Genomic DNA, 53,805 nt, shown 5'->3' on the forward strand with positions numbered 1-53,805 from the left:
GGCGGTGGCCAGGCCGAACAGAAGCAGAAGGTCGGGATCGAGGAACTGCGCGCCTTCTGCCCGCGCGTGCAACTGCGCGACGGCACCGCCTACTACGACAGCTACACGAAGGACGGGAAGGACAAGGACGGCAATGCCGACCCGACCAAGATCGTCTACCAGGCCTCGATCGGCGACATGACGCGCTCCTGCACCTACGGTCCCGGAACGATGACGGTGAACGTCGCGGTAGCCGGCCGGGTGGTTCCCGGCCCGGCTGCGAAGGACGGCTCGGTCACCCTGCCGATCCGCATCGCCGTGATGCGCGGCGACGAGGTGCTCTACACCCAGCTGCACCAGTATCCGGTCAACATCACAGCGTTGGGCGGAGCCTCCCAGTTCGTGTTCAACGATCCGAACGTGAGCTTCCCGACGCCGCCGGACACCAAGTTCGTGGTCTATGCCGGCTTCGACCAGGGGCCGGAAAAGAAGCCGAAGCAGGCGAACTGATCACTCGGCCCATTCGGACAGCGCCGCCAGCACCGTATTGAAATCCACGAGGCGGCGGATGACCGTCTCCGCGCCCGCTTCCGTCAGGCGGTCGGCATGTCCCGGATAGCTGTGCGACGCGCCGGTGAAGCCGATCACCCGCATGCCTGCCGCGCGCGCCGCATGCACGCCGTGGACGGAATCCTCAAGGACGAAGGTGTTCTCCGGATCGGCGTTCATCATCTTCGCACCGTAGAGGAAGACGTCCGGCGCGGGCTTCGGCTTCGCGTCGGGGATGGCGCGCGAGGAGAAGATCCGGTCGCCGAACAGCGGCTTCAGCCCGGTCTTCGTCAGCATCATGTCCAGCCGGTCGAGCGTCGAGTTCGAGCAGATGCAGCGCGGTGCATCGACGCGTGCGACCGCCTCACGGGCGCCGTCGATCGCGCGAATCTCCTTTGCGATGCGCGCATCTAGGAGCTTGCGCTCCTCGTCGATCAGCGAAGCCTGCAGGGGAACCGCCGAGAGTTTTTCGACCTCCAGCAGGATGTCATGGAACGTCAGGCCGGCGAAGCGCTCGGCCACCTCCTCCGCTTCGATGGGAAACCCGGCCGCGGTGATCAGTTCCGCGTCGACGCGGGCGGCGATCACTTCGGAATCGACGAGCACGCCGTCGCAATCGAAGATGACGAGATCGGGCTGGGGCATGGAAGAAGTCCTGGAGGTCGGGGGGAGGCGCGGCGAATACACCAAACCGCGCGGCTCCGCAAACCGTCGTCGCAAGCCACTCACTTCATTAAATATTTACCCAGCTCGGTAACCATAACGGCAGGTAAACGTAACGCGTATCGTGAGTGTGCCGATGTCCGCCGTCCGTCTCGTCGACGACCTTTCTGCCGTTTCCGCCAAAGCCGAATGGCTCGACACGATCCTCAAGGGGGATTGCATAGCGGCCCTCGAACGCCTGCCCGAGAAATCGGTCGACGTGATCTTCGCCGACCCGCCCTACAACCTCCAGCTCGAAGGCGACCTGCACCGCCCCGACCAATCGAAGGTCGATGCGGTCGACGACGCCTGGGACCAGTTCGAGAGCTTCGAGGTCTATGACGCCTTCACCCGCGCCTGGCTGCTGGCAGCTCGCCGCGTGCTCAAGCCCAACGGCACGATCTGGGTGATCGGCTCCTACCACAACATCTTCCGCGTCGGCGCCAAGCTGCAGGATCTCGGCTTCTGGATCCTCAACGACGTCATCTGGCGCAAGACCAACCCGATGCCGAACTTCCGCGGCCGCCGCTTCCAGAACGCGCATGAGACGCTGATCTGGGCCTCGCGCGACCAGTCGGCCAAGGGCTACACCTTCAACTACGATGCCATGAAGGCGGCGAACGACGACCTGCAGATGCGCACCGACTGGCTGTTCCCGATCTGCACCGGCGGCGAGCGGCTGAAGGATGAGAACGGCGACAAGGTCCACCCGACCCAGAAGCCGGAGGCGCTTTTGGCGCGCATCCTGATGGCGTCGAGCAAGCCGGGCGACGTCGTGCTCGATCCCTTCTTTGGCTCCGGCACCACCGGTGCGGTCGCAAAACGCCTCGGCCGGCACTTCGTCGGCATCGAGCGCGAGCAGTCCTATATCGACGCGGCGACGGCGCGCATCGCGGCGGTCGAGCCGCTGGGCGCCGGCGAGACGGCTGTGATGGGCGGCAAGCGCGCCGAGCCGCGCGTTGCCTTCGGCAGTTTGGTCGAGGCGGGCCTGATCGCGCCGGGCGCGGAGCTTTCCGACGCCCGCCGCCGCTGGACGGCGCAGGTGCGCGCCGACGGCACGCTGGCCATCGGCCGCGACGCCGGCTCGATCCACCGCCTTGGTGCGATGGTTCAGGGGCTGGAAGCCTGCAACGGCTGGACCTTCTGGCATGTCGAGCGCGAAGGCAGGCTGGAGCCGATCGACGCGCTGAGGCGGGTTATCCGCGATCAGATGGCGGGGGTTGGGGCTTGAGTAGCTATCGCTCCGGTATTACCTTGATGCAAGATGGGTAATACTGGAGGCTCTGATGGCCACTACGGTGACATCAAAAGGGCAGGTCACGATCCCGAAGCAGGTCCGGGACGTGCTTGGAATCGTGCCCGGCACGAAGGTTGAATTCAAGCCTGCGGGCGACGGGACCTTTGTATTGGTTCGAGCAGACGGTCAGCCAAGGCGCTCGAAATTTTCAGCACTTCTCGGTCATGCCGGAAAAGGGCTTTCAACCGACGAGATCATGGCGCTGACCCGTGGTGACTAGTGGGTGATATTCGTTGACACGAACGTCATTCTGGACGTTGCGACCTTCGATCCCAACTGGGCGATCTGGTCGCTGAACCAGCTTGAATTGGCAAGCGCGTCTGGACCGCTGCTGATCAACGAAATTGTCTATGCTGAGCTGTCTGTAGGCTACACCTTGATCGAAGAGTTGGACGATCTGGTGGAGAAGCTGGAACTGGAGATGGTTCAGATACCGCGATCGGCGCTCTTTCTTGCCGGAAAGGCTTACCATAAATACCGCCAGTCAGGTGGGATGCGAACAGGCGTCTTGCCCGACTTTTTCATCGGTGCTCACGCTGCGGTATTGCAGATTCCCGTTCTCACCAGAGATGTCGCTCGATACAGGGCATACTTTCCAACGGTTCGCTTGATCGCTCCTCAGTGAACGCCCAGCCGCCTTAGGTCCGCTTCCAGCTTCTCCGCCCCCTCGAACAGCACCGCCTGCCAGCCGGCGTCGATCGCCCCTTGCACGTTCTTCGCGCTGTCGTCGATGAACAGGCTGGCGGCCGGTTCGAGGTCGAAATCGGCGGCATGGCGCTCGTAGATCGCGCGGTCGGGCTTGATGAGGCCGATCTCGCCCGAGACCGTCACGCCGCGCGGCCGGTTGAGGAACGGGAACCGCATGCGGGCTTCGGCGAAGGTGTCGGCGGCGAAGTTGGTCAGCATCGTCACGTCGCGGCCGTCCTCGATCAGGCCGAGCATGATCGCGACCGAATCCTCGTAGTGGTGCGACACCATCTCGTGCCAGTTCTGGCGGAAGGCGCGGATGTTGTCGGCCTCCTCCGGATAGCGCTCGATCAGCAGCGCCTCCGCGTCGCCCCAAGCACGGCCGCGGTCCTGCTCGATGTTCCAGTCGGAGGTGCAGACATTGTCGAAGAACCAGCGCCGCCGCGCCTCGTCCGGGATCAGGCGGCTGAAGGGCAGGTCGGGATCGTAGTGGATCAGCACCTTGCCGATATCGAAGACGATATGGCGGATCTCGGTCATTCGGGTCTCCGTCGAGGCTTTTGGGTGGCGCCCTCTATCGCAGCCTCGATCACCTTTTTCATGACGGTGGGCAACGCTTCGCTGTGGATTGTCGCGCGGGAAGACCACCAATGTCCCGACGGAGGAGCTGTATCGACATAGGCGATGAACACCGACAGTTCGAGCTCGAAATGGGTGAAGACGTGGTAGATCGAGCCTTTCGGGCGCCAGTTTGCACGGAAAGGGGCGGCTTCGGCGCCGGTCGCTCCATCGATCCGGGCGGTCCAGTCCGTGCCGGGCACCTCCGCCATGCCACCGAGCAGTCCCTTCTCGGGGCGCTTGCGCAGGAGAACGGCGCCGTCGCGGCGCACCGCCACGAAGGCTGCGCCGACGCGCTTCGGCTTTTCCTTCTTCGCGGCCTTGACCGGATAGAACTCCGGATCGCCCGCCTTCAGCGCCCGGCAGCCGTCGCGCAGCGGGCAGAGCACGCAGGCCGGCCGTTTCGGGGTGCAGATCGTGGCGCCAAGGTCCATCATCGCCTGGGCGAAGTCGCCGGGGCGGCTGTGTGGCACGGTGGAGGCCACGAAGGCGCCGATCTCGGGCTTCGCCTCCGGCAGCGGCGTGGCGATGGCGCGGTAGCGGGTGACGACGCGTTCGACATTGCCGTCGACCACCGCCGACGGCCGGTCGAAGGCGATCGCCGAAATGGCGGCGGCGGTGTAGGGGCCGATGCCGGGAAGTGTCCGCAAGCCGGCCTCCGTGTCCGGGAAACGGCCGCCGTGCTGGCTGACCACCATCTCGGCGCACTTCTTGAGGTTGCGGGCGCGGGAATAATAGCCGAGCCCGGCCCAGGCCTTCATCACGTCGTCCACGGGAGCGGCCGCGAGGTCGCCTACCGTCGGCCATTTCTCGACGAAAGTCCGGAAATAGGGCCGCACCGCCGAGACTGTGGTTTGCTGCAGCATGATCTCGGACAGCCAGACCAGGTAAGGGTCCTGCCGCAGACCGGCGGCGACCTTTGCCGGAGGCACGCGCCAGGGCAGGTCGCGCGCGTGCCGGTCGTACCAGGCGAGCAGAAGCTCTGCGAAACCGTCTGCCTGCCTGGTGGAATAGGTGGGTAGGGATGTCATCGCGCGGCGGGTTGGTATAGATGTCCGGTTCGTTGGGAGGTGCTTCGGCGCTGGGTTCATGGCAGGCAATTCATCACCCCGCAATGCGCGACCGGTCGGAGATTTCGCCGCGGCGATCCTCGATCCGGTGCTGCGTCGCAAGACCGGCGTCTCGACGGCGCTCGTTCAGTCGTGGGAAGAGATCGCGGGCCCGCGGCTGGCGCAGGCGTCGCGACCCGAGAAGATCCTCTGGCCGCGCCGCGCGGGCGAGGACGACCCATTCGAGCCGGCAACACTGGTGATCGCCTGCGAAGGCGCCTCCGCGCTGCAACTGCAGCACCAGACAGGCGAGATCATTTCCAGGGTGAACGCCTTCCTGGGCTTTGCCGCGCTCGGCCGCATCCGTATCCTGCAGAAGCCCATCGGCGACACCGGCAAGGCCAGACGCCCCCGCCCGCGCGAACTCTCCCGCGAGGAGACGGCGTCGGTCACGCAATCGGTGGCGGTCATCGAGGACGACGCACTGCGTGCCTCTCTGGAGAGGCTCGGCCGCGCGGTGAAATCGAGCAGGACGCGTTAGCTCACGTCGACAACCGAATGCGATCCGGGCGCAGCGTGCCGGGCGAGTTCTGCGATCTTGGCGGCATTCACGATCACGGTCCGACGGCGATTGGTCGGGATCGTGATCACGGCGAAGCTGCGCCTGCCGAGCGACTGCTGCGACTGCATGTGCCCGTCACATGTGATAAAGACACTGCAGCCTAGAGACTCGATGCGATCGAGCAGGTCCCCGTCGGCAAGCCCTTTCCAGCTTTGGGGGAACGGCCGCGCCCGAATTCCGAAGGGTTCAAGCGCCCGGGCCAGTTGTCTCGGCACGCTCTCATCCAGTTGCGCCTCAATCATGGGGCGACGAAGATCGAATCGCCGCCGGAATGAGTTGTATCAGCGCTACGGCGTCGCTTCTGGAGATCGTCGGATATTCGTCCAGTATTTCGTCGAGGGACATCCCGTCGGCCAGATTGTCGAACAGGATCTCGATCGGGACACGAGTCCCCCTGAAAACAGGGCGCCCAGCAAGGACATTTGCGTCGCTGGTGACGATACGTCCAAGGTCCTTCAGGACAATCGCATCAATGTACGTCATAGCGGTTGCACCTTTCGGCCCAACAATATCACATCCGGAGCGTCAGGCCATGTCGGCGATAGCGCGTTCGTGAACGGGACGGCAGAAAACGGCATTGGGAACGCGGACAATCTTGCCATAATTGGCGTGCTAAGCGGCATCTGCTAGTCGCTACACCGCATTTCTCTCGGCAACAGGTGATTCACATGAGCTTTTCGATGCGTCGCAGGGACGTTCTTCTCTCGCTTGGCGCGGTTTCCGCCGTGGCGCTTCTGGCGGCATGCAGCGACGATGCGCCGAAGCAGCAGGCTGCCGGCGAGCAGCCAGCGACGCCCGCAACACCCGCGACCCCGTCGAAGCCCGCCGTCGCAGCGCCGGCCGCGCAGGGCAGCGTCGACATGGCCAAGCTGCTGGAGGCCGGCTCGCTGCCCGAGCAGATGCTCGGCAAGGCCGACGCCCCGGTGACCATCGTCGAATATGCCTCGATGACCTGCCCGCACTGCGCGCATTTCCACGAGACGACGCTGCCGGAAATCAAGACCAAGTATATCGACACCGGCAAGGCCCGGCTGATCATGCGCGAATTCCCGTTCGACCCGCGCGCGGAAGCCGGCTTCATGCTCGCCCGCTGCTCGAACGACAAGTATTTCCCGATGATCGACGTGCTGTTCAAGCAGCAGAACAACTGGGTGCGGGCCCAGGATGCGCAGTCGGCGCTTCTGCAAATCTCCAAGCTTGCAGGTTTTTCACAGGAGTCCTTCAACGCCTGCTTGACCAACCAGAAGCTTCTGGACGACATCAGAGCGGTGCGTACGCGTGGCGCCGACGAGTTCAAGGTCGACTCGACCCCGACCTTCTTCATCAACGGCGACAAATATGCGGGAGCCCTTACGGTTGACGAACTGTCGGCCATCATCGACGCCAAGCTCTGACGCGCTTTCGGGCGCGCGCTTCAGCGTGTCCGCTCGCCGGGGTGCCGCCTGATGCGGTTCTCCCGGCTCCGCCTCCTCGGCTTCAAGTCCTTCGTCGAGCCCTCCGAATTCGTCATCGAAGGGGGGCTCACCGGCATCGTCGGCCCGAACGGCTGCGGCAAGTCGAACCTTGTCGAGGCGCTGCGCTGGGTGATGGGCGAGAGCTCCTACAAGAACATGCGCGCGTCCGGCATGGACGACGTGATCTTCTCGGGTTCCGCCACGCGCCCCTCGCGCAACACGGCCGAGGTCACGCTCTTCCTCGACAACACCGACCGCAGCGCGCCCGCCGCCTACAATGACGGCGACGAATTGCAGATCTCGCGCCGCATCGAGCGCGAGGCGGGGTCCAATTACCGCATCAACGGCAAGGAGGCGCGCGCCAAGGACGTGCAGCTTCTTTTCGCCGACCAGTCGACCGGCGCGCGCTCGCCCTCGATGGTGGGGCAGGGCCGCATCGGCGAGCTGATCCAGGCGAAGCCCCAGGCGCGCCGGGCCCTTCTGGAAGAGGCGGCCGGCATTTCCGGCCTGCACACGCGACGGCATGAAGCGGAGCTGAGGCTGCGCGCGGCCGAACAGAACCTCGAACGGCTGGAGGACGTGGTCGGCGAGCTGGAGAGCCAGATCGAGAGCCTGAAGCGCCAGTCGCGGCAGGCCTCGCGCTTCAAGGCGCTCTCTGCCGACATCCGCCAGGCGGAGGCGACGCTGCTGCACCTGCGCTGGACGCTCGCCAAGGCGCAGGAGGCCGAAGCGCAGAGCGCGCTGTCGGCCGCGACCAACGTGGTGGCCGAGCGCGCCAAGGAGCAGATGGACGCCGCCAAGGACCAGGCGGTCGGCGCGCACCACCTGCCCGGCCTGCGCGAGGAGGAGGCGAAGGCGGCGGCCGCCCTGCAGCGCCTGACGATCGCCAGGACCCAGGTCGAGGAGGAGGCGCAGCGCATCCGCTCCCGCCATTCCGAGCTCGAGAAGCGGATTGCCCAGCTCGACGCGGATATCGCCCGCGAGGAGCAGATGGTGCGCGACAATGCCGATATCCTGAAGCGACTGGCCGACGAGGAGGCTACGCTCAAGGCCGAGGAAGAGGGCGCGGTCGACCGCGAGCGGGAGAAGCGCGCAGCCTTCGAGGAAGCGTCGACGCAGCTCACGCTCTCGGAAGCCGCGTTGAGCAAGCTCACCTCGGAGCGGGCGGAAGCTTCGGCGCAGCGCACCCAGGCCGAGCGCTCGCTGCGCGATGCGGCCGAGCGGCGCGATCGGCTTGACCGTCAGCTCGCCGACACCGACCGCGAGGCGGCCGAGATCGCCGCGAAGCTGGCCGGCCTGCCTGACCCCGCCGAGAAGCAGAAGCTGGTGGAACAGGCGACCGAGGCGGTGTCGACCGCCGAAGCCGCGACGATCGCCGCCGAGAAGGCGGTGGAGGCGGCGCGAGGCCGCGAGGCCGCGGCGCGGCCGGCCCTGCAGGCGGCACGGGCGGAGCTTGGCCGGATCGAGACCGAGGCGCGCACGCTTGCCAAGATGCTGAATGCGCAGTCGGGCGGACTTTTCCCGGCGGTGGTGGAGCAGATCAAGGTCGACAAGGGGTTCGAGACGGCGCTGGGCGCAGCCCTCGGCGACGACCTTGACGCGGCGCTCGATCGCGTCGCACCGGTGCACTGGGCGGCGGATGTGAACGGGACTGGCGGCGATCCGGTGCTGCCGGAAGGCGCGCGGCCGCTCTCCGAGGTCGTCCGCGCTCCTTCGCAGCTCGCGCGGCGGCTGGCGCAGGTCGGCATCGTCGAGGCGGAGGACGGGCCGCGGTTGCAGAAGCTGCTCGCGACGGGCCAGCGTCTGGTGACGAAGAATGGCGCGCTGTGGCGCTGGGACGGGCTGACGGCCAGCGCGGACGCGCCGACGGCGGCCGCGCTCAGGCTGGCGCAGAAGAACCGGCTTGCCGAGCTGGAAGCCGAGGCCACGACCGCGACCGTGGCCGCCCGCGCTGCCGAGGCCGCTCAGGCCGAGGCGGAGGCCGCGACCAAGAGCGCGGTGGAGACCGAGCGCACCGCGCGCGACGACTGGCGCGCGGCGCAGCGGGCAGTGACGGAGGCGCGCGATGCGCTGGCGAAGGCGGAGGCCGCGGCCGGTCAGCTCGCCGGACGGCGCTCGGCGCTGGAAGCCTCGCGCGCGCGGATCGTGGAAAGCCGCGACGAGGCGGCCGGAGCCTTTGCCGAGGCGGAACGCGCGCTGGCCGCCGCACCCGACCTCGGCGATCTCCAGTCCAGGCTCGACCGCATGTCGGCCGACGTGGCGCAGGACCGGGCGAAGCTCGCCGATGCGCGCGCGGCCCATGACGGGCTGAAGCGCGAAAGCGAGGCGCGGCGCAGGCGGCTGGAGGCGATCGCGGCCGAGAGCCGCAACTGGGTGTCGCGCGCCGAAAATGCCGACCGGCAGATAGAGGCCCTTGCCGCGCGCAAGGCCGAGACGGCGAGCGAGTTCGCCGCCCTTGCCGATGCGCCCGACGAGCTGGACGAACGCCGCCGCGCGCTGCTGAGCGAGATCAGCAAGGCCGAGCAGCTGCGCAGGCAGGCGGCCGACCGGCTGCAGGAGGCCGAGAACCGGCAGGCCGCGCTCGACAAGGCCGCGACCGGCGCGATCCAGTCGCTGTCGGAGGCGCGCGAAGGCCGCGCCCGCGCCGAGGAGCGGCTGGCGGCGGCCGACGAGCGCCGCCGCGAGGCGGAGGCACGCATCCAGGAGGCGATGGGCGTCGCGCCGCACCTGGTGCTGAAACAGGCCGGGCTGGAGGCGGATGCCGAACTGCCCGACATGGGCGAGGTCGAGCGGCGGCTGGAGCGGCTGAAGATCGAGCGCGAACGGCTGGGCGCGGTCAACCTGCGCGCCGAGGAGGAGCAGAAGGAGCTGTCCGAGCGGCTGGAACTGATCGTGTCCGAACGCGAGGACATCGTCGAGGCGATCAAGAAGCTGCGCCAGGGCATCCAGAGCCTCAACCGCGAGGGCCGCGAACGGCTGCTCGCTGCCTTCGAAGTGGTCAACGCGCAGTTCCAGCGCCTGTTCACCCACCTGTTCGGCGGCGGCACGGCCGAGCTGCAGCTCATCGAATCGGAGGACCCGCTGGAGGCAGGGCTGGAGATCCTCGCCCGGCCGCCCGGCAAGAAGCCGCAGACGATGACGCTGCTGTCCGGCGGCGAGCAGGCGCTGACGGCGATGGCGCTGATCTTTGCGGTCTTCCTCACCAATCCCGCGCCGATCTGCGTGCTGGACGAGGTCGACGCGCCGCTCGACGATCACAATGTCGAGCGCTTCTGCAACCTGATGGACGAGATGGCGGCCTCGACCGATACGCGCTTCGTCGTCATCACCCACAATCCGATCACCATGGCCCGCATGAACCGGCTGTTCGGTGTCACCATGGCCGAGCAGGGCGTGAGCCAGCTCGTCTCGGTCGATCTCCAGACCGCCGAGCGCATCCGCGAGGCGAGCTGAGAGATTGTTTCGAAATTCGCTCTGACGGCGTTTTCTGCGCTTCCGGCCAACTGACTGGCCACAGCGCATTTCGAACAGGCTCCCAGGCCTCTTCGCTCACGGACAATTCACCGCCGCCGTGTTGCCTTTGTCGGGACGCATCCTCTATCGGCTCCCCTATCTCAAGGAGACGATCATGAAGCACCTCATCCTCGCCGCCCCCTTTGTCCTACTCGTCGCGACCCCGGCGCTTGCCGACGACCGCCCCCCGACACCGGACGAGCGCGTCCGCATCGAGGCGGCGCTGAGGGGCGAGGGATATACGTCCTGGGGTTCGATCGAGCTGGACGACAATCGGGTCTGGGAAGTGGACGACGCCATCGACGACGAGGGCAAGGAATGGGACCTCGAACTCGACACGCAGTCGCTGGCGATCTCGAAGAAGGACGATTGAGGATGGTTCTCCTTCTCCCCGTTCACGGGGTCCGAAGGACGGGCGAGACAAGCGGCTCGCCCCGGCACAGGTGCCCTAAGGGCGGATGAGGGGCAGCGCGAGCTTTCGAAAGTTTGGCGCCCCCCTCATCCGCCGTCATTCCGGGTCCGCGCAGCGGAACCCGGAATCCAGGTCGCCGACGCCTGCGCGCTGTTCTGATCCACGCTCCGACATGGTCGCGACGGTCGGTAAACAGCTTGCTTGCCCGGCGCTCTGGATTCCGGGTTCCGCTGCGCGGCCCCGGAATGACGGCGCGCGCGATTGTCCTCCCCGTGCAAGGGAAGGCCGATGTTATAGGCGATGACACTGCGATAAGGGCACGACGGTCGCACCTTTAGGACGTGTCGTGATACTCGACCGGCGAGACGATGGCTTGCCCCGATCTCTCGATGAGCGCGCCCAGGCCGTGGATCGCGGCGCTATCATTGCCGGCCTCGTCGGACGCCCGCCCCCGGTGCAGGAACGACAGGCGGCACAGATGCGCCGCCACTGCCTTCATGTAGAGCCCGAATGCCCTGAGTGAATCGGCGATGTCCTCCGCATCGAGAGGACTGCTGCCGAAGCCCGCCGGCATCGGAACGGGCGTCCAGGGTCTGCGGGCGAAGCTCCGGAGCGTGCCTTCGACATAGGCGCTCAGCAGCGTATTCGCCTGCCAGGCGGCCCACAGCACGCACCAGCGGACCCAGAACGACCGGCTAGCAGCCTGTTCGGCCATGTCGGCGATCGAGAAGAGGCGCATGACGATCCTCGCCTTTACCGCCTGTTGCCTCCCCGCCTTCGCCCTCCAGCCCATCTCCGGCTCCCGTTTGACCGGACATAGTTTCGGGCATGCCGGCAGGGTGGGGATGGAAATATTTCGGGCGCTAATGGGAACAAGGGGTTAGCGGGAAACGGGCGGAAATCGATCCATCGGAATGATGGTCCGTGCTTCGCACGACATCAGCCTCATGCGCCCCCTCCACCACGCTTCGCGTGGTCCCCCTCCCCCGTAAAACGGGGGAGGATCAATGCGCTCAGCCGTCGCTTTCTGTTCCTTTGATGACGAATGCGAGCGGAAGGCGGCGAGGCACCTGATCCTCCCCCGTTCACGGGGAAGGGGGACCGCCGAAGGCGGTGGAGGGGGTGTACGCATGGCGGTCCCTTTTCACCCCATCGGCCTGCCGGTCTCTCATTCGCCCCAGACGGCGAGTTCGTTGCCGGCGGGGTCGGCGAAGTGGAAGCGGCGGCCGCCGGGGAAGGAGAAGATCGGCAGCACGATGCGGGCGCCCGCGGCTTCCACCGCCTCGAACGTCTCCTCGAGATTTTCCGAATAGAGGACGGGCAGCGGCTTTGCCGGGGCGTCGGCCTTGTCGGCCTGGAAGCCGCCTTCCAGTCCTTCGTCGAAGGCAGCGTAGGTGGGGCCGTAATCGGTGAACGACCAGCCGAAGACGGAGGCGTAGAAGGCCTTGACGCTGTCCATCGAGCCTCCGGCGGCGGACAGTTCGAGATAATCGAGCTTTCCGGTCTTGCGCATGATGTACACTCCTCAAGATGTTCTCGTTATGTTCTAGTAACCGCTCCCGACGGCCGCAAGCGGAATCTTCGTCGGGCGAGCCGCGCATCGCGGAACCAGGTCCGGCGGATGCCGTTGTCGAGACGATGATCCGTTTCCCCCAATCCCCGACAGTCCGGTTTTGTTGCATGTGGGCGGTCCTGTTCGTGCTGACGATGGCCGTAGCCGCGCCTGTTGCGCGGGCCGCCGACGACGTGCCGACGCCGCAGCCGCGACCCGCCCGGCCCGGCGATCCGCCGGACGCGTCGCCGCGCGAGAACGAAGCCGAAAAGGGCGCAGCCAGCGAGACGGGGGCGGAGGATGAGGTCGGGCTGCCGGATGCCGGCGAGGCGCCGAGGCCCGAGCCGCGGCCTGAGCAGCCAGGGGAGGTGAAGGGGGAGAACAAGCCCCCCGCCGATGCCGGCCAGACAGAGCCTTCGCCGAAGCCCGAGGCGCGGCCCGACCGGCCGGGGAAGGATGAGGCTCCCACCGGGCCGGGCAAGGCCGAGCCGTCGCTGATGCCGCCGCCGCGTCCGGCCGAGATGCCGGCGGAGGAGGCCGCCTGCCGCGTGCGGCTGAAGGAGCTCGGCGTCGTCTTCGAGGAGAGGCCGCAGCTTGCCGAAGCAGCAGGATGTTCGGTGCCGTGGCCGGTGGCGGTGACGGCGCTGTCGAAGGACGTGGCGCTGGCACCCGAGGCGGTGATGAACTGCGCGACCGCCCAGCGGGCGGCGGAGTTTGCGCGCGACCATATCGTGCCGAAGGCATCGGCGATCCTCGGCTCGCAGCTGATCTCGATCCGGCAGGATTCGGCCTATGTCTGCCGGCCGCGCCATGGTTCGGCGAAGCTGTCCGAGCACGCGTTCGGCAATGCGCTGGACATCGGCGCCTTTACGCTGAAAGACGGAAGAACGGTCGAGGTGGGCAAGGCATCGAAGCGGGCGGAGGGCGAGTTCATGCTCGCGGTGCGGCTGGCGGCCTGCGGGCCGTTCACCACGGTGCTCGGCCCGGGCTCCGACCCCGACCACGCTTCGCATTTCCACTTCGACCTGGCGGCGCGGCGCAAGGGGTCGGCCTTCTGCCAGTGACGCCGCAATTCGGCCGCAGGGGTGAAGGCGGCCACTGAGCATTCCTTTACATTTCGGGCCTATCCTTGCCGGTCGAGGGGCAGGACAGGGAAACCCGACCATGGGCTTTATCGCGCGCGGCATCGCGGCGGCGACATCGCTTGGCGCGGCGGCAGGCATCCTCGCCGCCTGCTCGTCCTCCGACGTGCTGCGCCCGGACATCGACATCACGCCGACCGCGGCCGTGATGGCGCCGGTGTCGCTCGCGCCTCCGGCCAGCGTGACTTATGCCGCGCCACCCGTGGCGGTCGAGCAGAGCGCGCCGGTGATGTCGGAGCCGGCCGTGGCGGAGCCGGTCTACCAGGCCGCGCCGGCTGTCGCAGCCCAGGTGCCGGCCGGCTCCATGTCGGTGATGGCGCCGCCGCCGATCGACGAGGAGGCGGAGGATGCGCCGGTGGTTCAGGCGGCGATCACGCCCGCTCCCGGCCTGCAGCGGCTGGTGCCGTCGAACCCCTACATGAACCAGCCGCCCGAATATCGCGACCGCAGCTCGGTGCCGCGCACGATGCCGCAGAGCGAGGTCGACTGCCGGCGCGAGCTGAAGCGGCTTGGCGCGACGTACCAGGACCTGCCGCCGGTCGGCAACGGCAAGTATTGCGGCATCGACTATCCGGTGAAGCTGTCGGAACTGTCGGGCGACATCGCCATGAAGCCGGCAGCGACGCTGTCCTGCCGCATGGCGCTGCAGGTGGCGAAATGGACCAAATACGAACTCGGCCCGTCGACGCGGCGGCGCTATTTCACCGGCGTCAAGGCGATCCATCAGGGGTCGAGCTATTCGTGCCGCAAGATCAACGGCTCGCGCACCATGTCGGAGCACGCCAAGGGCAACGCGCTGGACATCATGCGCATCGAGCTCGACAGCGGCAAGGACATCGGAGTGGTCAAGAAGGGCTTCTTCTCCTTCCGCGAGAAGGGACTCTTGAACAACGTGCGCGCCGACGCCTGCGACTATTTCTCGACCGTGCTCGGGCCGGGCTACAATTACGACCACCGCAACCACTTCCACTTCGACATCGCCCAGCGGCGGAGCGGCCGCAAGGCGTGCAAGTGAGCGCTTCGTTCGTGTAGGCTCTCTGCGAAGAGGAGCGGCCATGGCGCGGAGACGGGTGTCGGCGAAGCGGGCGGTGATCGGCACGGTGTTCGTCGTGGCGGTGTGGGGCTTCGTCGCCTATCTGGCCGCGCCCTTCTTCTGGTCGGAGATCGAGCGCGGGCGGCCGCCGCAGCCGATGCTGACCACGACGCCGCTCGGCATCCCCGGCGATCCGATCAATTTCGGGCTGGCGGGCGCGGAGGCGGAGGTGGTGGCGGCCTTCCATGCGATCGGCTGGCGGCCGGCGGATGCGATCACGCTGAAGTCGGCGCTTGCGATCGGGCTGAGCGTGCTGCTCGACCGCCCCTATCCGGACGCACCGGTGAGCAACCTGGTCTATGAGGGCGAGCGGCAGGATCTCGCCTTCGAGAAGGAGGACGGCGGCAGCGCCGGCCGGCGCCATCACGCGCGGTTGTGGAAGGTCGAGGGAGACGGCGCGCAGGAGCGGCCCTTGTGGCTGGGCGCGGTGAGCTACGACCGCGACGCCGGCCTGTCGCACGACACGCTGCAGATCACCCACCACATCGCGCCGGACCTTGACGCGGAGCGCGACGCCCTGATCGGCGGCTTCGAGGCGGCGGGGCTTTTGGAGAGCAGCTACTCGATCGACGGCGTCGGGCCGACGCAGGACGGCCGCAACGGCGGCGGCGACCGGTATTTTACCGACGGCAAGGCGACGGTGGGGGTGTTGAGAGTCAGATGAAATGCGGAAGTGAATAGCGCGAACAACGCGTAGGCGTGTGGCCAGATACTTGGCAACGGGTAAGAAAAAGTGGAGGGTTGAGGGGCTATAGAGGAGCTGAAATTGTCGCGGCTACGCTGGGATAAGATTACGACAGTAGCCGTGTTTGCACTGGTTGTGTGGCTCATTCTCGGCGCGACGGACACCCTTCAATCCGCGCTTGAGACCGAAATCTGTAATGGCTGCTCGCTCGGTGACCGAGTATGGAATGCGCTATATTTGCTGAGGCTCTCGAGTTTGCCCGCCGCATGGGCCTTGGCTTCGCTCTATTGGCATCATAACCCTTTCGGTCACCCGAACTAAGATTTCTACAACCTGCCAACGAGCGGCACCGTGTCGACAAAGAGTGCTCACTTCAAAATCGATCCGCCCCGGATGTTGTGCGGGGCGGATGTGGTCGGGTTTAAGGCGGCAAATATTATGCGCGCCCCGCTCAGGCGGCGATCGAGGCTTCCTCGGCTTCGGCCTTGCGGGCGGCGAGGAGCGCCTTCGACCACCAGGCGACCTGGTTCAGCATGTCGTCGGCCGACTGCTTCAGGTGCTCGAGCTCCTCGAGCTTCTTCTGGCCCTGCATGACCGGCAGCATGTCGGCCCAGACGATGTGTACGCCGGCCCTGACGGGCGCCATCTGCGTTTCGATCGCGATCAGGCGCAGGTGCTCGACCGCACGCGCGCCGCCGACGCCGCCATAGCCGACGAAGCCGACGGCCTTTTTGTTCCACTCGGTGTAGGCATAGTCGAAGGCGTTCTTGAGCACCGCGGTCGGCGCACGGTTGTATTCGGCGGCGGTGAAGACGAAGCCGTCGAAGCTCGCGACCTTCTTCTGCCACTTCTGCGCCACGTCGCTCTTCGAGGGCGCCCAGGCGGGCGAGGCCGGCTCGTCGAAGAAGGGCAGCGGGAAGTCGCGCAGGTCGACCAGCTCGACCTCGATGTCGCCGCGCGCCTTGGCGATCTCGTAGATCCACTGGGCGGGCTTGTCGGCAAAGCGGCCCTCGCGGGTGCTGCCGATGACAATTCCAATCCTGGGTTTGGACATGATAGGCTCTCCTGAAGAAATCTGGTATCTTTGAGATACCGACGCTACATAAGAGAGCGGTGGAAACGCGCAAGGAGGCACTTTCGTGAAACCAGGTCACCATCACCATACAGAAGACTGCCGCGCGGTGAGCGAGGTGCTGTCCCGGGTGGGCGACAAATGGACGGTTCTGGTCGTCCAGTATCTCGGCTCGGGACCGATGCGCTTTTCGGAACTGAAGCGGACGATCGGCGGCATTTCGCAGAAGATGCTGACGACCACGCTGCGGGGGCTGGAGCGCGACGGCTTCGTCACGCGCACCGTATTTCCAACGATTCCGCCGCGCGTCGACTACCAGCTGACTGAACTCGGCCAGGAGCTGTTGACGCCGGTGACGGCGCTGGGCGAATGGGCCCGCATGAACATCCTGCGCATCCGCGAGGCGCGCGAGCGCTTCGACGAGACCGTCGTCTGACGCAACTCTGCCAGCGGAAAATCGCGCTGGCACCTATGGTTAGCAAAGCGTAAACTTCACTTTGTTCAACGGTCTGTCCACGCCACGGAAACACCGCCGATGAGGGAATACGGCTACAACCTCGACCAGAAGAGGGTGAAGGCGCTCTCCGAGCTGCAGCCCTGGCGCACCGCTGCGGCAATTGCGCTGGACTGGGCCACGATCGCGGCGGCGATCGCCTTCTCGGAATGGATGGATACCGCGTGGGCGCTGGTGCTGGCCTGGATGGTCATCGGCGGGCGCATGCATGCGATGGGCGTGCTGATCCACGACTTCGCCCACTACCGCTTCATCCCGAACAAGAAGGCCTCGGAATGGGTCGGCGATGTGCTGCTCGCCTGGCCGCTGCTGACCTTCGTCGACGGCTACCGCAAGAACCATCTCGCGCATCACCGCTACACCAATACCGAGAAGGACCCCGACTGGAAGATCAAGCTCGGCACGCGGCACTTCACCTTCCCGCAGAGCTGGCAATACGCCATCATGAACCTGCTCGGCTACCTGGTCGGCATCTCGTCCTACCGCGACATGAAATCGATCGTGGTGCGGCTGTCGGACGACGAGGGGCGGCCGCTGCACTACCAGCTCAAGCGCTTCGGTTTCTATATCGCGATGGCGTTCGTGTTCTTCCTGACCGGCGCCTGGCACGGCTTCGTTCTCTACTGGCTGCTGCCGTTCTTCACCTTCATGCTGCTCTTCCTCTACATCCGTTCCGTCGCCGAACATTTCGGCTCGATGGACTACGAGAGCGAACTGGGCTCTTCGCGCACAGTCTATCCCTATCTGTGGGAGCGCGCCTTCTTCGCCCCGCACAACGTGAACTACCACCTCGACCACCACCTCTATCCGAGCGTGCCGTTCTACAACCTGCCGAAGCTGCATGCGGCGCTGATGGCCGATCCGGAATTCGCCGCCGGCGCCCACATCACGCGCGGCTATTCGACCGGGCTGGTGCGCGAATGCCTGGCGCCGGCGCCGAAGGCGCAGCCGGCGGACAATCCGGCGCCCGCCGAATAGGCCGGCTCACTCGGCCGGGATCGGCGCGGGCTTGCCCTGTTTGTCGAGCGCGACCATGACGAAGTCGGCATGGGTGACCTTCTCCATTACGTCGGAGAGGTAGCGCTGCGCCCAGGCTTCGAGCGACAGCGTCATCGAGGTGCGGCCGACGCGGGTGATCTCGGCATAGATCGACAGCGTGTCGCCGACCTTCATCGGCTTGGCGAAGAACATCTTCTCCACCGCGACGGTGACGACGCGGCCCTTGGCGCGCTCTGCGGCGCGGATGCCGCAGGCAAGGTCCATCTGCGCCATGACCCAGCCGCCGAAGATGTCGCCGGCAGCGTTGGTGTCGGCCGGCATGGCCAGCGTGCGCAGCACCAGCTCTCCGGCGGGTTTGGCGTCGGTATCGGTCATTGCGGCGGCCTCCCTTTGCTTCGGACCTAGTCGGCGCGCAGGTGCCAGTCAACGGGTCGCACCCCGAGGGTCGCGCGTGAACGAATTTTGTTATCGTGCCGCTGAACATAATCCGCTATTGGGCGCTCACGCTGGGAGTCCGGAGAGGTGCAGATGACCAAGTGGGTGTTTTCGTTCGGCGACGGTCGTGCCGAGGGCAAGGCCGGCGACAAGAACCTGCTGGGCGGCAAGGGGGCGAATCTCGCCGAGATGTCGTCGCTCGGCCTGCCGGTGCCGCCCGGCTTCACCATCACCACCGAGGTCTGCACGCATTTCTACGCCAACGGCCGCTCCTATCCGGCCGAGCTGAAGGGCCAGGTCGAGGCAGCCCTTGCCGAGATCGGCCGCATCACCGGCAAGGCCTTCGGCGATCCGGAACGCCTGCTGCTCGTCTCGGTGCGCTCGGGCGCCCGCGCGTCGATGCCGGGCATGATGGACACGGTGCTGAACCTCGGCCTCAACGACGAGACGGTGGAGGCGCTCGGGCGCGAATCCGGCGACGAGCGCTTCGCCTGGGACAGCTACCGCCGCTTCATCCAGATGTTCTGCGACGTGGTGCTGGAACTCGACCACGAGGTGTTCGAGGAGATCCTCGAAGAGGAGAAGGACCGCAAGGGTTACGAACTCGACACCGAGTTCTCGGCCGGCGAGCTGCGCCACCTCGTTGCGCTCTACAAGGAGAAGGTCGAGGCCGAGCTGGGAAAACCGTTCCCGCAGGACCCGCACGAGCAGCTGTGGGCCGCGATCGGCGCGGTGTTCTCGTCGTGGATGAATGCGCGCGCCATCACCTATCGCCGCCTGCACAACATTCCCGAATCGTGGGGCACGGCCGTGAACGTGCAGGCGATGGTGTTCGGCAACATGGGCGAGACCTCGGCCACGGGCGTTGCGTTTACCCGCAACCCGTCCACAGGCGAGAAGGCACTCTACGGCGAATTCCTGGTCAATGCGCAGGGTGAGGACGTGGTGGCCGGCATCCGCACGCCGCAGAACATCACCGAGGCCGCGCGCATCGCCGCCGGTTCGGACAAGCCGTCGCTCGAAAAGGTGATGCCCGACGCCTACCGCGAGTTCGTGACGATTTCGCAGCGGCTGGAAAAGCACTACCGCGACATGCAGGACCTCGAATTCACCATCGAGCGCGGCCGGCTGTGGATGCTGCAGACCCGCTCGGGCAAGCGCACGGCCAAGGCGGCGCTGAAGATCGCCGTCGAGATGGCGGCCGAAGCACTGATCAGCCGGCAGGAGGCGGTGGCGCGCATCGATCCGTCCTCGCTCGACCAGCTTCTCCATCCGACCATCGATCCCAAGGCGACGCGCGAGGTGATCGGCTCCGGCCTGCCTGCCTCGCCGGGCGCCGCCACCGGCGAGATCGTCTTCACCTCCGACGAGGCGGAGGAGGCGTCGAAGGCCGGCCGCAAGGTGATCCTGGTGCGCGTCGAGACGAGCCCCGAGGACATCCACGGCATGCACGCCGCCGAAGGCATCCTGACCACGCGCGGCGGCATGACGAGCCACGCCGCGGTGGTGGCGCGCGGCATGGGCAAGCCCTGCGTGTCGGGTGCCGGCGGACTGCGCGTCGACACCAAGAACGGCACGCTGATGGCGATGGGCGTGACGCTGAAGAAGGGTGACATGATCACCATCGACGGCGGCAGCGGCCAGGTGCTGAAGGGCAAGGTGGCGATGCTGCAGCCGGAGCTTTCCGGCGATTTCGCCCAGATCATGCAATGGGCCGACGAGACCCGCCGCATGAAGGTGCGCACCAATGCCGAGACGCCGGCTGACGCACGCATGGCGCGCTCCTTCGGCGCGGAGGGCATCGGGCTTTGCCGCACCGAGCACATGTTCTTCGATGGCGACCGGATCGTCGCCATGCGCGAGATGATTTTGGCCGACACCGAGGCCGGCCGGCGCGCGGCGCTGGCGAAGCTTTTGCCGATGCAGCGCTCCGACTTCGTCGAACTGTTCGAGATCATGGCGGGCCTGCCCGTCACCATCCGCCTGCTCGATCCGCCGCTGCACGAATTCCTGCCGAAGACGGAAGAGGAGATCGAGGAGGTCGCGGCCGCGATGGGCGTCTCGGCCGACAAGCTGCGCCACCGCACCGAGACGCTGCACGAGTTCAACCCGATGCTCGGCCATCGCGGCTGCCGCCTGGCGGTAAGCTATCCCGAGATCGCCGAGATGCAGGCCCGCGCCATCTTCGAGGCGGCCGTGGAGGCGGCGAAGAAGACGGGCTCGGCCGTGGTGCCGGAGGTGATGGTGCCGCTGGTCGGGTTGAAGTCGGAGCTCGACTTCGTCAAGGCGCGCATCGACGCCGCCGCCAAGGAGGTGATGGCCGAGACGGGCGTGACGATCGACTATCTGACCGGCACGATGATCGAGCTGCCGCGCGCCGCCCTGCGCGCCCACGTGATCGCCGAGACGGCGGAGTTCTTTTCCTTCGGCACAAACGACCTGACGCAGACGACGTTCGGCATCAGCCGAGACGACGCGTCGAGCTTCCTTGAAACCTACCGACAGAAGGGCGTCATCGAGCAGGACCCGTTCGTCTCGCTCGACATCGACGGCGTTGGAGAGCTGGTGCGCATCGCGGCCGACAAGGGCCGCGCAACGCGGCCCGAGATAAAACTCGGCATCTGCGGCGAGCACGGCGGCGACCCGGCCTCGATCTCGTTCTGCGAGGAGGTCGGGCTGGATTACGTGTCCTGCTCGCCCTTCCGCGTGCCGATCGCACGGCTGGCGGCGGCGCAGGCGGCGGTGCGGAAGGGGTAGGGCGTTCATCAGAACGCCTGCTGGCGCCGGCCCCCTCACGCGGCCTCCGCTCCGCTCGACCACCCTCTCTCCGAGGGGGAGGAACTGCCCGGCCCGACCCGCATCTGGCATCTGGTGCATACTTTGTTCCGAGTCCCCAGGCTCGGAACGCTGCGGCGCCATTCAGGCGGCCGCGAGCTCGGCTTCGCGCAGGGCCGTGATCTGCAGGAACAGCGACGCCGGATCGATGTCCGGATGATTGTCCGGCAGGAGATCGAGCGCCATGGCGGAGATCTTTTCGAGGAGACCGTCCAGCGTCGGCGCATCGGCGGCGGCCGGAATGTCGTCGCAATGGCCCGCCCAAACCGATGCTTCGTCGTCCCAGGCCGCAGTGATGGTGAAAATGACAGGTTTGGACATGCCGGCTCGCTCCGAGGCCATGTCTTATAACACTGGACAGGCACAGAGGGGAGGGGGTGTCGGAAAAGGGCGGGGCACCGCTGGGCTTCAGTAGCCGCGCTTCGTGATCTTTTCCTTGACTATTCTCGCGGCCTTGCCTTTCGGTCTGCCGTCCGCAGCAAGCCGCTTGAACCCGTGACAGGGCCCCGCATACGATGACCATGCCCCTCGCGCGCCCAGCCCCGACCGGAGGCGCGATCCGTTCGATCCTGGTCATCCAGACGAAATATATCGGTGACGTCGTGCTCTCGTCCGCGCTGACGGCGGGGTTGCGACGCGCCTTTCCCGGCGCGCGGGTCGACATGGTTTGCGAGAGCCATCTCGCCGATTTCGTCCGCGACAACGGCATCGCCGACGGAACGATCGGCGTCGAGAGGGCCAAGGCGCGCGGGTCGATCCCGGAGCGGCTGGCCGTGCGCCTGAAGCTGCTGAGGCAGGTGCGCGCCGGCGGATATGACCTGTCGATCGACATCGCCGACAGCACCACCTCGCAACTGGCGCAATGGGCGGTCGGCGCGCCGGTGCGCGTCAGCTACGATCCGCCGGAAAAGCGCCCCGTGCTCGGCTTTCTCGGCCGGCCGTGGACGCATCCCTGCCCGCGGTTCGGCGCGGGAAAGCACTATGTCGACCGCTACCTCGTGCCGCTCACGGCGCTGGGAATGGATGCGGGCGGACTGACGCCGCGGTTGACGCCGTCGCCGGCGCGGCAGGCGGAGGCGGATGCGCTGCTGGGGGCCGAAGGGCTGGAGCCGGGCGGCTTCATTGCCGTGCATGCGGGCGCGCGCACCGAGCCGCGCCGCTGGCCGCCGGATCGCTTCGCGGCGGTGCTGGCCGAGGCCTCGGCGCGCCACGGGCTGAAGGTGGCGCTGGTTGGCGGGCCGGACGAGCGCGACCTGTCGCAGGCGGTGGCGGACGGGTGCGGCGGCACGGTGTTGGCCGGGCGCCTGCCGCTTGCGGCACTGCCGGCGCTGATGTCGCGGGCAGCGCTCTTCGTCGGCAACGAGAGCGGGCCGATGCATATCGCGGCAGCCGTCGGCGTGCCGGTCGTCGGCCTGTTCGGGTTGACAGATCCCGAGGTCTGGGGGCCGGTGTCCGCCCGCGCGGCGGCGATCCGGCCGCCGATGCCCTGCGCCTGCGCGCGGCCGGGCGTCTGCGTGCCCGACGACACCAACAAGGCGTGGTGCGTGACCCGGATCGGCGAGGCCGAGGTGGCCAGCGCGATCGACCGGGTGTTGGGCAAGAGCTGAGGGCGTTACGCCTCGATCGTCACGCGGTCGGGATAGAAGGCGCCGTGGTCGCGGATCGCGGCCATCTCGTCATAGGGCCTCTCGTAGGCCCACATCGCGTTGTCGCCGCGGGGACCGGCAGGCGTGACGCTCCAGTAGGAGGCGTCGCCCTTGTAGGGGCAGTGGCTGGCATGCGTCGTCTTCTCCAGCGCCGAGAAATCGATGTCGGCGAAGGGAATGTAGAGCACCGGCGGGTAGGGCGTCTCCGTGAGTTTCAACGCGCGGGCTGTACGTGCGATCACTTTGCCGCCGGCCGAGACGGTGACCGGGCCGGGGTAGGGCTCGACGGTGATCGACTTCGCCGGATTGCGGGCGAAGCCCGGGGAGGGGTTGGTCATCGTCGCTCTCCTTTGTCGATGCGGCGCCGCCGATCTTGCGGCCGCCGCGAATTTGCCGCAAGGCGGGTCAAGATCACGACTGCTCGACCGCTGGACCCATCCCGATGAAACGCGCCTTCCCTGCTGTCCTTGCGGTCGCGCTGCTCTGCTCGCCGGCGGCGGGCGGGAGCCGGTTGGTCGAGCCGCAACTGCATCTCGAAAGCTCGGCGGGCGGGCGGCGCGTGGCGCTGACGCTCGACGCCTGCAGCGGCGCCACCGACACGCGCATCCTGTCGGCGCTGGTGGAGAACGCCATTCCGGCGACGATCTTTGTCACGGCGCGCTGGCTGAGGCGTAATCCCGACGCGGTGCGGCTGCTTCTCGCCCATCCGGCTCTGTTCGAGATCGAGAACCACGGCGCGCGCCACGTGCCGGCGGTGGACGAGGCGGTGCGCATCTACGGCATCGCGGCGGCGGGATCGCCGCAGGCGGTGGCGGCGGAGGTGGAGGGCGGGGCGCGCGAGATGACCGCGCTGGGCCTCGCCAAGCCGCGCTGGTTTCGCGGCGCGACGGCGAAATACACGCCGTCCGCAATCGCGAAGATCCGCGGGATGGGCTACCGCGTCGCCGGCTACTCGCTCAATGCCGACCAGGGTGCGACGCTGGGGGCGGCCTCGGTGGAGAAGCGCGTCGCCGCGGCGAAGGACGGCGACGTCATCATCGCCCATGTCAACCAGCCGACGCGCCAGGCCGGCGCGGGGCTGGTGAAGGGCCTGCTGCGGCTCAAGGCCGACGGCGCGACCTTCGTGCGGCTGGAGGATGTCGCGGAGACGGGAACGGACGGTACGGCGGCGCCGTGAGGAGAGAGGCGAGTAGCGCCCCCTCACCCGGCTCGGCTTCGCCTCGCCACCCTCTCCCCGAGGGGAGAGGGGGCCGCGAAGCGGCCGGATGAGGCGGCTGCCGTCACGGCCCTATGAAAAGACCTCAGGCGGCGCGGAGACCTTCCTTGCTGACCCAGGCCTCGGTGTCGGCGAGGGCCTTTTCGAAGCGGTCGAACAGCTCGTTGAGCTCGGCCTCGGTGATGATCATCGGCGGGCAGAAGGCGATAGTGTCGCCGATGGCGCGCAGGATCGCGCCGTGGCCTTCGGCGAACCTCACCAGCCCCGGTCCGACGCCCTTCTTGGCGTCGAAGGAGCGCTTCGTCTTCTTGTCGGCCACGAGCTCAACGCCACCGACCAGGCCCGAATAGCGCACCTCGCCGACGAGCGGATGATCCGCCACGGCCTTCAGCCGCTTCTCGAAGACGGGCGCGAGCGCCCGCACTTTGCCGATGATGTCGCGCTTCTGGTAGATCTCGATCGTCTTGGCGCCGACGGCGCAGCCGAGCGGATGGCCGCCATAGGTAAAGCCGTGGCCGAACGTGCCGATCTGGCGCGAATGGTCGACATAGGCCTGGTAGATGTCCTCCGGCACCAGCACCGCGCCGAGCGGCACATAGGCCGAGGTGAGCTGCTTGGCGGCGGAAATGGTGGTGGGCACCATGCCGTGCGTCTGCGCCCCCCACCAGTTGCCGGTGCGGCCGAAGCCGTTGATGACCTCGTCGTCGATCAGGATGATGTCGTGCTCGTCGAGCACCTCCTTGATCGCCGGATAATAGCCCGCCGGCGGGACGATGACGCCGCCGGCGCCCATCACCGGCTCGGCGATCATCGCCGCGATCGTGTCGGGGCCCTCACGCTCGATCAAATCGCGGAGGGAGCCCACAATCCTCGCCAGGAACTCGGCTTCGCTCTCGCCGTCCTCGCCGAATCGCCAGTAGTGCGGGCAGTCCGTGTGGATGACGCGGTCGACCGGCAGGTCCCAGCCCATGTGGTTGTAGGGCAGGCCGGTGAGCGAGGCGGCCATGATCGTGACGCCGTGATAGGCCTTCTGGCGCGAGATGATCTTCTTCTTGTTTGGCCGGCCGAGCGCATTGTTCATGTACCAGGCGAGCTTGACCTGGGTGTCGTTGGCCTCGGAGCCGGACGAGGTGTAAAACACCTTGGAGATCGGGATCGGCGCGATCTCCTTCAACTTCTCGGCCAACTCGATCGCCGGCTCCATGCCCTTGGCGCCGAAGAGGTGCGAGTAGGACAGCGTGCGCAGCTGCTCGGTGGCGGTCTCGATCAGTTCCTCGTCGCCATAGCCGAGGCCGGTGCACCACAGGCCCGCCATGCCCTCGATATAGGCCTTGCCCTGCGTGTCGTAGACATAGACGCCCTTGCCGCGCTCGATGACCAGCGGACCGATCTCCCGCAGCCGGTGGATCGGCGTGTAGGGGTGAAGCAGGGCTTCGACGTCGCGCGCCTGGACGTTGGTGAGCGGGGCATTCATGACAGGTCTCCGATGGTTCGGCCGGAGACTAGCGAAGATTTTGCAGTGCGGTAACCCCGCGGCGGGGCTGGACCAAACGCATTCAGCCAGCTGGCGTCCGGGCCCTATCGGCCCGGCACCTGGCAGCACCTTGCGGAGGCTCCTATATCGCTTGTTCCCCCGGAGAAATTGTAAGCTATGCAACCTGTGGTCCACTGGGCCAAAGTCACTGCCGCAAGGCTGGACCAGCAATTCGTGCTGACCCTGCTGTAGCCGCCGGGACAAGAGGGTGGCGGGAAGTAGCCACTATAACCACTGCCCAGTTGAGAAACATTTGCGCCGGTGTCGTAGCAAGACAGGGCAGTGCGTACGGGCGGCATGTAATATCCGACGATGTCGATCAGATAGTGGACGGAGACGCCCGAATAGATACTGATGTCGAACGCGCATCCCTGACAACTGCTGACGATGAGATCCGCGCTCGCCCCGGAGCTTCCCGCGTTCATCCAGACCGTGTTGCCCGTCTGGTATGGGGTGCCGTATTTGAACACTTTGAAAGCGCCGGCGCCCGCCGGTGACTGCAACGTGACGCTGACGGCATAGGCGGCGGCATAGAGATTGATGCCGCAGTTTGTCGAACCCGTGCCGTTCGCATATGTGCCGGCTCCGCCCTGGGAGGTGTAGTTGGGGGCGTCCTCGATGTAGAGGTTTCGCGTTCCCACGAGGGGCGAGCCGAGCACGACCGAGTTGGCTATGCGGCATCGGCCATAGGGGAGAGGCGTGTAGACCAGATCGTTGTAATAACTGCCCAAGGTTTGTGGTGCGACCGACCCGCTGCCGGCGACCTGGTTTTCGGGCGGGGCAGGATTTGCGATGTCGCCACCGGTCAGCGCGAGGGGCACCTCGTCGACCGACCGCGCGGTGGTGGCCTTCAGAACATTCTCGGCACCGGCGGCCATGACGGCCTTGGTCAGCATCCTCGCCCATCGGGAACCGCCGCCGCCCGGACGGCTGTCGGCGGCGGACTGCCACTTCGCCACGAGATCCTTGGCGATCGCCGCGCGCTGGGCGGTTGAAAGCATCGGTTGCGACGGCGTCGACATTTGAGGTGGCGAAGCCGTTGACCGAAGACCGGTCGCGGTCTGTGCCGAAGCGGGAAGTGCGAAAACGAGGAGTGCAAGCGTGGAAAGGCAAAATGCAAGAAATCGCTTCATATAGGTCGTTCCCAACCAAGCTGTCCCGTTCCACTATCTTCCGTAACGGTAGGTTTGGGAAGCCGAAATAAAACCGATCTTTCGGCACGAAGGCGTGTTGGGAGACCGGCAATCGCCGGCAATCGTGGCCACGAGTCCATCCCTCGCCAAAGTCGATGGATCCGGTCGATGACCGCTGCACGTTCTGCTGGCTTGCGCCCGGAGACAGCTCAGGCCGCGATGGCGGGCATGCGCGCCATCACCTGCGACCAGGAGCGGGCGAGGCGGGCGATGGGGTTGCTGCTCTCGGCGGCGGTCTCGATGCGGGTGCTTATGCCATCCTCGCCGAGGATCGCCAGCACCAGTTCGTGGTCGCCGCGCTCGCCGAGGCTGATGACGGCGACCCGGCTGCAGTCTGCAATGGCTGCCGTCGGCATGGTGAAGAGGAGCGCGCCGCCGGTTGCCCTGGCTGCCGCCGCAGCCGCCTCGTCGAAGCCGGCCTTGACGTCTTCCAGGTCGAGCGCGAATTCGAGCTCGACCACTTCGAGGGAAGGCCTGACCGGGGCCGGCGCGTTGGCCGCATGCGTTTCCATGGGAGACTCATCCTGAAGGTCCGCCTGAGCGAGCTATGCCGGCGAGAATGGCTGCAATGTGGCGGGTGCGGTGCTGTTCGAGGTTGACGAAAAGTCATTCCGGCGGCACTGGACAAGTGCTTCGCGTAGCACGAAATTCGCGCCGAAGCCTTCGGGAGGAATTCTATGCTTGGACTGATGCAGGAGTGGCCGCTGGTCTGCCACAAGGTGATCGATCATGCCGCGCGGCAGCACGGTCACCGGGAGATCGTGTCGCGCTCGGTGGAAGGCCCCATCGTGCGCACCACCTACAACGACATTCGCCTGCGGGCGCTGAAGGTGGCGCAGCTTCTGGCGCGCGACGGCTTCAAGCGCTCCGACCGGATCGGCACGCTGGCCTGGAACACCGGCAACCATCTCGAAGCCTGGTACGGCATCATGGGCATGGGCGGCGTCTACCACACGCTCAACCCGCGCCTCTTTCCCGAGCAGCTCGTGTGGATCATGAACCACGCCGAGGACCAGGCGCTGTTCGTCGACCTCACCTTCATGCCGCTGATCGAGAAGATCGCGCCGATGGTGAAGTCGCTCAGGAAAATCATCGTGTTCACCGACAAGGCGCACATGCCGGCCACGGCGCTGCCCAACGTGGTGGCCTATGAGGAATGGCTGGCGGATGGCGACGACGATTTCCGCTGGGTCGACGTCGAGGAGAACGAGGCCTGCGGCATGTGCTACACCTCGGGCACCACGGGCGATCCGAAGGGCGTGCTCTATTCGCACCGCTCGAATGTCATCCACGGCATGATGGCGGCGATGCCCGACGCCATGGGCATCTCGTCGCGCGACGTGATCCTGCCGGTGGTGCCGATGTTCCACGCCAATGCCTGGGGGTTGGGCCAGAGCGCACCGATGATCGGCGCCAAGATGGTGATGCCCGGCGGCAAGATGGATGGCGCCTCGATCTACGAGCTGCTCGACACGGAGAAGGTGACCTTCTCGGCCGCCGTGCCAACGGTGTGGCTGATGCTGTTGCAGCATCTGGAGGCCAACAACCTGACGCTGCCGCATCTCAACAAGGTCGTCATCGGCGGCTCGGCCTGCCCGCGCGCCATCACCGAGAAATTCGAGAAGAACTACGGCGTGCAGGTGATCCATGCCTGGGGCATGACCGAGATGAGCCCGCTCGGCTCGCTGTGCACGATGAAGCCGGAATACCAGGACCTGACCGGCGAGGCGCTGCTGGACGTCAAGCAGACTCAAGGCTGGTCGCCCTTCGGCGTCGAGATGAAGGTGACGGACGACGACGACCGAGAGCTGCCGTGGGACGGCAAGACCTTCGGCCGCCTCAAGGTGCGCGGCCCGGCGGTCGCCAAGGGCTATTACGGCGGCGCGGGCAAGGAGCAGTTCGACGCCGACGGCTGGTTCGACACCGGCGACGTCGCCCACATCAACACCAACGGCTACATGCAGATCACCGACCGCTCGAAGGACGTGATCAAGTCGGGTGGCGAGTGGATCTCGTCGATCGAGCTGGAAAACCTCGCCGTTGGCCATCCCGAGGTGGCGGAGGCCGCGGTGATCGGCATCGCGCATCCGAAATGGGACGAGCGGCCGCTGCTGGTGGTGGTCAGGAAGCCCGGCAAGGAGCCGACCAAGGAACAGATCCTCGGCTTCATGGACGGCAAGATCGCCAAATGGTGGATGCCCGACGATGTGGTCTTCGTGCCCGAAATACCGCACACGGCCACCGGCAAGATCCAGAAGACGACGCTGCGCGAGCACTTCAAGGGATACAAGCTGCCGGCGTGAGGGCGTCCAAAGCGGGGCCGTCGGGCCGGGACTTTGAGTTCCCGGCCAAATCGGCATAAGTGACCGCCGGTCTTCGCAGCGAGGGAGCTTCCGGTCACATGGCGGCAGTCGTCGAACGGCGCGTTTCGCGCGCGGCCCGCTGGTCGCGCCGGCTGGCTTTCTTCGCGGCCGTGCTGTTCGTCATGTCCGGGCTCGGGCACCGTTACGGGCTCGTCGACACGATCTCGTTCCTCTGGCTGCTCGGCATCGTCGGCGCGCTCGGCATCGCCGCGCTGTGCTGCGCGGCCTGGGGCTTTTATCGCCTGTGGACGCGCGGCGACAAAGGCGGGCGCGACTCGGCCGCGGGCGCGCTGATCGCGCTCATCGTTCTGGCGCCCTTCCTCGTCTCGGCCTGGCAGGTGGTGACGCTGCCGTCGCTGACGGACATCTCGACCGACGTCGTCAACCCGCCGCAACTGCCGCTGGCGGCGGCGGAGCGCGGCGGGCCGACCAATCCAGTGACGACGCCGACGCCGCGCGATACCGAACTGCAGCTCGAGAACTATCCGGGCGTGATCGGCCGCCGCTACGAGGTCGCGCCGGACCTCGTGATCCAGGCGATCGTCAAGCTGGCGCGCGACCGCGGCTGGACGGTGCGCGGCGACCCGCAGCTTGCCGAGGGCCAGAGCGAGATCACCATCGAGATCGTCGCCTACACCTTCCTGCTCGGGTTTCCGGTGGACGTGGCCGTGCGCGTGGTGGACGAGGACGCCGCGGTCTATGTCGACATGCGCTCGGTCTCGCGCTGGGGCCGGCACGACCTCGGCGACAACGCCCGGCGCATCGAGGGGTTTTTGACTGAGCTGGACGCGGCGGTGAAGGGGGAGCCGGTGGCGGAGTAGGGGCGGCCGGGAGCTGCCTGGCGGCTGTCGGCGTTCTGCGGCCTCTCTCCGCAAGCGGGCCGGCGACTTTGACGGCGTCGCCGATGCTAATGTCGCGGGGGCACCGGAGGGCGGCGTTTTCTCCCACTGATGCGGCCTTATGTAGGAAACGCACCAAGCTTGGGAGGCGCTGAGATGGCGACTCCACACGTTGCGGCTCTTCTGCCATTCTTCTCAAATGATGAAAATGGCTTGGTGGAAGTTTTCCGCGCTCATCACGCTCGCGCTTATAGGAGCGTGGGACGGCATAAAGTTAGTCGGGACTCTTCTTGGGCTCGTCGCCATGCCGGATGACGCGCTTCTTGTTGTTCGCTTTCTGTATTGGCTAGTCGCGACGCCTTGGTGGGTCCCGGCGGGCCTTACGGTATTCTGGATGTTGTTCCTGGCTTCCAAGTTGTGGAGCAACAAGCTCACTCCCGATGAGATCGAAAAACTGTATGGGCAGGCCAACACAGCCGCAATGATGAGGCTTGAGCGGCATGTGGCCATGGTCAGCAGCGGAGTGGCCGCCGCAATCGGCCTCGTTCAAATCGACGGCCTCAAGCGGGAGCTTGCTGAGAAGAATCCAGACTTGAAAACGAAGGAGGGACAAGCCGAATGGTTCAGAGTTATGGGAAAGATCTGCGCTGTCCCGCTGCCTGACTACAGAGACAGTCCTTCAGCGAAGCAGTTTATTACGAGCGAAACCACATTGGACACTCATTATCATTTCCAGATTGAAGCCAAAGATCCAAGTTTTCCCATAGCTGACCCAAATCTGGCTGAGAAATGGGCTAAAATGAAAGCATCGGCTGATGAGAAAGAGAAGATGCTTCGTCTTATCGCCCAAGATTCAATGTCCCCAAAATAATCGCTTGAAGGCATTGAAGCAAGAAAGCCGCGCTGAACCCCCCTCGGCTAATCTTGTTGTTCAGGTTACGCTCCGATTCCTGAATGTCCATAGCCGCCAGCTTCTCGGCTAGCTGCGCATACGTCACGCCCTTTCGCTAGCCGGCCTGACCCCACCAGCCCTCACCCCGCCCGGTACACCCCGTCAATCGACACGTCCGTCTCCGCGATCGCCGCGCCTTTGGCGACAAGATCCTCGATATGCGCCAGCACCGACAGCCCCGCCGCGCCGTGGAGTTTTGGGTCGGTCTCGCGGTAGATCGCCTTGACCATGTCGGGGATGGTGCGGTCGCCCTGCCGCAGCCTTTCCAGGATGGCGCGCTCGCGCATCTTGCGGTGGGCTTTCAGGCCGCGCAGGAAGGGGAGCGGCTTGCGCAGCTCACCACCATGGCCGGGAAGGTAGAGCCGGTCGTCGCGGGCGAGCAGCCGGTCGAGCGAGGCCATGTAGTCGGACATCGAGCCGTCGGGCGGCGCCACGATCGAGGTGGACCACGCCATGACATGGTCGCCGGAGAACAGGATGCCGGTGCCTTCGAGGCCGAACGACATGTGGTTGGCGGCGTGGCCCGGCGTGAAGACGCCGCCGAGCCTCCAGCCGTCGCCCTCGACCACCTCGCCGTCGCCAAGACGCACATCGGGTGTGAAGTCGAGGTCGCCGCTGGCGTCGAGCGGGTTGGTCTCGCCGATGCGCAGCGGCCGCGAGGCGCGGTGCGGCCCTTCGGCGACCGTGGTCGCGCCGGTCAGCTCCTTCAGCCGGCGCGCCAGCGGCGAGTGGTCGCGATGGGTGTGGGTGAGGACGATGTGGCTGACCGGGCGGCCGGCGATCGCGCGCCTAAGTGCCTCGAAATGCGCGTCATCCTCGGGGCCTGGATCGATGACGGCCAGCGTCTCGGTGCCGACGAGATAGGTGTTGGTGCCGTAGAAGGTAAAGGCGCTGGGATTGTTGACCGTCAGCCGGGACACGCCCGGAGCGATCGGAACGGCCGATCCGTAGGCCGGGTCGAAGGCGGTCTGGAACTCGATGGCCATGCGGAAACATCCTGGGAGGGGCGGACGGCGGAGCGGCGAAAGCGGTTGCCGCATATCATGGAAGCCCATATACCGAAACCCGGATGAGGACCGGCCGCCACGCGGCCGCTTTTGTGAGGGAACCAACGAATGTCCAATGCCATCGTCATGCGTCCGCTTGTCAGCCTCGCCCTGCCGCAGGGCGGCGTGGCGCGCTTCGCCGCGCAGGCAGCGCTCGTCGTCGCCGGCACGCTGATCCTGACGATCGCCGCCAAGACCAGGGTACCGCTCGGGCTGGTGGACATCAATCTCGGCACGCTGGCCGTGATGGGGCTCGGCGTCGCCTATGGCTGGCGCCTGGCGCTGGTGACGCTCATCGCCTACCTCGTGGAAGGCGCGGCCGGCCTGCCTGTGTTCCAGGGCACGCCGGAGAGGGGCATCGGCCTCGCCTACATGATGGGCCCGACGGGCGGATACCTCGTCGGCTACATCGCCGCCGCCGTGATCGCCGGCTGGGCGGCGGACCGCGGCTTCGACCGCAACCCGCTGAAGCTCGGCGCAGCGCTGCTCGTCGGCGAGGCGCTGGTGCTCGGCCTCGGCTTCGCCTGGCTCGCGACCCTGATCGGCGCTGAAAAGGCCTGGCTCGGCGGCGTGGCGCCATTCGTCTATGGCGACCTCGTCAAGGTGGCGCTGGTGGCGGTCGCCGCTCCCGCCGTGTGGTCGCTCTTCTCGGCCTTCGGCGCGAAAAAGTAAAACTGCGCCGACGCCGACGACCGCGTTGCACGTCGTCCGCCGAACCACTATAAGGCCGCCATCGCTCTGGCGGCCTGCCGGATTGGGGCGTAGCCAAGCGGTAAGGCAGCGGTTTTTGGTACCGCCATTCCCTGGTTCGAATCCAGGCGCCCCAGCCACCTTTTCCGACATGCGCCGTCCGGAACGAATGCACGACGTTCGACGGAAAGGCTGCACGTGACCACCCGGGTGGCGATTCTCGCTTGCGTCCACAATGGCGAGCGCTTTCTGGCCGAGCAGTTCGCCTCGCTCGCCCGCCAGACCGTGTCCGACATCGACGTCTGGGTCTCCGTCGACGGCTCCTCTGACGGCTCGATGGAGCTTCTGGGGGAGATCGCGTCCGGTTGGACGAAGGGGCACTTCACCATCCTGCGCGGGCCGGGCGAAGGGTTTGCCGAGAATTTCCGCTCGCTGATGGTCAATCCGGACATCGAGGCGGACTACTTTGCCTTCTGCGACCAGGACGATATCTGGGCGCCCGACAAGCTGGAGGCCGCGATCGGCTGGCTGTCGCGGCAGCCGGCGGACACGCCGGCGCTCTACGGCAGCCGCACGCGCATCGTCGACATCGAGGGGCGGCCGGTCGGCTTGTCGCCGCTGTTTGCCGAGCCGCCAAGCTTCCGCAACGCGATCGTGCAGTCGATCGCAGGCGGCAACACGATGGTAATGAACCGCGCGGCGCACGGCCTGATGGCCGAGGCCTCGCGGCGCAGCGGCTTCGTCAGCCACGACTGGTGGTGCTACATGATGGTGACCGGCGCGGGCGGCGCGTTCCACTATTCGCCGGAGCCGCGCATCGACTACCGCCAGCATGTCGGCAACCTGGTCGGATCGAACGACGGGCTGCGGGCGCGGCTGGGCCGGACCGGCTTCCTCCTCAGCGGCGGCTTCGCGCGCTGGACCGACCGCAACCTCGCCGGCCTGCAGGCCTGCCGCGACCTCCTGACCGACGATGCGCGGGATGTGCTCGACCGCTTCGCGGCGCTGCGCGGCATGTGGCTGCCGTGGCGGCTGATCGAGCTGCGCCGCAGCGGCATCCACCGCCAGAGCGCAAAGGGGCAGGCGAGCCTCTATATCGCATCGGCGATCAACCGGCTCTGAGCCTGCTCGAAATGCGCTGGCTGCCTGGCGCGATTTTCGGGTGCGGGACGTGGATGGATTTTTTCGTCTTCGAGGAAAATGCCGCGACGGTCGGAGCGATTCGAGGAGCGTTTTCAGCGAGTTGATGCAGGGGGCGGGGAGGATTTGCCCGTGACGCAGGCCTGATCGATCAACCGGGGCAGCGGGCCGGGCGATTCTGCGCGCGACAAACGCGGAGAACGCCATGGCAGACCAGACCCCGACCCTGAAAATGCCCTACATCATGCCCTCGCAGGCGCAGAAGCACGTGACGCACAACCAGTCGCTCGAGATCCTCGACGCGGTGGTGCAGCTCTCGGTGCTGTCAAACGCGATTTCCGCGCCGCCTAGCGATCCGGACGAGGGCGACCGCTACATCGTCGGCGCGGCACCCTCCGGCGCCTGGAGCGGACATAGCGGCAAGATCGCGGTGGCGCGGCCGGGCGGCTGGGCGATCGTCGCGCCGCGGCCCGGCTGGATCGCCTGGGTCGCCGACGAGGAGGCGCTCGTCCTGTTCGACGGCACGGACTGGGTGGATGCGGTGGCCGCCGGGCTCAACCCGGTCGCGCTGGTGGGCGTGAACGCGACGGCGGATGCGGGCAACCGGCTCGCGGTGGCGAGCGCCGCCAGCCTGTTCAGCCACGAGGGCGGCGACCATCGGCTGAAGATCAACAAGGCGGACGCCGGCGACACGGCCTCGGTGCTGTTCCAGACCGGCTTCTCCGGCCGCGCCGAGTTCGGGTTGGCAGGCGAGGACGACTTCTCGGTGAAGGTGTCGCCCGATGGCAGCGCCTGGACGCAGGCACTGGCGGTGGACGCGGCGAGCGGGCTGGCTGTCGTCGCCGGCGATCCCGTGGAGGAGCTCGGCATCGCGACGCGGCGCTACGCCATGTCGCGGCAGGGCGACACGATGACGGGCGCCTTCCAGCTGCATGGAGCCGCGCACGCACCGCAGGCCGGCCCGGCCGGCACGATCATGCATGTGTCGAACCAGGGCGACGCGACGCGCGTCCTGTTCGACAATTACAACAGCGGCGCGGGCGGCCCGAACTTCACCTTCCGCAAGGCGCGCGGCACCGCGGCGGCACCCTCGGCGCTGCAGAGCGGCGACCAGGTCTTCAACATTGCGGCCTTCGGCTATGGCGCGACGCAGTACAACGCCGTGTCGCTCGGCGGCATCGTGGCGCGCGCGACGGAGGCCTGGACGGACACGGCGCGCGGCCTGGACATGGCGTTCTCGGTCTGCGTCAACGGCACAGCGAGCGCGGTGCCGCATCTGAGGCTCACCGGGCTCAACGTCCGCGTCGGCGACGGCACCGGCAGCCCGATCGCGCTGCAGATGAACGGCGCGAACACGATCGTCAGCGCCGAGCGCCACCTGATGCTGCGCTCCTACACGGTGGCCGGGCTGCCCGCGGCGTCGCCGGAAGGGCAGTTGATCCATGTCTCGGACGGCAGCTCGAACCGGCGCATGGCAGTGTCCGACGGAACGAACTGGCGCTTTCCCGACGGGGCGGTGGTGTCGTGATCGGGGCTCAGGCGAGCAGGCGCCGGACGACAAGATCCGTGCTGTCCTGCCAGTCGGGCGCGGTCCAGCCGAAGGTCTGGGCGAACTTCGCGGTCGACAGGCGGGAGTTGGCGGGGCGGCGCGCCTTGGTCGGATAGTCGGCGGCCGGGATGTCCTTTACCTGCGCGGAGGGGCCGCCATTGGCGCGGCTCGCCTCGAAGATGCGGCGGGCGAAGCCGCTCCAGTTGGTCGTGCCGCTGCCGGCGAGATGGAAGATACCGAAGACGTCGTCCTGCCCGGACGTGAGCTGCGGGGCGATGTGGAGGATCGCGTCGGCGATGTCGAGCGCCGAGGTCGGGTTGCCGTGCTGGTCGGCGACGACGGTCAGTTCGTCGCGGCTGGCCGCGACGCGCAGCATGGTGCGGACAAAATTGTTGCCGAAGGGGCTGTAGACCCAGGCTGTGCGCAGGATCGCGTGGCGCGGATTGGCGGCGGCGACCGCGTGTTCGCCGGCGAGCTTGGACGCGCCGTAGACGCCGATCGGGCCGGTAGGGTCGGTCTCGACGTATTCACCGTCCTTGGAGCCGTCGAAGACATAGTCGGTGGACAGATGGATGACGGGCACGCCGAGCGCATGCGCGGCGGCTGCGACCGCGCCGGCGCCGGCGCCGTTGACGGCATGCGCCAGCTCGGGCTCGTCCTCGGCCTTGTCGACCGCGGTGTAGGCGGCGGACGAGACGACGAGATCGGGCCGTGCGGCCTCAAGCGCGGGCGCGACCGAGGCAGGGTTCGCGAGGTCGAGGTCCGGACGACCGACGAGCACGATCTCGACGCCTGGGCGGCTGCTGCCGCGTTCCTTCAGGCTCTGGGCGACCTGGCCCTCGCGGCCGGTGACGGCGATCCTCACTCCGCGGCCTTCTGCGCTTCGCCGAGGCGCTGGCCGGAATATTTCTCGCGGCGGATCGGTCCCCACCACCATTCGTTGGCGAGATACCAGTCGATGGTGCGGGCGAGACCTGTCTCGAAGCTCTCCTGTGGCGTCCAGCCGAGTTCGCGCTTGATCTTCGAGGCATCGATCGCGTAGCGGCGGTCGTGGCCGGGACGATCGGTGACGTAGGTGATCAGGTCGCTGTAGCTGCCCTTCTTGCGGGGGCGCTTGCGGTCGAGGATGTCGCAGATCGTCTGCACGACCGAAAGGTTGGTGCGCTCGGAATTGCCGCCGACATTGTAGCTCTCGCCGTTGACGCCCTTCGTCGCGATCGTCGCCAGCGCACGGGCATGGTCCTCGACATAGAGCCAGTCGCGCACGTTTTCGCCCTTGCCGTAGATCGGCAGCGGCTTCTCGTCGAGCGCGTTGAGGATGACCAGCGGGATCAGCTTCTCGGGGAAGTGGAACGGGCCGTAATTGTTGGAGCAGTTGGAAAGCACGACCGGCAGGCCGTAGGTCTCGTGCCAGGCGCGGACCAGATGGTCGGACGCGGCCTTGGAGGCGGAGTAGGGCGAGGAGGGCGCGTAGGGCGTCTCCTCGGTGAAGATGCCGCTGTCGAAGGGCAGATCGCCGAACACCTCGTCGGTCGAGATGTGGTGGAAGCGGAAGCGTTCCTTCTTGGCGCCGCTGAGGCCGCGATAATATTCGAGAGAGGCCTTGAGCATGCGGAACGTGCCGATGACGTTGGTCTCGATGAAGGCCTCCGGCCCGTCGATCGAGCGGTCGACATGGCTTTCGGCCGCAAGGTGCATGACCACGTCGATGTCGTCGCGCCTCAGGATGTCGAGGATCGAGCCGTCGTCGCAGATGTCCTTTTGCTCGAAACGGTAGTTGTGCTGGTTCTCGATCGGCCGCAGCGAGGCGAGATTGCCGGCATAGGTCAGCTTGTCGACATTGGTGACGTTGTTCGACAGGTCGGAACAGATGTGCCGGCAGACCGCCGATCCGATGAAGCCGGCGCCGCCGGTGACCAGGAAGTTCATGCGGAATACCTCATGTCAGTCGAAGAGATCTGCATTGGCAAGCAGCGGCGCATTCCTGTCCTTGTCGGAGAGCGTGAAACCGCCGGAAATGGTGGGCCACGCCACACCGATCGCCGGATCGTCGAACCGCAACGACCGGTCGTGCTCCTTCGAATACAGGTTCGTCACCTTGTAGAGAACCTCGGTGTCGGGAACGAGCGTGACGAAGCCGTGGGCGAAGCCTTTGGGGACGAGAATCTGGTTCCAGCGTTCCGCCGAGACTTCGAGCGCTTCCCACTTGCCGAAGGTCGGCGAGGAGCGGCGAATGTCCACAACCACGTCGAGGATCGCGCCGCGCGTCACGCGCACCAGCTTGTCCTGCGCGAAGGGCGGCAACTGGTAGTGCAGGCCGCGCAGCACCCCGGCGGCTGCGGAGTAGGAGTGGTTGTCCTGAACGAAGACGAGGTCGACCCCGGCGGTCTTCAGCTCCGCGGCGTTGTACGTTTCGGAGAAGAAGCCGCGGTGGTCGCCATGCTTCTTTGGCAGGATCTCGAGTACATCCCCGAGCCCGAGCTTCCTCACTTCAACCATCACGCTTCCGCTATTTCCGCGACCCTGCGCCTGAGATAGGCCGCATATTCGTTCTTGCCGAGCTTGGCGGCGCGGGCAAGCACCCGGTCCGCCGATACCCAGCCTTTTTCGACCCCGATCTCTTCGGGGCAGGCGATCTTGATGCCTTGCCGGTGCTCGATCGTGCGGACGAACGAGGACGCCTCGTGCAGGCTGTCATGCGTGCCGGTGTCGAGCCAGGCGTAGCCGCGGCCGAGCTGATGGACGTGCAGCGTGCCGCGTTCGAGATAGACGTTGTTGACCGTGGTGATCTCGAGTTCGCCGCGGGCCGACGGTTTGATCGACTTGGCGATCTCGACCACCTCGTTGTCGTAGAAATAGAGGCCGGTAACGGCCCAGTTCGACTTCGGATTGGCCGGCTTCTCCTCGATCGTCAGCGCCTGACCGGTCGCCTTGTCGAAGGAAACCACGCCGTAGCGCTGCGGGTCCTCGACATGATAGGCGAAGACCGAGGCGCCGCCGGTGCGCTGCGCGGCCTGCTGGCAGAGATTGGAAAGTCCCTCGCCGAAATAGATGTTGTCGCCGAGGATCATCGCCACATTGTCGTCGCCGACGAAGCTGTCGCCGATGATGAAGGCTTCGGCGAGGCCGTTGGGCTGCGGCTGCACCGCATAGGACAGGCTGAGGCCGAACTCGCCGCCGTCGCCGAGCAGTTCCTGGAACACCGGCAGGTCGCGCGGCGTCGAGATGATCAATATCTCGCGGATTCCGGCCAGCATGAGGACGCTCAGCGGATAGTAGATCATCGGCTTGTCGTAGATCGGGAGGATCTGCTTCGAGACAGCCAAAGTCAGAGGGTACAGGCGGGTGCCACTGCCGCCCGCAAGAATGATGCCCTTCATAGGTAACTCTCTACGCCCCACTCAAGATTATGTAAGAAACGTCTTCAAGCCCCGCAGGCGACCTATCACGAGCGTACGCACCCAGTCCATAACGTTTTGCTTCACCGGGAAATCCGATGCGAGACGGCCCGCCAGCCTCGCGCAAGCCGCCGGGGCTAAGCTGGCAACCATCGGCACTTCCTGCGCGGAGCTGGCAGCATGACTCTCTTCGGATCGTTGCGGACGAGCTACCCGCCCGCGACCACGCAGATCGGCCGCATGCCCACCGTCTCCGACAATCCTTCGGACGGCGGCCAGGGAAATGGCGGCAACGAATTCCTCTCGCTGGTCGACGGCGGCACGTCGGCATCGGACGGCACATCGACGGGCAAGCTGTCGATCTATTCGGCGCTCTCGCCCCAAGACGCCTATCGCGCCTCGCTGATCGGCAGCCTGCTGGACGGCGGCACGAGCGAGAACACGGGCGGCGACGAGGCGGCGGACGATCCGGCGCTGGAGAACCCGATCGGCGAGGTGACCGGCGACCTGGAGGCCGGCGCGACCGTGAGCTACGAGGCCTCTGACGCCGACGAGGTGACGAACGGGCTGCAGAGCGACAGCGCCGACAACACCCTGCCCAAGGCGGACGATACGGAAGACGACGAGGTCGAAAGCCCGATCGCCGCGGAAGGCGCGGTCACGAACGCGCTGCCGAAGATGGACGCGCCGCCCGCTTGAGGCGCTTCCGGGCAGCTTCCCGCGCTCCCGGATAATCTCTCATGATACCCGCGCGATCGTCGTCGCCGAGACCGTCTTTCCCGCGACGGAGCGGGAAATCCTGATCTTTACCAACTTCGGCAGGATGCCGGGCTTGGAGAAGGACGACATGAAGCTGACGCCGTCTTCCGAGTAGGTGAAGTCGATCTTGTCGAAGCTGTCGAGGATGATGATCGTGGAGCGCGTGGCCTCGGCCGCGTCCTGAGCCCGGCGCATCGCCATCGACTGCACGAGGCGCGGCGCGTCGGCCTGATCGTCGATGTGGATGTCGATGTCGCGCAGCGCCAGCGAATAGAAGCCCTGGCGGGTGACCGCGGCGAAGCGCATCTGCGTCGCCTGGCCGTCGAACATCTTGATGTTCTCTTCCTCATCGCTGTCGGGCAGCCTGGCGAGCTTGGCCGCCGAGAGCGTCCGGGCGAGATGGGACAGCGCGCCCTCCAGCTCGGCGCGGACGATCACCTGCTCGCGCAGCCGCGCGACGGAGTTCAACTGGCCGAAAACCCCGGCCATCATCCCCGCCATGACCGCGACGACCGAGAGCGCCACCAGCACCTCGATCAGGACGAAACCATCGCGCGAGGAGGAAGGCCTGGTCATGGCGCGGCCTGCAGCGGCGGATTGCTGACGAATGTCCGGTAGGTATAGGACGGCCCTTTGGCGCCGCGCGGCCAGACGGTGGCGGTGAGCGCCAGCAGCGGCCGCGCATGGTCGTCGCGCACCGCCCGGGCGACGATCCGCCACGGCTCGCCGGAATCGAGCTCGCCCTCGAAATCGCCCTCGTTCCTGAGATCGGGGAACTCCTTTGCCGCGAGCGACGCGTAGACGAGGCCGGCGGCCTGGATGTCGGCCGCGCGCACCAGCGTGGTGGCGCTCTGGGAGATGGTCTGCATGCCGACGCCCAGTGCGACCGCGAGGATCGCGAAGGCGACGATCGTCTCGACGAGGATGAAGCCGCCCTCCTTGCCGTCCGCGCTCATTGCGACGTCCCCACGCGCAGGCGCGGCAGGCCGGTCAGCCAGTTGACCTCGATGCGCGCCTCGGTGCCGGCGGCGTTGCGCAGCAGGATCTCCGCGCCCGACGAACTGCCGTCCGGCCGGAAGACGAGATAGTAGGTCGACCCCTCCGGCGAGACGAATTCGGAACCCGCGATCATGCGGACCTCCTGGTCGTCGGGAAGCTGCACCGGCGTCGAGCCGGCGGGATAGACGTATTGCTTGGCCCCGGCATTGATCGCGAACAGCGTGTTGCGGCCCTTGAGGACCGCGTCGCTGCGGGCGCGGAACAGCATGGACTGCATCGATTCCGCGCTCATCAGCGGCGTGACGCGGTTTTCGCGGCGCGCCAGCGTCGAGCCGACGGAGCCGAGCACAAGCGCCAGGATGGCGAGCGTGACGAGGAACTCGACGAGGGTGAAGCCCGCCTCGGCATGCAGGGCAGGGGCGGGGCGCGCGCTCATCGGATCGCCATCTCGTTGATGGAGAGCAGCGTCGTCATCACCGAGATGACGAGACTGCCGACCAGCCCGCCGAGGATGATGGTCATGGCAGGCGTGAGCAGCGCCAGCGCGCGGCTGATGGCGCGCTGCATCTGCGCCTGCGTCATCGCGCCGGAGCGGCCCATCATCGTCGCGAGATTGTTGGATTCTTCGCCGAGCCGGACCAGCGCCAGGATCGAATCCGGGAAGGCGTCCGAGGATTTGAGCGCCTGCCAGATCGGCTCGCCGGAGGCGACGCGGTGGCGCGCCTGCATCAGCTTCGTCTTGTGGCCGGCGGACGGCGCCGTGTCGGCGGAGAGGCTCATCGCATCCAGCATCGGCACGCCGTTGCCCAGAAGCAGCGACATCGTGTTGAGGTAGCGTTCGCGCGTGGTGCTGCGGATCAGGCCGGAGATGACGGGCAGGCGGGCCGCGACGTCCATGAATCTCGCACGCACGGCGGGACGCTGGAAGAAGACCGCCATAAGCAGGCCGAGCCCGCCGAGGCAGGCGAGGATGAGCAGGCCGAACTGCTTGATCGTCTCGCCGAAGCCGCCGAGCGCGCGAATAAGGAAGGGCGGCTCGGCGCCGGCATTGGAGAAGATCGGTTCCAGCGCCGGCACGAGATAGAGCGAGAGCACAAGCAGCGCACCGACCATGATGAGCAGCAGGAAGGCCGGATAGATCATCGCCTCGGTGATCTCGGACTTGCGCTTGGCACGCAGCGCATGCGTCTTGGCAAGCTCGGAGACGACGATGTCGAGCCGGCCGCTGCTCTCGCCCGAGGCGACGAGCGCGACCACGTCCGGCGGCATATTGGGCTGGCTCGCGAAGGCTTCCGCCACCGACTTGCCCTCGGTGATCTGCGAATGGATCGCCTGGATGCGCGCCTTCTGGCCCTTGTTGGGCTCGGCGTCGCCGACAGCCTTGAGCGCCACGTCGACGTTGAAGCCGGAGCCGATGATGACCGCCAGCTCGCTGAGGAAATGGGTCAGGTCGAGCTTGGGCTGGAACAGGCCCCGGAAGGAGGAGGGACCCGCCGTGCCTGCCGACGCGTCGACCTGCTTGAGCTCGTAAGGAATCTTGCCGGCCTGCGAGAGCTGGCGCACCGCATCGGCCCGGTCGATCGCCGTGACGTAGCCGGTGTCGTGGCCGCCGGACTGGGCGTAGGCGCGGAACTTGAAACGCGTCGCGGTCACGGCCGGTCACTCATTGCAGGATCTCGTCGGCGAGGTCCGTCGTGAGGTCGAGGCTGAGCACGCGCTGCACCTCCTCGCGCGTGGTGACGCCGTCGGCGACGAGGCGGGCGGCCTGCGCCGACATGGTGAGGAAGCCGTTGGCGGCCGCGCGCTCCTGCATCTGCTCCTCGCCGGCGCCGCGGCTGATCATCGAGGCGATCTCGGGCGACACTTCGAGGATCTCGTAGGCGACCGTGCGGCCGGCATAGCCGCTGCCGCGGCAGGTGTTGCAGACGGGATGGATACCATTGACAGCCGGGGCCTGCACGCCGTGGCACTTGGGGCAGAGCTTGCGCACGAGCCGCTGGGCGGCGACCGCGCGGATGGTCGCGCCGATGAGGTAGCCGTCGATACCCATGTCCAGCAGGCGGGTGAGCGCGCCGGCCGCGCTGTTGGTGTGCAGCGTCGAGAAAACCAGGTGGCCGGTGAGCGACGCCTGGATGGCGATCTGGGCCGTCTCGGCGTCGCGGATTTCGCCGATGAGGATCACGTCCGGGTCCTGGCGCAGGACGGAGCGGAGCGCACGCGCAAAGGTGAGGTCGATCGCCGGGTCGACCTGGAGCTGGGTGATGCCGTCGAGGCGGTATTCGACCGGGTCCTCGACGGTGAAGATCTTCACCTCGTCGGGGTCTCGCTCCTTGAGCAGCGAATAGAGCGTGGTCGTCTTGCCGCTGCCGGTCGGGCCTGTGATCAGCACGATGCCGTTGGGGATGTGGGCGAATTCCTTGAACCTGGCGATCGCCTCGGCGTCGAAGCCGAGTGCGTTGAGCGACAGCGCCACGCCCGACTTGTCGAGGATGCGCAGCACGAAGGTCTCGCCGTGGACGGACGGCAGCACCGAGACGCGGAGGTCGATCTCCTGGCCGCGCACCGTGACGCGCATGCGCCCGTCCTGCGGCATGCGCCGCTCTGCGATGTTGAGGCGCGACAGGATCTTGATGCGGGTGGCGATGCCGGCATGCATCGACTTCGGCGCGGTCTCGGCGACGGTCAGCAGGCCGTCGCAGCGGAAGCGGATGCGCAGGTGGTCGATCGTCGGCTCGACATGGATATCGGTGGCGCCGCGATCCACCGCCTGCTGGATGATGTTGGCGACGAAGCGGATGACCGGCGCCTCACGGGCGAAATCGCGCAGCCGCTCGATGTCGTCGGTGTCGGCGAGGTCGTCGTCGACCGCCATCAGCAGGCTGTCGGGGCTGTCGAGCTTGGTCTCCTTCAGCGTGCGCAGCCGCTCGGCGATGGCGCTGCGCGGGAACACCCGCAGCTCCGGCTCGCAGTCGAAATGGTAGCGCAGCACGTCGAGCGTCGAGCGGGCGAAGGGATCGGCGGCGGCGACCAGCACGCGGTTCTCGACGAAGGCCAGCGGCAGCACCTGGTTGGCCTCGAGGAAGTTCATGCCGATGCCGCGAACCAGCGCAAGGTCGACCTCGTCGGGCACGGCCGGCAGGACCGGCACGCCGAGGAAGGCCGAAAGATGCTGGGCGAGGTCGCTCTCCCGGAGCAGGCCGAGCTCGATGAAGACGGTGTCGACCGGGTGGCCGGTCGAGCTGTGGGCGTTGCGCGCGCGCTTGACGGATTCGGCCGTGAGGATGCGGTTGTCCCCGAGCCAGGACAGGAAGTCGGAAAAGGTCGGATATTCCGCAAGTCTCATGGAAGGGGCATCCGTCTCGTTACGGGTCGCTGGCGAGCACCGCCGCCACGCCGGCTCCGAAAATCATATCGCATTCGACGAGGCCGCTGAAGCCGCTTTCCCCTTCGGGCAGGAACTCGGGATTTGACGTCCGCTCGACGATGGAAAACTCGCCGGTCTCGTTCTCGCTCGCCGTGAGCACCGCCCCGGCATAGCCCGACATGCCGCCGTCGAGCGTGCGCAATTCCACATCGACGCGATAGGTCTTGGCCCCTTCCTCCTCGTCCGGAAGGATAAAGGGATATTTGGGCGTGGGCTTCGACGGCAGGACGCTCGACAGGCGGGTCGAGATGCGCGGGCCGAGGATCGTGTCGGCGGTGTTCCGGGTCGAGAAGACCTCGGTGAGCGCGCGGACCGGCTTTCCGCGGAAGCCTTCGAAGTCGTAGAGTTCCTCGACCGCCTCGAAGGGCAGGCGCTTCAGGCCGCCGGCGACGCGATCCTCGGCGCCGGCCGCGGGCGCGACCTGGGGAGTGCGCTGCGGGTCGCCTTCGCCCCCTCCGTTTCCACCGTCGCCATTGCCGTTGCCATCACCTCCGCCATCGCCACCGCCGCCGTCCCCGTCGTCCTCCGGCGGTCGGGTGCGGTAGGCGATCAGTGCCTCGGTGAGCTCGGCAATGTCGCCGGAGGGAAAGCCCAGTGCACGGAAGCCTTCCGACAGGAGCTCGGCCGGTGCGTTGTTGATGCCGATCAGGCCGCGCTGGTCCTGGATCCGCGCCTCGATCAGGTACCGCGTCGACCGGCAGCGCAGCGGTTCGGAGCGGACCCTGATCTCCTCGTTGCGGGGTTCTGTCGGCGGGGCTGCGAGATCTCGCGCCAGAACCGTCAGCAACCCGTCGGCGATCGTTTCCAGCCGTTGCTGCTGGAGCTGGTTCGAGGCGACGAGCAGTTCGGTCCGTGCGCCCAGAACGAGCGGCGCGAGGATCGCAGTCACGGCGAGAAGAAAGAGCAGCACCATCAGGAGCGCGAAGCCGGCCTCGGCGTCCCGCGGCTCGCCATCCCGCGGGCAGGCGGGAGGAAGGAGGTGGCTCATTGGCCCGAACTGACCTCGGGGTAGAGCTCGAACGACATGCTCTCCTGGCCGCGCCGGATGGTGACCGACCCCGGATCGATCTTGCCGACCTCCCAGCCCTGCAGCACGTCGCCGACCAGGACCCATACCGGATCGGGCGATTCATCGAGCTGGAGCAGCGCCTTCATGTCCGCGACGCCGGCCGAGCTGACGCCGATCAGCCGTATCGACGGCGCGGGGAGAGCCTGGACCTCGGGTTCGACAACCTGCTCGGCGACCGGCTCCGCCACAGGTTCGGCGGGCGGCGCGGGCGGCTGCCACGGGCGGCGGGCCTTGTCGAACAGCGGGCGGGAATAGGCCTGGACGGGACTCATCTCCGAGAAATCCAGCACTTCGCCAAGCTTAGGCTGGTCGGCGACGCCGCCCCCCCGCCCCGCATCGCGCGGCGAGGCGATGGCCCCGGTGCCGGCCGGGCGTTCGAAGACCGCCCAGGCGGCAGGCCAGATGGCGAGATTGGCGGCGAGGATCGCTGCGAGCTTGAGCGGCGTCTTCATTGCGTCGCCCCCGCGGCGGGAGCGGCGGCCTGCGGCGCGGGCGCGGCGACTGGCGGCAGCGCGCCGTAGAACTGCACCCGCAGCACAAGCTGGGTCGGGCCGTCGCCCAACCCTTGCGAATCCAGCGTCGAATGGAGCTGGGCCTGGCGGATGATCAGATAGGGCTTGGCCGCCTCGATCGCGAAGATCGTGCCTTGAATGCCTTCGTTCGGACCGGTGATGTCGGCGCGCAGGCCGGCGAAGCGCATGCCCTTCTGCTGCAATGCCGGCGCGTTGCCGACGGAGGTGATGGAGACGCCGTTCTGCCGCGCGACGCCGTCGAGCCAGGTCTGGAGATCGGCCTGGATGACCGCGTCGCTGGCACCCGTAAGGAATTCCGGCCTGTCGTCCGCGGCGATCGCGGCCTTGGCGGACTCTTCCATCATCGGCTTCAGCGCCAGCACCGCACGCAGGCGGCCGAGCGTCTCGCGCTGCTCGCGGACCGCGTCGCGGCTGGCATAGACCGAGGAGACCGCGGCCATCGTCAACAGGCCGGCGCCTGCGACGCAACCGACCAGCAGGCCGACGGCGGCAAGGCGGCGGGTGCGAGGCCCGGCGTTGAGGATGCGCGTCAGGCTATCCATCGCCGTTCTCGATCTTCATGGCGATGGAGAAGCGCTCGCCCTCCTGGTTCACGACGCGCACGACCGGCTCCATGAAGGTCGGCGCGCTGAACAGCGGCGAGGCCTCCAGGATCGGGATGAGCGCGGCCGCGGATGCCGAGAAGCCGGCGAAGCGCACCATGTCGCCACTGACGCTGATCTCGGTCAGCCAGGTGTTGTCGGGGATCGCCCGCGACATCTCCTCGATGACGCGCACGACCGGCACGGTGTCCTTCTTCTCGTCGCGGACGACGCCGATCTGGGCGATCTTGGCGTCGCGGGCGGCGAGCACGGCACGCAGTTCGCGAACCTGGCTCTCGGCCGCTTCCACCTGCTCCGCGACCTCCGCGCCGGCTACCGAATAGCGCCAGTGGGCCGCGCCGACGAGAGCGACGAGGCCGGCGGCCGCGGTGGCGAGGCCGATCGAGACGGCCCGCTCGCCGAGCCTGGTGGCGGCGGACACGCCCACCACCTCCCGCAGGCTCGTCGCATCCACCGGATAGAGCTCACCGCCGTCGGAGAGCAAGATCGAGGCGACACGCCAGCCGCCCGAGCGCAGGCCCTCGACCACGGGCACAAGGGCGGACTTGCGCACCGTGTAATAGGAACTGTCGGTGACGCGCTCGTCGAACCGTGTCGCCAGCACGAAGAAGTCGTCGGGGTTGAACGGCGTGGCGGACTGAAGGTCGAGCTGCGCCATCGCCATCTTGCGCACGCGCGGCAGGCGGATCGCCGCCAGGCTGCGCTTCAGGTAGCGCTCCGGCTCGATGACGATGCCGACCGCGGGCTTGCGGCCGCGGCCGCCGGCAAGCTGGTCGAGGAGGGGGGCGATCTGCGACGGCTCGGCGGCGAGGTGGGGCTCCGTCCCGTCGACGGAGATCTCGGCGCCCGCCCTAACGAGCCGCACGGTGGCGCCTATGGCGGGCGCCTGCGGACGGAAGCGCGATCCGAAGGCCCGGCCGAGCTCGTCCGGCCACCAGCTCATCAAATCCGAAAGAAAGTTGGCGAGGGCCACTGTTCCAAACCTTCGTCAGCGCATCCGGGGTCTATATCCCCAATTTTCTTGCGACGAAACCGATTCCAGTTCGGTGCGGCCAAACTGTGATAAACCGCGAGATGTTCAACGTTGAACGCTCCCGGCCGATACTGTTGCATCTTTTCCGCGCCGACTGTGAATTGCTGCATAGATTAACCGCGGTTCCGGAGTTTTCTTGCCTTGCCAACCCTTTTGTGGCTTGGTGACGAATGGGGGGAGATCGGCAACAGGCTCTCGGAGCCCGCTCGGTCGAAAAGATCGGAGCCTCGCCCCTGAGGACATAATGTTTCTGCTGTCGTGGCGGTGTAGTACTCGGGCATGATCAAGTAGGCCGATAATGTATCGAGTGCTCGCCCTCGTGATTCTGGTCGTAATGCTGGCCAGTTGCGCGTCGAACTCCAAGAACGACGTATTCTCCTCGGTACTAACCAATCTGGACGATAATGGCCGTCCGCTACCGCCGGAGAACTCCGGCGTGTCGCGCCGGCTGACGGGCAGCGACGCGGACAACTTCAACGGGGTGAGCGCCGGCGGCAGTGGCCAGTTCGTCTCGGGCCGCGCTCCTTATACCGCCGAGACCAGCAGTTCCGGACAGACCGAGTATCGCCTTAACCTGGTCGATGCACCCATCGCGGCGGCGGTCAAGAACGTGCTCGGCGACATTCTCGGCCTCAACTACACGATCGACCCGCGCGTCCGCGGCTCGATCACGCTGCAGACCAGCGCGCCGGTCAACCGCAACACGCTGGTCGACATCCTCGAGACGACGCTGGCGGCGAACGGTTTCGCGATCGTCAAGGGCTCCGGCACCTACAACATCGTGCCGCTGTCGGAAGCGCTGGCCAAGACGCCGTCGGTGAGCGTGCCCTCGACCGTCAGCCGCACGCCAGGTCTCAAGATCCAGGTCGTCGAGCTGCAATACATCTCGGCCGAGGAAATGCGCGTCATCCTCGCACCGATCAGCCGCGAAGGCTCGATCCTGCGCGTCGACAATGCGCGCAACTACATCATGATCGCCGGCACGAACCCCGACCTCGCCGCGATGCGCGAGGCGATCCAGGTCTTCGACGTGGACTGGATGAAGGGCATGTCGGTCGCGCTCCACCCGCTCAAGACCTCGCGCCCCGACGCCGTGGCGAAGGAACTCGAGACGATCTTCCGCGCACAGGAAGGCCCCGGCACCAACCTTATCAAGTTCGTGCCCAACGAGCGGCTGAACTCGGTTCTCGTGATCACGTCGCGGCCGCAATATCTCGCCCGCGCCGAAGGCTGGATCCGCCAGCTCGACCGGCTGGCGAGCACCAGCGAGGAACAGCTTTTCGTCTACCAGATCCAGAACCGTTCGGCCGAGGAGATGGCGAAGGTGCTGCAGTCGGTTCTGTCCAAGCAATCGGGCGACCCGCTGGAAAGCACGCCTTCGGTGTCGCCGGACCTGCAGACCGAACTGATAGCGAGCGAGCCCGCCAATCCGACGTCGCCGGGCGGGGGCTCGTCCCCTTCGAGCCAGTCGGGCGTCCCCTCCGTCGTCGCCGACACGGAGAACAATGCGCTGCTGATCTCCACGACCGCGCGCAACTATGAGCGCATCGAGCGCATCCTGCGCCAGATCGACGTGCTGCCGACCCAGGTGCTGCTGGAGGCGATCATCGCCGAGGTGACGCTGACCGACGAGCTGAAGTTCGGCGTGCGCTGGTTCTTCGAGAACGGCGATTTCAGCATCGGCTTTTCCGATCTGGAAAGCGGCGGCACCGGAAAGTCGTTCCCCGGCCTCGGGTGGAGCTTTGCCTCGACCAATCTCGAGGTCACGCTCAACGCCCTTTCGAGTGTAACCAACGTCAAGGTGATCTCGTCGCCGACTTTGATGGCGCTCAACAACCAGAAGGCGACGCTGCAGATCGGCGACCAGGTGCCGATCGCTACCCGTACCTCGACCAGCGTCGACAATCCGGATGCGCCGATCGTCAGCACCATCACGCTGAAGGACACGGGCATCATCCTGAACGTGACGCCGCGCGTGAACACATCGGGCCGCGTCCTGCTCGACATCGAACAGGAGGCGAGCAGCGTGGTGCGCACGACGACGTCGGGCATCGATTCGCCGACGATCCAGCAGCGCAAGGTCGAGACGCGCGTCGCCGTCAACGACGGCGAAGCGCTGATCATCGGCGGACTGATCCAGGAGCGGAACTCGAAGGCGAAAGGGCAGGTCCCGATCCTCGGTGACATCCCGGTGCTCGGCAATGCGTTCAAGAACAAGACGGACACGATCGAGCGCACGGAGCTGGTGATCTTCATCCGGCCGAAGGTCGTCCGCAACGTGCAGGAGGCCCGCTCCGTCAACGACGAATTCCGCAAGCGGCTGGATTTCGGCGCGAGCGAAACGCCCGGCAACCGCATCAAGCGCGACCTGAAGCGCCTGCAATAGGATCGCCGCCGCGATGCAGGGTCCCGACATCGCGTTCGGCGCAGCACTTGTCCTTGTCCTCCTGGCGATCGCCGTGGTGGATTTCCGCAGTCTGATGATTCCCGACGCGCTGAACGGGCTGCTCGCCGTGCTGGGATTTGGCTGGGCGTGGCGTGCCGCGGGCGCCTTCCCGATCTGGCAGATCGTCTTTGCGGCGGGGCTTTTCGCCCTGTTCTGGCTGATGCGGGCGGGATTCCTCAGCCTGCGCAAAGTGGCGGGGCTCGGCCTCGGCGACGTCAAGATGGCCGGCGCCTGCGCCCTGTGGTTCAGTCCGTGGAACCTGCCGATCTTCCTTTTTTTGACCGCAATCTCCGCGCTCCTCTACGTCGCCTTGACGGCGAGTGTGAGCGGTCGGCTTGACAGGAACGCGAGAGTTCCGTTCGGTCCCTTCCTCGGAGTGGGGTTGTTTGCGACCTGGGTCGCGGAACAGTCCGGCATTGCGACGTTTATTCCTGACAGGGGGTTCTGATGATTCGAGGATCGTATCCGTGGCGCCAGCGGCAAGAGCGGCGGCGGGCGAGCGAAGGGCAGGACGGCTTCACGCTGGTCGAACTGCTGGTCGTCCTTGCGATCATCGCGCTGATCGCCGGCCTCGCCGCACCCCAGGTGCTGCGCTATCTCGGCTCGGCACGCTCGGACGCCGCCCAGGCGCAGATCAAGAACATAGAGAGCGCGCTGGAGCTGTTCTACATCGACAATCTGCGCCGGCCGACCAACGAGGAGGGCCTCGCCGTACTGAACGAGCCCACGCCCGAACTGCAGGCGCGCTGGAATGGCCCCTATCTCAAGAATGCGGATTCGCTGAAGGATCCGTGGGGCAATCCGTATATCTACCGCGTCACCGACACGACGGTGGAGATCATCTCCTACGGCCGTGACGGCAAGGCCGGCGGCACCGGCGAAGACCGCGACATCACCAACCGCTGAGCCCTGGGCGCGGCCGTTTCACGCATGGAGGCGGGCCGCACGGGCCCGCGCGGACAATGAAGTTCCTGAGAGACGCGGTCGGCGATTTCGTGTCGGCTTTCCGCATGCGCCGCATCTGGCTGGCGCTCGCCAGCGAGGATATTTCCGACCAGCACCGGCGCACCTCGCTCGGGCCGTTCTGGCTCCTCATCAACTATCTGATCTTCGTCGGCACCTTCGTCTTCATCATGGGGCGCGACGACGGCGTGCCGAACTACACCGCCTATGTCGCGCTCGGGCTGCTGGTGTGGTTCTACATCATGGAGACGATGAACTCCGGCGTGTCACTGTTCGTGCGCGAGGAGGCCTTCATCAAGGGCACCACGCTGCCGCTGTCGCTCTATGTGCTGCGCATGACGACGCAGGCGCTGATGCGCGCCGGCTATGCCGCGCTCGGCTGCGTGGTGCTTCTCTTCCTCAGCGGCGCCGATCTGAGCTGGTACTGGCTCTGGTCGGCGGCGGCGGTCGTCCTGATCATCCTCGTGACGCCGGCAGCGATCACCATCTTCGCCTTCCTTGGCGCCTTTTTCCCTGACAGCCAATTCATCGTCCAGAACCTGACGCGCATCGGCATGTTCCTCACGCCGGTCTTCTGGGCGCATACGGCGGGAAACCTGTTCGGCGTGCGCGGCATCTTCTACTACTGGAACCCCTTCACATACTTCCTCGAGATCGTGCGCGTGCCGATCCTGGCCGGCAATGTGCCGGTCCGCTCCTTCATCCTCTGCCTCGGCATCTCGCTGGCCGCCTGGCTGGTGGCGCTGATCCTCTACGGGCGGCTGCGCCGGCAGGTCGTGTTCGTGCTGTAGACGCCAAGGGGCCATATGCTAGTCTGAAACCATGCCGCGGCGCCGATCCTGAATGCAGGATGAACGCGCCGTTGCGGCTCCGTTCAGGCCATTTTTCGCAGGATGGTTGGAACGGTGTGAGGAGTTCCGTAGTTCCCTTGCGGAACCAGCCGTTCGAAAGGATCATCGAGATGCTCAGGTCGATCGCACTTTCTGCTGTGATGGCCGCAACGCTTGTCGCCGGAGCCGTGCCCGCCATGGCCCAGGGTGCGGCCGGAAGCACGTGTTCTTCCGACGACCCCTCCTGCGGCGCCCCGCGTGCCGGTGGCCGGCCGGAATTTTCCGGTCGCCCGCGTGAGGTTCCGGGTGATCCGGGCTACTACAGGCCGGATCCGAGGCCGCCAAGGCCTCCCCGGCCCCCGCACCATCCGCGCCCGCCTTATTACCCGCCGCCGTACTACAACCCGGCGCCGCCGCCCTATTACTACGCGGACCGCATCGGCTGCCGCGAGGCGCGCAGCATCGTACGGTCGGAGGGCTTCCGGAACGTGAAGGCGATCGACTGCGAGGGACGTCAGTATCAGTTCCGCGCGACCTATCGCGGCCGCCCGGTGATCGTGATCGTCAGCTCGCGCAGCGGCAACATCCTGGACGTCCGCTACCGTTAAGGGACGCCCGGTTACGCCCGCCGCCGCTTCGAAGGAGGCGGCGGCGGGCGCATGACCGACCGACATTGCCATCCGCGGCAGCGCCTGCTACCCCACGATCCATCCATGTTGACCGGAATGCGATGGTCCTGATCCGCGCCGACAATCTGAGCCTGACCTATCGGCTGCGGCGTCGCCTGTCGCTGGCGCGCAACACGATGCCCCTGCCGCATGGCGGCAGGATCGAGGGCAGCGGGCGCGTGCAGCATGTGCGCGCGCTTGACGGCGTCAGTTTCTCGCTGGAGGCGGGCGACCGGTTGGGGCTGATCGGCGGCAACGGCGCCGGCAAGACCACGCTGCTGAAAATCCTCTACGGAATCTTCGAGCCGACCGGCGGAGTGATCGAACGCCAGGGCAGGGCGGACGCGCTGTTCAACATCAATCTCGGTTTCCGCCGCGAGGCGACGGGCCGGCGCAACATCGTGCTGCGCGGCCTTATCAACGGCTGGAACGACGAACAGATCGCCGAGCGGATGGAGGACATCGTTGCCTTCTCCGAACTCGGCGATTTCATCGACATTCCGATGAAGGCCTACAGCCAGGGCATGGCGGCGCGGCTCGCCTTTTCGGTGGCGACGAGCCTCGAGCCGGAAATCCTGTTGATGGACGAGTGGATCGGGGCGGGCGATCCGGAATTCCAGGCCAAGGCGCGCCGACGCATGACGGAAATGGCCGAGAAGGCCGGCATCATCGTGCTCGCCAGCCACAACCACCAGCTTCTGCGCAAGATCTGCAACAAGGTGCTGAAGCTCGATCACGGCAAGGTGGTGCATTTCGGTCTCGCCGAGGAATATTTCTCGTCCGAGAAGGATGAACCATGATTGGTGTCTACGGCGCGGATGGCTTCATCGGCCGGCATCTGGTGCGCCGCCTGATCGAGCGGGGCCTGCCGGTGCGCGCCGTATCGCGACGCTTCGACCGTGACTTCGCCGACGAGGTTGAGGACCTGGCCGACCTCGTCGCGGCCGACCTCTCGCAGCCGCTTGCGATGGCCTCCTCGCTGCAGGACGTCTCGACGGTGGTCCAGCTCATGTCGAGCTCGAGCCCCGGCCTCAAGAACGACCACGCCGTCGCCGACATCACCGAGAACGTCGTGCCGCATGTGGAGTTCCTGCAGAACTGCCTGCGCGCGGGCGTGAAGCGCTACATCTTCCTCTCCTCCGGCGGCACGGTCTACGGCCCGGGGGCGCCGGTTCCCACGCCCGAGACCGCGCCGACGAATCCGATCAGCTCGCACGGGCTGACGAAACTGTTCGTCGAGAAATACATCCAGATGCACGGCCATGTGGACGGGCTCGAATATATCATCCTGCGGGTCGCCAATCCGTTCGGGCCGGGCCAGACCTTCCGCAAGGGCCAGGGCCTCGTGCCGGCCATCATCGAGCGCTGGCAGAAGGGCCAGCCGGTGCGTATCTTCGGCGACGGCGCGGCACGGCGCGACTACATCTTCATCTCCGACGTGATCGACGCGATCGAGGCCGCGATCGCCGTGCGCGGAACCCCGCGGCACATCCTCAACATCGGCAGCGGCGAGACGCGCTCGGTCAATGAGGTGGTCGAGGCGATCGAGTCCGCCGGCGGTATTACCATGGCGCGGGAATATGTGGCGGCGCGCTCGACCGACGTGGACGTCGCCTGTCTCGACATTTCCCAGGCTCGCGCTGTGCTCGGCTGGGCGCCGAGGATCCCATTCACGGAGGCCATGGCGCTGACCGTGGCGCAGGC

Annotated in this window: 59 protein-coding genes and 1 tRNA gene (2 of these 60 cut by a window edge); 31 read left to right on the plus strand and 29 right to left on the minus strand. The window is 66.6% G+C overall.

Annotated features, from left to right (window positions below; all coding sequences use genetic code 11):
• Positions 1–489, plus strand: partial view of a hypothetical protein gene (locus tag B9Z03_RS12505; RefSeq protein ID WP_139832251.1) — the 3' portion only. It extends 117 nt beyond the left edge of the window; only the last 489 of its 606 coding nucleotides appear in the window; its start codon lies beyond the left edge, outside the window; the stop codon is at positions 487–489.
• Here B9Z03_RS12505 and B9Z03_RS12510 read toward each other — a convergent pair whose 3' ends face one another.
• The gene (locus tag B9Z03_RS12510; protein WP_085464499.1) at positions 490–1,173 is read right to left on the minus strand and encodes an HAD family hydrolase; all 684 of its coding nucleotides are present in this window, start codon (positions 1,171–1,173) and stop codon (positions 490–492) included. It abuts the gene before it with no gap.
• Positions 1,174–1,327: 154 nt separating this feature from the next.
• Here B9Z03_RS12510 and B9Z03_RS12515 point away from each other — a divergent pair, with 154 nt between their 5' ends.
• Genes B9Z03_RS12515 through B9Z03_RS12525 form a run of 3 tightly spaced genes read left to right on the plus strand, consistent with a single transcriptional unit; the run spans position 1,328 to position 3,152 of the window.
• Positions 1,328–2,461, plus strand: coding sequence for a site-specific DNA-methyltransferase (locus B9Z03_RS12515; RefSeq protein ID WP_085464500.1), 1,134 nt, complete (start codon positions 1,328–1,330; stop codon positions 2,459–2,461).
• A 55-nt stretch (positions 2,462–2,516) separates the two neighbouring features.
• Positions 2,517–2,747: an AbrB/MazE/SpoVT family DNA-binding domain-containing protein gene (locus tag B9Z03_RS12520; protein ID WP_085464501.1), complete on the plus strand. Its 231-nt coding sequence runs from the start codon at positions 2,517–2,519 to the stop codon at positions 2,745–2,747.
• Positions 2,748–2,750: 3 nt separating this feature from the next.
• A complete protein-coding gene (locus B9Z03_RS12525; RefSeq protein WP_085464502.1) occupies positions 2,751–3,152 on the plus strand; it encodes a type II toxin-antitoxin system VapC family toxin in 402 nt (133 codons plus the stop codon).
• Here the strand turns inward: B9Z03_RS12525 and B9Z03_RS12530 are convergent.
• Positions 3,146–3,754: an HAD family hydrolase gene (locus tag B9Z03_RS12530; RefSeq protein WP_085464503.1), complete on the minus strand. Its 609-nt coding sequence runs from the start codon at positions 3,752–3,754 to the stop codon at positions 3,146–3,148. The two genes, B9Z03_RS12525 and B9Z03_RS12530, sit on opposite strands and share 7 nt — an antisense overlap.
• Positions 3,751–4,863, minus strand: coding sequence for an A/G-specific adenine glycosylase (gene mutY, locus B9Z03_RS12535; RefSeq protein WP_139832252.1), 1,113 nt, complete (start codon positions 4,861–4,863; stop codon positions 3,751–3,753). The genes B9Z03_RS12530 and mutY overlap by 4 nt, the downstream gene beginning before the upstream one ends.
• Positions 4,864–4,921: 58 nt before the next feature.
• Here mutY and B9Z03_RS12540 point away from each other — a divergent pair, with 58 nt between their 5' ends.
• Entirely contained in the window at positions 4,922–5,422 is a 501-nt protein-coding gene (locus tag B9Z03_RS12540; protein ID WP_085464505.1) for a DUF721 domain-containing protein, read from the plus strand.
• Here the strand turns inward: B9Z03_RS12540 and B9Z03_RS29405 are convergent.
• Positions 5,419–5,745: a hypothetical protein gene (locus B9Z03_RS29405; RefSeq protein WP_139832253.1), complete on the minus strand. Its 327-nt coding sequence runs from the start codon at positions 5,743–5,745 to the stop codon at positions 5,419–5,421. The genes B9Z03_RS12540 and B9Z03_RS29405 overlap by 4 nt on opposite strands.
• The gene (locus B9Z03_RS12545; protein ID WP_085464506.1) at positions 5,738–5,986 is read right to left on the minus strand and encodes a DUF433 domain-containing protein; all 249 of its coding nucleotides are present in this window, start codon (positions 5,984–5,986) and stop codon (positions 5,738–5,740) included. Before B9Z03_RS12545 ends, B9Z03_RS29405 begins: the two co-directional genes overlap by 8 nt.
• Positions 5,987–6,171: 185 nt before the next feature.
• Here B9Z03_RS12545 and B9Z03_RS12550 point away from each other — a divergent pair, with 185 nt between their 5' ends.
• From B9Z03_RS12550 to B9Z03_RS12560, 3 genes are all read left to right on the plus strand, one after another.
• On the plus strand, positions 6,172–6,897 hold the full coding sequence (locus B9Z03_RS12550; protein WP_085464507.1) for a DsbA family protein: 726 nt from the start codon (positions 6,172–6,174) through the stop codon (positions 6,895–6,897).
• A gap of 51 nt (positions 6,898–6,948) precedes the next feature.
• Positions 6,949–10,410, plus strand: a complete 3,462-nt coding sequence (gene smc / locus B9Z03_RS12555) for a chromosome segregation protein SMC (RefSeq protein ID WP_085464508.1) — start codon at positions 6,949–6,951, stop codon at positions 10,408–10,410.
• A 175-nt stretch (positions 10,411–10,585) separates the two neighbouring features.
• Positions 10,586–10,843 (plus strand): PepSY domain-containing protein, encoded by a 258-nt coding sequence (locus B9Z03_RS12560; protein WP_085467633.1) that lies wholly within the window; start codon positions 10,586–10,588, stop codon positions 10,841–10,843.
• Positions 10,844–11,216: 373 nt separating this feature from the next.
• On the opposite strand, the gene B9Z03_RS12565 is transcribed toward B9Z03_RS12560, so the two are convergent.
• Both B9Z03_RS12565 and B9Z03_RS12570 read right to left on the minus strand, forming a co-directional pair.
• A complete protein-coding gene (locus B9Z03_RS12565) occupies positions 11,217–11,675 on the minus strand; it encodes a hypothetical protein (RefSeq protein ID WP_139832254.1) in 459 nt (152 codons plus the stop codon).
• Between the two features lie 375 nt (positions 11,676–12,050).
• Positions 12,051–12,395, minus strand: a complete 345-nt coding sequence (locus B9Z03_RS12570) for a VOC family protein (RefSeq protein ID WP_085467634.1) — start codon at positions 12,393–12,395, stop codon at positions 12,051–12,053.
• Between the two features lie 167 nt (positions 12,396–12,562).
• Between B9Z03_RS12570 and B9Z03_RS12575 the strand changes: the two genes are divergently transcribed.
• From B9Z03_RS12575 to B9Z03_RS12585, 3 genes are all read left to right on the plus strand, one after another.
• Positions 12,563–13,498 (plus strand): extensin family protein, encoded by a 936-nt coding sequence (locus B9Z03_RS12575; RefSeq protein WP_085464510.1) that lies wholly within the window; start codon positions 12,563–12,565, stop codon positions 13,496–13,498.
• A gap of 100 nt (positions 13,499–13,598) precedes the next feature.
• Complete coding sequence (locus tag B9Z03_RS12580) at positions 13,599–14,591, plus strand: extensin-like domain-containing protein (protein ID WP_139832256.1); 993 nt, start codon at positions 13,599–13,601, stop codon at positions 14,589–14,591.
• A gap of 40 nt (positions 14,592–14,631) precedes the next feature.
• Positions 14,632–15,333, plus strand: a complete 702-nt coding sequence (locus B9Z03_RS12585; protein ID WP_085464511.1) for an LssY C-terminal domain-containing protein — start codon at positions 14,632–14,634, stop codon at positions 15,331–15,333.
• Between the two features lie 472 nt (positions 15,334–15,805).
• On the opposite strand, the gene B9Z03_RS12590 is transcribed toward B9Z03_RS12585, so the two are convergent.
• A complete protein-coding gene (locus tag B9Z03_RS12590) occupies positions 15,806–16,408 on the minus strand; it encodes an NADPH-dependent FMN reductase (RefSeq protein ID WP_085464512.1) in 603 nt (200 codons plus the stop codon).
• Positions 16,409–16,493: 85 nt separating this feature from the next.
• On the opposite strand from B9Z03_RS12590, the gene B9Z03_RS12595 reads away from it, so the two are divergent.
• A complete protein-coding gene (locus B9Z03_RS12595; protein ID WP_085464513.1) occupies positions 16,494–16,862 on the plus strand; it encodes a winged helix-turn-helix transcriptional regulator in 369 nt (122 codons plus the stop codon).
• A 99-nt stretch (positions 16,863–16,961) separates the two neighbouring features.
• On the plus strand, positions 16,962–17,918 hold the full coding sequence (locus tag B9Z03_RS12600; RefSeq protein WP_085464514.1) for a fatty acid desaturase family protein: 957 nt from the start codon (positions 16,962–16,964) through the stop codon (positions 17,916–17,918).
• A 6-nt stretch (positions 17,919–17,924) separates the two neighbouring features.
• Here the strand turns inward: B9Z03_RS12600 and B9Z03_RS12605 are convergent, their stop codons facing one another.
• Entirely contained in the window at positions 17,925–18,314 is a 390-nt protein-coding gene (locus tag B9Z03_RS12605; RefSeq protein ID WP_085464515.1) for an acyl-CoA thioesterase, read from the minus strand.
• Between the two features lie 153 nt (positions 18,315–18,467).
• Between B9Z03_RS12605 and ppdK the strand changes: the two genes are divergently transcribed.
• The gene (ppdK, locus tag B9Z03_RS12610; protein WP_085464516.1) at positions 18,468–21,131 is read left to right on the plus strand and encodes a pyruvate, phosphate dikinase; all 2,664 of its coding nucleotides are present in this window, start codon (positions 18,468–18,470) and stop codon (positions 21,129–21,131) included.
• 162 nt (positions 21,132–21,293) lie between these two features.
• On the opposite strand, the gene B9Z03_RS12615 is transcribed toward ppdK, so the two are convergent.
• Complete coding sequence (locus B9Z03_RS12615) at positions 21,294–21,530, minus strand: DUF1902 domain-containing protein (RefSeq protein ID WP_085464517.1); 237 nt, start codon at positions 21,528–21,530, stop codon at positions 21,294–21,296.
• 194 nt (positions 21,531–21,724) lie between these two features.
• Here B9Z03_RS12615 and B9Z03_RS12620 point away from each other — a divergent pair, with 194 nt between their 5' ends.
• On the plus strand, positions 21,725–22,816 hold the full coding sequence (locus B9Z03_RS12620; protein WP_085464518.1) for a glycosyltransferase family 9 protein: 1,092 nt from the start codon (positions 21,725–21,727) through the stop codon (positions 22,814–22,816).
• 5 nt (positions 22,817–22,821) lie between these two features.
• On the opposite strand, the gene B9Z03_RS12625 is transcribed toward B9Z03_RS12620, so the two are convergent.
• The gene (locus B9Z03_RS12625) at positions 22,822–23,193 is read right to left on the minus strand and encodes a DUF427 domain-containing protein (protein ID WP_085464519.1); all 372 of its coding nucleotides are present in this window, start codon (positions 23,191–23,193) and stop codon (positions 22,822–22,824) included.
• Between the two features lie 104 nt (positions 23,194–23,297).
• Between B9Z03_RS12625 and B9Z03_RS12630 the strand changes: the two genes are divergently transcribed.
• Positions 23,298–24,032 (plus strand): polysaccharide deacetylase family protein, encoded by a 735-nt coding sequence (locus B9Z03_RS12630; protein ID WP_085464520.1) that lies wholly within the window; start codon positions 23,298–23,300, stop codon positions 24,030–24,032.
• Positions 24,033–24,156: 124 nt separating this feature from the next.
• Here B9Z03_RS12630 and B9Z03_RS12635 read toward each other — a convergent pair whose 3' ends face one another.
• The 3 genes from B9Z03_RS12635 to B9Z03_RS12645 form a co-directional block, all read right to left on the minus strand.
• Complete coding sequence (locus tag B9Z03_RS12635; RefSeq protein WP_085464521.1) at positions 24,157–25,545, minus strand: aminotransferase; 1,389 nt, start codon at positions 25,543–25,545, stop codon at positions 24,157–24,159.
• A gap of 104 nt (positions 25,546–25,649) precedes the next feature.
• The gene (locus B9Z03_RS12640; protein WP_139832257.1) at positions 25,650–26,738 is read right to left on the minus strand and encodes a hypothetical protein; all 1,089 of its coding nucleotides are present in this window, start codon (positions 26,736–26,738) and stop codon (positions 25,650–25,652) included.
• Between the two features lie 209 nt (positions 26,739–26,947).
• Positions 26,948–27,310, minus strand: a complete 363-nt coding sequence (locus B9Z03_RS12645) for a hypothetical protein (RefSeq protein WP_085464523.1) — start codon at positions 27,308–27,310, stop codon at positions 26,948–26,950.
• Positions 27,311–27,475: 165 nt separating this feature from the next.
• Between B9Z03_RS12645 and B9Z03_RS12650 the strand changes: the two genes are divergently transcribed.
• The 3 genes from B9Z03_RS12650 (at position 27,476) to B9Z03_RS12660 (ending at position 30,871) form a co-directional block, all read left to right on the plus strand.
• The gene (locus tag B9Z03_RS12650) at positions 27,476–29,101 is read left to right on the plus strand and encodes a fatty-acid--CoA ligase (protein ID WP_085464524.1); all 1,626 of its coding nucleotides are present in this window, start codon (positions 27,476–27,478) and stop codon (positions 29,099–29,101) included.
• A gap of 98 nt (positions 29,102–29,199) precedes the next feature.
• Complete coding sequence (locus B9Z03_RS12655) at positions 29,200–29,982, plus strand: DUF1499 domain-containing protein (protein ID WP_085464525.1); 783 nt, start codon at positions 29,200–29,202, stop codon at positions 29,980–29,982.
• Between the two features lie 226 nt (positions 29,983–30,208).
• Entirely contained in the window at positions 30,209–30,871 is a 663-nt protein-coding gene (locus B9Z03_RS12660; RefSeq protein WP_139832258.1) for a hypothetical protein, read from the plus strand.
• On the opposite strand, the gene B9Z03_RS30280 is transcribed toward B9Z03_RS12660, so the two are convergent.
• Positions 30,840–30,998: a DUF6471 domain-containing protein gene (locus B9Z03_RS30280; protein ID WP_280174843.1), complete on the minus strand. Its 159-nt coding sequence runs from the start codon at positions 30,996–30,998 to the stop codon at positions 30,840–30,842. The two genes, B9Z03_RS12660 and B9Z03_RS30280, sit on opposite strands and share 32 nt — an antisense overlap.
• Positions 30,999–31,032: 34 nt before the next feature.
• Entirely contained in the window at positions 31,033–31,938 is a 906-nt protein-coding gene (locus B9Z03_RS12665; protein ID WP_085464527.1) for an MBL fold metallo-hydrolase, read from the minus strand.
• A 129-nt stretch (positions 31,939–32,067) separates the two neighbouring features.
• Between B9Z03_RS12665 and B9Z03_RS12670 the strand changes: the two genes are divergently transcribed.
• The 4 genes from B9Z03_RS12670 to B9Z03_RS12685 all read left to right on the plus strand — a co-directional run bounded on the left by B9Z03_RS12670 (position 32,068) and on the right by B9Z03_RS12685 (position 35,356).
• A complete protein-coding gene (locus B9Z03_RS12670; RefSeq protein ID WP_085464528.1) occupies positions 32,068–32,670 on the plus strand; it encodes a biotin transporter BioY in 603 nt (200 codons plus the stop codon).
• Between the two features lie 83 nt (positions 32,671–32,753).
• Positions 32,754–32,828 (plus strand) — tRNA-Gln (locus B9Z03_RS12675).
• Between the two features lie 58 nt (positions 32,829–32,886).
• The gene (locus tag B9Z03_RS12680; RefSeq protein WP_244561732.1) at positions 32,887–33,810 is read left to right on the plus strand and encodes a glycosyltransferase; all 924 of its coding nucleotides are present in this window, start codon (positions 32,887–32,889) and stop codon (positions 33,808–33,810) included.
• A gap of 223 nt (positions 33,811–34,033) precedes the next feature.
• Positions 34,034–35,356 carry a DUF2793 domain-containing protein gene (locus B9Z03_RS12685; protein ID WP_085464529.1) on the plus strand — a complete coding sequence of 441 codons (1,323 nt, stop codon included), beginning with the start codon at positions 34,034–34,036 and terminating at the stop codon, positions 35,354–35,356.
• Positions 35,357–35,363: 7 nt separating this feature from the next.
• Here the strand turns inward: B9Z03_RS12685 and rfbD are convergent, their stop codons facing one another.
• Genes rfbD through rfbA form a run of 4 tightly spaced genes read right to left on the minus strand, consistent with a single transcriptional unit; the run spans position 35,364 to position 38,757 of the window.
• Positions 35,364–36,242, minus strand: a complete 879-nt coding sequence (gene rfbD / locus B9Z03_RS12690) for a dTDP-4-dehydrorhamnose reductase (protein ID WP_085464530.1) — start codon at positions 36,240–36,242, stop codon at positions 35,364–35,366.
• The gene (rfbB, locus tag B9Z03_RS12695) at positions 36,239–37,306 is read right to left on the minus strand and encodes a dTDP-glucose 4,6-dehydratase (RefSeq protein WP_085464531.1); all 1,068 of its coding nucleotides are present in this window, start codon (positions 37,304–37,306) and stop codon (positions 36,239–36,241) included. Before rfbB ends, rfbD begins: the two co-directional genes overlap by 4 nt.
• 15 nt (positions 37,307–37,321) lie before the next feature.
• On the minus strand, positions 37,322–37,876 hold the full coding sequence (gene rfbC, locus B9Z03_RS12700; protein ID WP_085464532.1) for a dTDP-4-dehydrorhamnose 3,5-epimerase: 555 nt from the start codon (positions 37,874–37,876) through the stop codon (positions 37,322–37,324).
• Positions 37,876–38,757 carry a glucose-1-phosphate thymidylyltransferase RfbA gene (gene rfbA, locus B9Z03_RS12705; protein WP_085464533.1) on the minus strand — a complete coding sequence of 294 codons (882 nt, stop codon included), beginning with the start codon at positions 38,755–38,757 and terminating at the stop codon, positions 37,876–37,878. Before rfbA ends, rfbC begins: the two co-directional genes overlap by 1 nt.
• A gap of 198 nt (positions 38,758–38,955) precedes the next feature.
• On the opposite strand from rfbA, the gene B9Z03_RS12710 reads away from it, so the two are divergent.
• Positions 38,956–39,474, plus strand: coding sequence for a hypothetical protein (locus tag B9Z03_RS12710; protein ID WP_085464534.1), 519 nt, complete (start codon positions 38,956–38,958; stop codon positions 39,472–39,474).
• 39 nt (positions 39,475–39,513) lie between these two features.
• On the opposite strand, the gene B9Z03_RS12715 is transcribed toward B9Z03_RS12710, so the two are convergent.
• From B9Z03_RS12715 to B9Z03_RS12755, 9 genes are read right to left on the minus strand one after another with little or no spacing between them, the layout of a single operon-like run.
• Positions 39,514–40,110, minus strand: coding sequence for a prepilin-type N-terminal cleavage/methylation domain-containing protein (locus B9Z03_RS12715; protein WP_085464535.1), 597 nt, complete (start codon positions 40,108–40,110; stop codon positions 39,514–39,516).
• Complete coding sequence (locus B9Z03_RS12720) at positions 40,107–40,490, minus strand: type II secretion system protein (protein ID WP_085464536.1); 384 nt, start codon at positions 40,488–40,490, stop codon at positions 40,107–40,109. The genes B9Z03_RS12715 and B9Z03_RS12720 overlap by 4 nt, the downstream gene beginning before the upstream one ends.
• Positions 40,487–40,969: a GspH/FimT family pseudopilin gene (locus B9Z03_RS12725; RefSeq protein ID WP_085464537.1), complete on the minus strand. Its 483-nt coding sequence runs from the start codon at positions 40,967–40,969 to the stop codon at positions 40,487–40,489. Before B9Z03_RS12725 ends, B9Z03_RS12720 begins: the two co-directional genes overlap by 4 nt.
• Positions 40,966–42,186 (minus strand): type II secretion system F family protein, encoded by a 1,221-nt coding sequence (locus B9Z03_RS12730; protein ID WP_085464538.1) that lies wholly within the window; start codon positions 42,184–42,186, stop codon positions 40,966–40,968. The genes B9Z03_RS12725 and B9Z03_RS12730 overlap by 4 nt, the downstream gene beginning before the upstream one ends.
• A 10-nt stretch (positions 42,187–42,196) precedes the next feature.
• Positions 42,197–43,876 carry a GspE/PulE family protein gene (locus tag B9Z03_RS12735; RefSeq protein WP_085464539.1) on the minus strand — a complete coding sequence of 560 codons (1,680 nt, stop codon included), beginning with the start codon at positions 43,874–43,876 and terminating at the stop codon, positions 42,197–42,199.
• Positions 43,877–43,895: 19 nt separating this feature from the next.
• Positions 43,896–44,945 (minus strand): hypothetical protein, encoded by a 1,050-nt coding sequence (locus tag B9Z03_RS12740; RefSeq protein WP_085464540.1) that lies wholly within the window; start codon positions 44,943–44,945, stop codon positions 43,896–43,898.
• Entirely contained in the window at positions 44,942–45,478 is a 537-nt protein-coding gene (locus B9Z03_RS12745; protein ID WP_085464541.1) for a hypothetical protein, read from the minus strand. The genes B9Z03_RS12740 and B9Z03_RS12745 overlap by 4 nt, the downstream gene beginning before the upstream one ends.
• Positions 45,475–46,101, minus strand: coding sequence for a type II secretion system protein GspM (gene gspM, locus B9Z03_RS12750; RefSeq protein ID WP_085464542.1), 627 nt, complete (start codon positions 46,099–46,101; stop codon positions 45,475–45,477). The genes B9Z03_RS12745 and gspM overlap by 4 nt, the downstream gene beginning before the upstream one ends.
• The gene (locus B9Z03_RS12755; protein ID WP_085464543.1) at positions 46,094–47,104 is read right to left on the minus strand and encodes a PilN domain-containing protein; all 1,011 of its coding nucleotides are present in this window, start codon (positions 47,102–47,104) and stop codon (positions 46,094–46,096) included. The genes gspM and B9Z03_RS12755 overlap by 8 nt, the downstream gene beginning before the upstream one ends.
• 388 nt (positions 47,105–47,492) lie before the next feature.
• Here B9Z03_RS12755 and gspD point away from each other — a divergent pair, with 388 nt between their 5' ends.
• The 7 genes from gspD to B9Z03_RS12790 all read left to right on the plus strand — a co-directional run.
• On the plus strand, positions 47,493–49,580 hold the full coding sequence (gspD, locus tag B9Z03_RS12760) for a type II secretion system secretin GspD (protein WP_085464544.1): 2,088 nt from the start codon (positions 47,493–47,495) through the stop codon (positions 49,578–49,580).
• A gap of 13 nt (positions 49,581–49,593) precedes the next feature.
• A complete protein-coding gene (locus tag B9Z03_RS12765) occupies positions 49,594–50,088 on the plus strand; it encodes a prepilin peptidase (protein WP_085464545.1) in 495 nt (164 codons plus the stop codon).
• Complete coding sequence (gspG, locus tag B9Z03_RS12770; RefSeq protein ID WP_085464546.1) at positions 50,088–50,546, plus strand: type II secretion system major pseudopilin GspG; 459 nt, start codon at positions 50,088–50,090, stop codon at positions 50,544–50,546. The genes B9Z03_RS12765 and gspG overlap by 1 nt, the downstream gene beginning before the upstream one ends.
• A 56-nt stretch (positions 50,547–50,602) precedes the next feature.
• Complete coding sequence (locus B9Z03_RS12775) at positions 50,603–51,394, plus strand: ABC transporter permease (protein ID WP_244561733.1); 792 nt, start codon at positions 50,603–50,605, stop codon at positions 51,392–51,394.
• Between the two features lie 137 nt (positions 51,395–51,531).
• Complete coding sequence (locus B9Z03_RS12780; protein WP_085464547.1) at positions 51,532–52,041, plus strand: hypothetical protein; 510 nt, start codon at positions 51,532–51,534, stop codon at positions 52,039–52,041.
• Positions 52,042–52,163: 122 nt separating this feature from the next.
• Complete coding sequence (locus tag B9Z03_RS12785) at positions 52,164–52,901, plus strand: ABC transporter ATP-binding protein (RefSeq protein WP_085464548.1); 738 nt, start codon at positions 52,164–52,166, stop codon at positions 52,899–52,901.
• A protein-coding gene (locus B9Z03_RS12790; protein ID WP_085464549.1) for an NAD-dependent epimerase/dehydratase family protein crosses the window boundary here: on the plus strand, positions 52,898–53,805 show its 5' portion. It continues 34 nt past the right edge of the window; the window shows 908 of its 942 coding nt (coding positions 1–908); the start codon lies at positions 52,898–52,900; the stop codon falls past the right edge of the window. The genes B9Z03_RS12785 and B9Z03_RS12790 overlap by 4 nt, the downstream gene beginning before the upstream one ends.

It is taken from the genome of Mesorhizobium australicum (assembly GCF_900177325.1).
Classification (GTDB): Bacteria; Pseudomonadota; Alphaproteobacteria; order Rhizobiales; family Rhizobiaceae; genus Mesorhizobium_A; species Mesorhizobium_A australicum_A.

Bases quoted from the DNA above. Each gene is read 5' to 3' on its own strand.
- B9Z03_RS12785 (WP_085464548.1), top strand. From the start codon at position 52,164: ATGGTCCTGATCCGCGCCGACAATCTGAGCCTGACCTATCGGCTGCGG.
- B9Z03_RS12545 (WP_085464506.1), bottom strand. From the start codon at position 5,986: ATGACGTACATTGATGCGATTGTCCTGAAGGACCTTGGACGTATCGTC.
- B9Z03_RS12685 (WP_085464529.1), top strand. From the start codon at position 34,034: ATGGCAGACCAGACCCCGACCCTGAAAATGCCCTACATCATGCCCTCG.
- B9Z03_RS12530 (WP_085464503.1), bottom strand. From the start codon at position 3,754: ATGACCGAGATCCGCCATATCGTCTTCGATATCGGCAAGGTGCTGATC.
- B9Z03_RS12550 (WP_085464507.1), top strand. From the start codon at position 6,172: ATGAGCTTTTCGATGCGTCGCAGGGACGTTCTTCTCTCGCTTGGCGCG.
- B9Z03_RS12720 (WP_085464536.1), bottom strand. From the start codon at position 40,490: ATGAGCGCGGACGGCAAGGAGGGCGGCTTCATCCTCGTCGAGACGATC.
- B9Z03_RS12635 (WP_085464521.1), bottom strand. From the start codon at position 25,545: ATGAATGCCCCGCTCACCAACGTCCAGGCGCGCGACGTCGAAGCCCTG.
- B9Z03_RS12735 (WP_085464539.1), bottom strand. From the start codon at position 43,876: ATGAGACTTGCGGAATATCCGACCTTTTCCGACTTCCTGTCCTGGCTC.
- B9Z03_RS12660 (WP_139832258.1), top strand. From the start codon at position 30,209: ATGGCTTGGTGGAAGTTTTCCGCGCTCATCACGCTCGCGCTTATAGGA.
- B9Z03_RS12725 (WP_085464537.1), bottom strand. From the start codon at position 40,969: ATGAGCGCGCGCCCCGCCCCTGCCCTGCATGCCGAGGCGGGCTTCACC.
- B9Z03_RS12650 (WP_085464524.1), top strand. From the start codon at position 27,476: ATGCTTGGACTGATGCAGGAGTGGCCGCTGGTCTGCCACAAGGTGATC.
- B9Z03_RS12665 (WP_085464527.1), bottom strand. From the start codon at position 31,938: ATGGCCATCGAGTTCCAGACCGCCTTCGACCCGGCCTACGGATCGGCC.
- B9Z03_RS12715 (WP_085464535.1), bottom strand. From the start codon at position 40,110: ATGACCAGGCCTTCCTCCTCGCGCGATGGTTTCGTCCTGATCGAGGTG.
- mutY (WP_139832252.1), bottom strand. From the start codon at position 4,863: ATGACATCCCTACCCACCTATTCCACCAGGCAGGCAGACGGTTTCGCA.
- B9Z03_RS12560 (WP_085467633.1), top strand. From the start codon at position 10,586: ATGAAGCACCTCATCCTCGCCGCCCCCTTTGTCCTACTCGTCGCGACC.
- gspG (WP_085464546.1), top strand. From the start codon at position 50,088: ATGATTCGAGGATCGTATCCGTGGCGCCAGCGGCAAGAGCGGCGGCGG.
- B9Z03_RS12585 (WP_085464511.1), top strand. From the start codon at position 14,632: ATGGCGCGGAGACGGGTGTCGGCGAAGCGGGCGGTGATCGGCACGGTG.
- B9Z03_RS12510 (WP_085464499.1), bottom strand. From the start codon at position 1,173: ATGCCCCAGCCCGATCTCGTCATCTTCGATTGCGACGGCGTGCTCGTC.
- B9Z03_RS12710 (WP_085464534.1), top strand. From the start codon at position 38,956: ATGACTCTCTTCGGATCGTTGCGGACGAGCTACCCGCCCGCGACCACG.
- rfbC (WP_085464532.1), bottom strand. From the start codon at position 37,876: ATGGTTGAAGTGAGGAAGCTCGGGCTCGGGGATGTACTCGAGATCCTG.
- B9Z03_RS12630 (WP_085464520.1), top strand. From the start codon at position 23,298: ATGAAACGCGCCTTCCCTGCTGTCCTTGCGGTCGCGCTGCTCTGCTCG.
- B9Z03_RS12620 (WP_085464518.1), top strand. From the start codon at position 21,725: ATGACCATGCCCCTCGCGCGCCCAGCCCCGACCGGAGGCGCGATCCGT.
- B9Z03_RS12600 (WP_085464514.1), top strand. From the start codon at position 16,962: ATGAGGGAATACGGCTACAACCTCGACCAGAAGAGGGTGAAGGCGCTC.
- gspD (WP_085464544.1), top strand. From the start codon at position 47,493: ATGTATCGAGTGCTCGCCCTCGTGATTCTGGTCGTAATGCTGGCCAGT.
- B9Z03_RS12765 (WP_085464545.1), top strand. From the start codon at position 49,594: ATGCAGGGTCCCGACATCGCGTTCGGCGCAGCACTTGTCCTTGTCCTC.
- B9Z03_RS12590 (WP_085464512.1), bottom strand. From the start codon at position 16,408: ATGTCCAAACCCAGGATTGGAATTGTCATCGGCAGCACCCGCGAGGGC.
- B9Z03_RS12670 (WP_085464528.1), top strand. From the start codon at position 32,068: ATGTCCAATGCCATCGTCATGCGTCCGCTTGTCAGCCTCGCCCTGCCG.
- B9Z03_RS12515 (WP_085464500.1), top strand. From the start codon at position 1,328: ATGTCCGCCGTCCGTCTCGTCGACGACCTTTCTGCCGTTTCCGCCAAA.
- B9Z03_RS12520 (WP_085464501.1), top strand. From the start codon at position 2,517: ATGGCCACTACGGTGACATCAAAAGGGCAGGTCACGATCCCGAAGCAG.
- B9Z03_RS12755 (WP_085464543.1), bottom strand. From the start codon at position 47,104: ATGAGCTGGTGGCCGGACGAGCTCGGCCGGGCCTTCGGATCGCGCTTC.
- B9Z03_RS12775 (WP_244561733.1), top strand. From the start codon at position 50,603: ATGAAGTTCCTGAGAGACGCGGTCGGCGATTTCGTGTCGGCTTTCCGC.
- B9Z03_RS12625 (WP_085464519.1), bottom strand. From the start codon at position 23,193: ATGACCAACCCCTCCCCGGGCTTCGCCCGCAATCCGGCGAAGTCGATC.
- B9Z03_RS12745 (WP_085464541.1), bottom strand. From the start codon at position 45,478: ATGAAGACGCCGCTCAAGCTCGCAGCGATCCTCGCCGCCAATCTCGCC.
- B9Z03_RS12615 (WP_085464517.1), bottom strand. From the start codon at position 21,530: ATGTCCAAACCTGTCATTTTCACCATCACTGCGGCCTGGGACGACGAA.
- ppdK (WP_085464516.1), top strand. From the start codon at position 18,468: ATGACCAAGTGGGTGTTTTCGTTCGGCGACGGTCGTGCCGAGGGCAAG.
- B9Z03_RS12570 (WP_085467634.1), bottom strand. From the start codon at position 12,395: ATGCGCAAGACCGGAAAGCTCGATTATCTCGAACTGTCCGCCGCCGGA.
- B9Z03_RS12605 (WP_085464515.1), bottom strand. From the start codon at position 18,314: ATGACCGATACCGACGCCAAACCCGCCGGAGAGCTGGTGCTGCGCACG.
- B9Z03_RS12645 (WP_085464523.1), bottom strand. From the start codon at position 27,310: ATGGAAACGCATGCGGCCAACGCGCCGGCCCCGGTCAGGCCTTCCCTC.
- rfbB (WP_085464531.1), bottom strand. From the start codon at position 37,306: ATGAACTTCCTGGTCACCGGCGGCGCCGGCTTCATCGGATCGGCGGTC.
- B9Z03_RS12640 (WP_139832257.1), bottom strand. From the start codon at position 26,738: ATGAAGCGATTTCTTGCATTTTGCCTTTCCACGCTTGCACTCCTCGTT.
- B9Z03_RS12540 (WP_085464505.1), top strand. From the start codon at position 4,922: ATGGCAGGCAATTCATCACCCCGCAATGCGCGACCGGTCGGAGATTTC.
- B9Z03_RS12575 (WP_085464510.1), top strand. From the start codon at position 12,563: ATGTGGGCGGTCCTGTTCGTGCTGACGATGGCCGTAGCCGCGCCTGTT.
- rfbA (WP_085464533.1), bottom strand. From the start codon at position 38,757: ATGAAGGGCATCATTCTTGCGGGCGGCAGTGGCACCCGCCTGTACCCT.
- B9Z03_RS12655 (WP_085464525.1), top strand. From the start codon at position 29,200: ATGGCGGCAGTCGTCGAACGGCGCGTTTCGCGCGCGGCCCGCTGGTCG.
- B9Z03_RS12740 (WP_085464540.1), bottom strand. From the start codon at position 44,945: ATGAGCCACCTCCTTCCTCCCGCCTGCCCGCGGGATGGCGAGCCGCGG.
- B9Z03_RS12580 (WP_139832256.1), top strand. From the start codon at position 13,599: ATGGGCTTTATCGCGCGCGGCATCGCGGCGGCGACATCGCTTGGCGCG.
- gspM (WP_085464542.1), bottom strand. From the start codon at position 46,101: ATGGATAGCCTGACGCGCATCCTCAACGCCGGGCCTCGCACCCGCCGC.
- B9Z03_RS29405 (WP_139832253.1), bottom strand. From the start codon at position 5,745: ATGATTGAGGCGCAACTGGATGAGAGCGTGCCGAGACAACTGGCCCGG.
- smc (WP_085464508.1), top strand. From the start codon at position 6,949: ATGCGGTTCTCCCGGCTCCGCCTCCTCGGCTTCAAGTCCTTCGTCGAG.
- B9Z03_RS12565 (WP_139832254.1), bottom strand. From the start codon at position 11,675: ATGGGCTGGAGGGCGAAGGCGGGGAGGCAACAGGCGGTAAAGGCGAGG.